The organism is Nostoc sp. FACHB-133 (genome assembly GCF_014698055.1).
GTDB lineage: Bacteria > Cyanobacteriota > Cyanobacteriia > Cyanobacteriales > Nostocaceae > Nostoc.
Genome location: NZ_JACJSH010000002.1, coordinates 288,356 through 346,026 on the forward strand (window position 1 = coordinate 288,356; position 57,671 = coordinate 346,026).

General features: G+C 41.5%; 40 protein-coding genes, 1 tRNA gene, 2 pseudogenes and 1 CRISPR repeat array (2 of these 44 running past the window's edge). Of the genes and pseudogenes, 14 read left to right on the forward strand and 29 right to left on the reverse strand.

Annotated features, from left to right (window positions below; translation table 11 throughout):
- From H6G86_RS03245 to H6G86_RS03275, 8 genes are all read right to left on the reverse strand, one after another.
- On the reverse strand, nt 1–1,384 hold the 5' portion of the coding sequence (locus tag H6G86_RS03245) for a GAF domain-containing protein (RefSeq protein ID WP_190933079.1). The gene continues 1,193 nt to the left of window position 1, outside the view; 1,384 of the gene's 2,577 nt are visible here — the first part of the coding sequence; the start codon lies at nt 1,382–1,384; the stop codon falls past the left edge of the window.
- 135 nt (nt 1,385–1,519) lie between these two features.
- Nucleotides 1,520–1,645 (reverse strand): hypothetical protein, encoded by a 126-nt coding sequence (locus H6G86_RS39415; RefSeq protein WP_277883526.1) that lies wholly within the window; start codon nt 1,643–1,645, stop codon nt 1,520–1,522.
- A 133-nt stretch (nt 1,646–1,778) separates the two neighbouring features.
- Nucleotides 1,779–2,270 carry a Uma2 family endonuclease gene (locus tag H6G86_RS03250; RefSeq protein WP_242064662.1) on the reverse strand — a complete coding sequence of 164 codons (492 nt, stop codon included), beginning with the start codon at nt 2,268–2,270 and terminating at the stop codon, nt 1,779–1,781.
- 1 nt (nt 2,271) lies between these two features.
- Nucleotides 2,272–2,880, reverse strand: coding sequence for a hypothetical protein (locus H6G86_RS03255; RefSeq protein ID WP_190933080.1), 609 nt, complete (start codon nt 2,878–2,880; stop codon nt 2,272–2,274).
- An 8-nt stretch (nt 2,881–2,888) separates the two neighbouring features.
- A complete protein-coding gene (locus H6G86_RS03260; protein WP_190933081.1) occupies nt 2,889–4,262 on the reverse strand; it encodes a restriction endonuclease subunit S in 1,374 nt (457 codons plus the stop codon).
- A gap of 3 nt (nt 4,263–4,265) precedes the next feature.
- On the reverse strand, nt 4,266–4,916 hold the full coding sequence (locus H6G86_RS03265; protein WP_190933082.1) for a Uma2 family endonuclease: 651 nt from the start codon (nt 4,914–4,916) through the stop codon (nt 4,266–4,268).
- Nucleotides 4,917–4,919: 3 nt separating this feature from the next.
- Nucleotides 4,920–6,956, reverse strand: coding sequence for a type I restriction-modification system subunit M (locus H6G86_RS03270; RefSeq protein WP_190933083.1), 2,037 nt, complete (start codon nt 6,954–6,956; stop codon nt 4,920–4,922).
- 903 nt (nt 6,957–7,859) lie between these two features.
- Nucleotides 7,860–10,145, reverse strand: a complete 2,286-nt coding sequence (locus H6G86_RS03275) for an alkaline phosphatase D family protein (RefSeq protein ID WP_190933084.1) — start codon at nt 10,143–10,145, stop codon at nt 7,860–7,862.
- A gap of 163 nt (nt 10,146–10,308) precedes the next feature.
- On the opposite strand from H6G86_RS03275, the pseudogene H6G86_RS03280 reads away from it, so the two are divergent.
- Nucleotides 10,309–11,135 (forward strand): annotated as a pseudogene (locus H6G86_RS03280) (Rpn family recombination-promoting nuclease/putative transposase).
- Between the two features lie 193 nt (nt 11,136–11,328).
- Here the strand turns inward: H6G86_RS03280 and H6G86_RS03285 are convergent.
- The 3 genes and pseudogenes from H6G86_RS03285 to H6G86_RS40115 form a co-directional block, all read right to left on the reverse strand.
- Nucleotides 11,329–12,720, reverse strand: coding sequence for a malic enzyme-like NAD(P)-binding protein (locus H6G86_RS03285; protein ID WP_190933085.1), 1,392 nt, complete (start codon nt 12,718–12,720; stop codon nt 11,329–11,331).
- 322 nt (nt 12,721–13,042) lie between these two features.
- Complete coding sequence (gene psbA, locus H6G86_RS03290; protein ID WP_190933086.1) at nt 13,043–14,146, reverse strand: photosystem II reaction center subunit D1; 1,104 nt, start codon at nt 14,144–14,146, stop codon at nt 13,043–13,045.
- Between the two features lie 255 nt (nt 14,147–14,401).
- Nucleotides 14,402–14,950 (reverse strand): annotated as a pseudogene (locus H6G86_RS40115) (Uma2 family endonuclease).
- A 195-nt stretch (nt 14,951–15,145) separates the two neighbouring features.
- On the opposite strand from H6G86_RS40115, the gene H6G86_RS03305 reads away from it, so the two are divergent.
- Nucleotides 15,146–16,843: an alpha/beta hydrolase gene (locus H6G86_RS03305; RefSeq protein ID WP_190933087.1), complete on the forward strand. Its 1,698-nt coding sequence runs from the start codon at nt 15,146–15,148 to the stop codon at nt 16,841–16,843.
- Nucleotides 16,844–17,920: 1,077 nt separating this feature from the next.
- A complete protein-coding gene (locus H6G86_RS03310) occupies nt 17,921–18,793 on the forward strand; it encodes an SDR family NAD(P)-dependent oxidoreductase (protein ID WP_190933088.1) in 873 nt (290 codons plus the stop codon).
- A gap of 60 nt (nt 18,794–18,853) precedes the next feature.
- Here H6G86_RS03310 and H6G86_RS03315 read toward each other — a convergent pair whose 3' ends face one another.
- Entirely contained in the window at nt 18,854–19,432 is a 579-nt protein-coding gene (locus H6G86_RS03315; protein WP_190933089.1) for a hypothetical protein, read from the reverse strand.
- A 77-nt stretch (nt 19,433–19,509) separates the two neighbouring features.
- On the opposite strand from H6G86_RS03315, the gene H6G86_RS03320 reads away from it, so the two are divergent.
- Nucleotides 19,510–21,006 (forward strand): polysaccharide deacetylase family protein, encoded by a 1,497-nt coding sequence (locus H6G86_RS03320; RefSeq protein ID WP_190933090.1) that lies wholly within the window; start codon nt 19,510–19,512, stop codon nt 21,004–21,006.
- Nucleotides 21,007–21,611: 605 nt separating this feature from the next.
- On the opposite strand, the gene H6G86_RS03325 is transcribed toward H6G86_RS03320, so the two are convergent.
- Nucleotides 21,612–22,970 carry a sensor histidine kinase gene (locus H6G86_RS03325; RefSeq protein ID WP_190933091.1) on the reverse strand — a complete coding sequence of 453 codons (1,359 nt, stop codon included), beginning with the start codon at nt 22,968–22,970 and terminating at the stop codon, nt 21,612–21,614.
- Between the two features lie 306 nt (nt 22,971–23,276).
- Between H6G86_RS03325 and H6G86_RS03330 the strand changes: the two genes are divergently transcribed.
- Together H6G86_RS03330 and H6G86_RS03335 are read left to right on the forward strand one after the other, a co-directional pair.
- Nucleotides 23,277–24,149: a Uma2 family endonuclease gene (locus tag H6G86_RS03330; RefSeq protein WP_242064664.1), complete on the forward strand. Its 873-nt coding sequence runs from the start codon at nt 23,277–23,279 to the stop codon at nt 24,147–24,149.
- A gap of 41 nt (nt 24,150–24,190) precedes the next feature.
- Nucleotides 24,191–25,321 (forward strand): S-layer homology domain-containing protein, encoded by a 1,131-nt coding sequence (locus H6G86_RS03335; RefSeq protein WP_190933092.1) that lies wholly within the window; start codon nt 24,191–24,193, stop codon nt 25,319–25,321.
- A gap of 234 nt (nt 25,322–25,555) precedes the next feature.
- Here H6G86_RS03335 and H6G86_RS03340 read toward each other — a convergent pair whose 3' ends face one another.
- Nucleotides 25,556–25,990 carry a CAAD domain-containing protein gene (locus H6G86_RS03340; RefSeq protein WP_012407766.1) on the reverse strand — a complete coding sequence of 145 codons (435 nt, stop codon included), beginning with the start codon at nt 25,988–25,990 and terminating at the stop codon, nt 25,556–25,558.
- Between the two features lie 943 nt (nt 25,991–26,933).
- Here H6G86_RS03340 and H6G86_RS03345 point away from each other — a divergent pair.
- Nucleotides 26,934–28,658 carry a sensor histidine kinase gene (locus tag H6G86_RS03345; RefSeq protein ID WP_190933093.1) on the forward strand — a complete coding sequence of 575 codons (1,725 nt, stop codon included), beginning with the start codon at nt 26,934–26,936 and terminating at the stop codon, nt 28,656–28,658.
- 100 nt (nt 28,659–28,758) lie between these two features.
- Here H6G86_RS03345 and H6G86_RS03350 read toward each other — a convergent pair whose 3' ends face one another.
- The 4 genes from H6G86_RS03350 to H6G86_RS03365 form a co-directional block, all read right to left on the reverse strand.
- Nucleotides 28,759–29,460 (reverse strand): carbonic anhydrase, encoded by a 702-nt coding sequence (locus H6G86_RS03350; RefSeq protein WP_190933125.1) that lies wholly within the window; start codon nt 29,458–29,460, stop codon nt 28,759–28,761.
- A 28-nt stretch (nt 29,461–29,488) separates the two neighbouring features.
- Nucleotides 29,489–29,800 carry a P-II family nitrogen regulator gene (locus H6G86_RS03355; RefSeq protein ID WP_190933094.1) on the reverse strand — a complete coding sequence of 104 codons (312 nt, stop codon included), beginning with the start codon at nt 29,798–29,800 and terminating at the stop codon, nt 29,489–29,491.
- 4 nt (nt 29,801–29,804) lie between these two features.
- The gene (locus tag H6G86_RS03360) at nt 29,805–30,773 is read right to left on the reverse strand and encodes a sodium-dependent bicarbonate transport family permease (protein WP_190933095.1); all 969 of its coding nucleotides are present in this window, start codon (nt 30,771–30,773) and stop codon (nt 29,805–29,807) included.
- A 547-nt stretch (nt 30,774–31,320) separates the two neighbouring features.
- Nucleotides 31,321–31,542: a hypothetical protein gene (locus tag H6G86_RS03365; RefSeq protein ID WP_190933096.1), complete on the reverse strand. Its 222-nt coding sequence runs from the start codon at nt 31,540–31,542 to the stop codon at nt 31,321–31,323.
- A gap of 157 nt (nt 31,543–31,699) precedes the next feature.
- Between H6G86_RS03365 and pcrA the strand changes: the two genes are divergently transcribed.
- The gene (gene pcrA, locus H6G86_RS03370; RefSeq protein ID WP_190933097.1) at nt 31,700–34,021 is read left to right on the forward strand and encodes a DNA helicase PcrA; all 2,322 of its coding nucleotides are present in this window, start codon (nt 31,700–31,702) and stop codon (nt 34,019–34,021) included.
- A gap of 57 nt (nt 34,022–34,078) precedes the next feature.
- Here the strand turns inward: pcrA and H6G86_RS03375 are convergent, their stop codons facing one another.
- Nucleotides 34,079–34,372 (reverse strand): antibiotic biosynthesis monooxygenase family protein, encoded by a 294-nt coding sequence (locus H6G86_RS03375; protein WP_190933098.1) that lies wholly within the window; start codon nt 34,370–34,372, stop codon nt 34,079–34,081.
- Nucleotides 34,373–34,903: 531 nt separating this feature from the next.
- Here H6G86_RS03375 and H6G86_RS03380 point away from each other — a divergent pair.
- On the forward strand, nt 34,904–35,443 hold the full coding sequence (locus tag H6G86_RS03380) for a group I truncated hemoglobin (protein ID WP_190933099.1): 540 nt from the start codon (nt 34,904–34,906) through the stop codon (nt 35,441–35,443).
- A 106-nt stretch (nt 35,444–35,549) separates the two neighbouring features.
- Here the strand turns inward: H6G86_RS03380 and H6G86_RS03385 are convergent, their stop codons facing one another.
- The 3 genes from H6G86_RS03385 to H6G86_RS03395 form a co-directional block, all read right to left on the reverse strand.
- Nucleotides 35,550–35,843, reverse strand: coding sequence for an antibiotic biosynthesis monooxygenase family protein (locus H6G86_RS03385; protein ID WP_190933100.1), 294 nt, complete (start codon nt 35,841–35,843; stop codon nt 35,550–35,552).
- Between the two features lie 198 nt (nt 35,844–36,041).
- Entirely contained in the window at nt 36,042–37,400 is a 1,359-nt protein-coding gene (locus H6G86_RS03390; RefSeq protein ID WP_190933101.1) for an MATE family efflux transporter, read from the reverse strand.
- A 323-nt stretch (nt 37,401–37,723) separates the two neighbouring features.
- A complete protein-coding gene (locus tag H6G86_RS03395) occupies nt 37,724–38,641 on the reverse strand; it encodes a metallophosphoesterase family protein (protein ID WP_190933102.1) in 918 nt (305 codons plus the stop codon).
- A gap of 135 nt (nt 38,642–38,776) precedes the next feature.
- Here H6G86_RS03395 and H6G86_RS03400 point away from each other — a divergent pair, with 135 nt between their 5' ends.
- Together H6G86_RS03400 and H6G86_RS03405 are read left to right on the forward strand one after the other, a co-directional pair.
- A complete protein-coding gene (locus H6G86_RS03400) occupies nt 38,777–39,631 on the forward strand; it encodes a hypothetical protein (protein WP_190933103.1) in 855 nt (284 codons plus the stop codon).
- 96 nt (nt 39,632–39,727) lie between these two features.
- A complete protein-coding gene (locus H6G86_RS03405; RefSeq protein WP_190933104.1) occupies nt 39,728–40,561 on the forward strand; it encodes an ATP-grasp domain-containing protein in 834 nt (277 codons plus the stop codon).
- A 94-nt stretch (nt 40,562–40,655) separates the two neighbouring features.
- Here the strand turns inward: H6G86_RS03405 and H6G86_RS03410 are convergent, their stop codons facing one another.
- The gene (locus H6G86_RS03410) at nt 40,656–42,683 is read right to left on the reverse strand and encodes a GAF domain-containing sensor histidine kinase (RefSeq protein WP_190933105.1); all 2,028 of its coding nucleotides are present in this window, start codon (nt 42,681–42,683) and stop codon (nt 40,656–40,658) included.
- 94 nt (nt 42,684–42,777) lie between these two features.
- On the opposite strand from H6G86_RS03410, the gene cobN reads away from it, so the two are divergent.
- Both cobN and H6G86_RS03420 read left to right on the forward strand, forming a co-directional pair.
- Nucleotides 42,778–47,274 carry a cobaltochelatase subunit CobN gene (cobN, locus tag H6G86_RS03415; RefSeq protein WP_190933106.1) on the forward strand — a complete coding sequence of 1,499 codons (4,497 nt, stop codon included), beginning with the start codon at nt 42,778–42,780 and terminating at the stop codon, nt 47,272–47,274.
- A gap of 9 nt (nt 47,275–47,283) precedes the next feature.
- The gene (locus H6G86_RS03420; RefSeq protein ID WP_190933107.1) at nt 47,284–48,423 is read left to right on the forward strand and encodes a peptidoglycan-binding domain-containing protein; all 1,140 of its coding nucleotides are present in this window, start codon (nt 47,284–47,286) and stop codon (nt 48,421–48,423) included.
- Nucleotides 48,424–48,554: 131 nt separating this feature from the next.
- Here the strand turns inward: H6G86_RS03420 and H6G86_RS03425 are convergent, their stop codons facing one another.
- The 4 genes from H6G86_RS03425 to lipA all read right to left on the reverse strand — a co-directional run bounded on the left by H6G86_RS03425 (nt 48,555) and on the right by lipA (nt 53,312).
- A complete protein-coding gene (locus tag H6G86_RS03425; RefSeq protein WP_114080112.1) occupies nt 48,555–49,010 on the reverse strand; it encodes a Fur family transcriptional regulator in 456 nt (151 codons plus the stop codon).
- Nucleotides 49,011–49,442: 432 nt separating this feature from the next.
- A complete protein-coding gene (gene sigC / locus H6G86_RS03430) occupies nt 49,443–50,693 on the reverse strand; it encodes an RNA polymerase sigma factor SigC (RefSeq protein WP_190933108.1) in 1,251 nt (416 codons plus the stop codon).
- Nucleotides 50,694–51,442: 749 nt separating this feature from the next.
- A complete protein-coding gene (locus tag H6G86_RS03435; RefSeq protein ID WP_190933109.1) occupies nt 51,443–52,372 on the reverse strand; it encodes an NAD(P)H-dependent glycerol-3-phosphate dehydrogenase in 930 nt (309 codons plus the stop codon).
- A gap of 67 nt (nt 52,373–52,439) precedes the next feature.
- Entirely contained in the window at nt 52,440–53,312 is an 873-nt protein-coding gene (gene lipA / locus H6G86_RS03440; protein ID WP_190933110.1) for a lipoyl synthase, read from the reverse strand.
- A gap of 146 nt (nt 53,313–53,458) precedes the next feature.
- Between lipA and H6G86_RS03445 the strand changes: the two genes are divergently transcribed.
- Nucleotides 53,459–53,532 (forward strand) — tRNA-Pro (locus tag H6G86_RS03445).
- Nucleotides 53,533–53,861: 329 nt separating this feature from the next.
- Nucleotides 53,862–54,261: a CRISPR direct-repeat array (repeat unit 38 nt; unit sequence TCTTTCAACCCACCCCTAGCCGGGATGGTTGTTGAAAC).
- A gap of 750 nt (nt 54,262–55,011) precedes the next feature.
- Here H6G86_RS03445 and cas12k read toward each other — a convergent pair.
- On the reverse strand, nt 55,012–56,685 hold the full coding sequence (gene cas12k / locus H6G86_RS03450) for a type V CRISPR-associated protein Cas12k (RefSeq protein ID WP_313930421.1): 1,674 nt from the start codon (nt 56,683–56,685) through the stop codon (nt 55,012–55,014).
- Nucleotides 56,686–56,696: 11 nt separating this feature from the next.
- On the reverse strand, nt 56,697–57,671 hold the 3' portion of the coding sequence (locus H6G86_RS03455; protein WP_190933111.1) for a hypothetical protein. 336 nt of this gene lie beyond the right edge of the window; the window shows 975 of its 1,311 coding nt (coding positions 337–1,311); its start codon lies beyond the right edge, outside the window; it ends in the stop codon at nt 56,697–56,699.

Genomic DNA, 57,671 nt, shown 5'->3' on the forward strand with positions numbered 1-57,671 from the left:
GTTCATCTTTGAGAATGGGTGCAACCAAATTTGCTTTCACACCAAAGGATTCGAGCAGGCTAATGTGACAATCAGCCAAACCAGCTTGGTAAATGTTGTTTGTGATTGCAACGCGACCAGACTGATACTTTTCTACATAACCCTGACCAAAACATGGGTCTTGGATTTCAGACCGTAAAACTTTTGGATAACCTGGAATCACTGATTCGGCAATCACAGTTCCAGACCAATTAGCGTTAAAGCTATAAACTAGAACTCGGTCAGTACTAAGTATTTTGCGAACCTCTTCTACCGTGGTTTTCAGGACATCCTCTTCGTTGAGTGATTCACGAATACTGCGGGTAATTTCTATAAATAACTGAGCTTTATCTGCTTTGGTATCTACCTGTTCTAAAAGCTTGGCGTAGTCAAGGGCAAATTCTACTTGCATAGCTATCTGAGCAAATAAATCAATCTCAGATTGCTGCCAAAAGCGAAGTCTAGAACACTGATGTGCAATCAATAAACCGAATAGCTGTTTGCCTTTGAAAATAGGTGCTACTAAATTAGATTTGACAGCAAATTGCTTGAGCAATTCAATATCACCATCACTGAGATCGGCTTGATAGATATTATCAATAGCACGGGTGCAACCATTCCGGTATTTTTCTATATACCCTACCTCGAACCCAGGATCGGAGACTGTAACCCCTAGTATTTTTGGTAAACCAGGTGCTACGGATTCGACGATAAAGGTGCCATTACAGTTGGAATTGAAGCAAAAGATGGCTACACGGTCAATGCTTAAAGCTTTACGAATTTCTTCTGAGGTAGTTTTGAGAACATCTTCTTCATTGAATGATTCTCGAACCCAACGGGTAATTTTAGTTAATAGTTGAGAATAATCAGCTTCGGCTTCTTTGTCCTGTACCAAAACTGAAAGCAGTTCTGTGAATAAGCTGATGTTTCTCTCTAACATCACTAATTCATCTTCGTTAGCGATGAAAGTTTGAGTAAACTCACTGTCTGGACGTAGCCTATTTTTGATATCATTAGAAGTTGCAGCAATGTTGCTAACTCGACTGATAGCTCGATTAGTCACCAAAACAGCGATCGCACCTGCTAATATTGCCGTTACCCCCATACCAGTTAACAAGAGTGACAGTTGTCTCTGTAGAGCTTCAGTTTCTGTTGAACTTTTTGCCCTCTCAAGTTTTACTTGCGGTATTTGTTTGGTACTTAAATTAATCCCATAGAAGTAAGTAGCTATCCCAATTGCAAATACAGGAAGTACGCTGATACTTAGTGCCCAAACTATTGCTTTAGTCTTTAAACTCCATTTTTGTGGCCACAGCTTTTTTTGACGATTTCGCCTTGCTTGGTTTTGAGAAAAAGACTGACTCATAAATGAAACCTGGATTGTTGCAATTGAGAATCAAGTAAATGACCTCACCACCAAATTCTATACAAAACTTATTAAACAAGGACTGGCTTTCAGGAGTATTTTAAGGCACTCACCTTCTACGTCATTCCCTCTAACCTAACATTTTTCTAACAAACGCTTGACTCCCACCTTTGGTAAAGCTTTGCGCTCATCGGAACTAAAATCAATCAAAAACGGTAACTTTTCTTTCATAACAGCGTAGATGCGATCGCAAAGTCCCATTTCACTTATAACAATTTAAGCAGGCTGTACAGCTTGGGAAAGTTGTACGGTTTTACTATGTAAATCATCTTTATCATTAAGTAATACTGCTCAGTAAGCAGTATCTACCAACACAAAAGTAATTTAATAAAAATTAATAATCATCCTGTTGCTGAAACTGGCTCAATAACCAAGCCCCAACTTGAGATTGATTTATTTCACGGCTACAGCCTAAAGCTTCCTCTAAAATAGCGATCACCAGCCCAGGCAATACCTGTGATTCTTGGATACGTTTACTACCTTGATCTGCGATCGCATAAGCAATGATTTGGGCATTTTGGACATCTACTACCCAATATTCAGCAACGCCCAACTCTTCATAGAGCATAGACGCGAAGCGGCTTGTCGCCAGACATCGCTTTGTACCCAAGTCATCCAACAGAGATGTTTTAGCAATTTCAATCACCAAATCCGGTGCAGAATAGCGATCGAGGTTGACAATTCCTGTACCTGCTAGGATAGTTTGAGCGTGTTCTCTGAGATAATACGCGACATCGGGCTGAGAGTCTTGAACACCAGTTTTACGAAAAGTGGTTGTGTCTAAACCTGTCGACAGTATTCCTTTAAGTGCTGTAAATAGAGTCATTTCATGGAATTCCTACATCATTCAAGCATTCATCAACCAAAGGAGTTTGCATCCGAATAGCAATATACCAGTAATCTCGAAGACCAGGTTGTATCTGTCTTCCCTCAGCCCGAACAGTTTCAGTCTGAGTACGCCAACGTTTTCTCCGCATTCTGTCTTCAAATGGCTCTCTTTTGGAAATATCCCCCTCAGAAGAATAAAGGTAAACAATTCGTAAAGCACATTTAATTCTGTCAAGAAACATACTTGTTGAAGTACTAAACCAGCAATGATCTATTACTTTTACTACGTCTAAAATGGCAGTAGCACAGTGCATCGAATCAACTGTTGCTGCTGCACTAGCGTGTTGCATATTATTTCTTGTGTTGCGATAACCTACAACTCGTATTTTTAAGTCTGCGGGTAAAATGACACCTGGAGCAGTACAAGCATCATGAAAATTACAGGTCATATCAAATCGATGATTGTGCTGCTTTGCTTTTGTTTTACAGGTCATCTCAACAAGGTTATCACAAAGGATAAAAGCAGCCCTTTCTCGATGACGGACTCCTGAAAAGTAAATTTCTAAAATTGATTCAAGAGCATCAATTATTTCAGGAGGTGTAGACATTTATAAATTTAACCTCCTAAGATTATTTGCTCAACTTGGTATTTGGCTCTTTCTAACAAAGTCTTGGCTTCTTGTAGAGTCTTTTCAGCTTCTCTTATCTTGACCTCAACTTGCTTTTGTAAATCAAGAGATGCTATCGGGATAATAATCTTCTCTAGACAGTAATAAGGTAGAGCATCACGAGTTGCGCCGTATGCTTCTCTATCGGTTTGTAGGAGTCCGGCTTTTGAGTTTAGAAATACTGATAAATAGTAAGGATTAATTTGAGCATTATGTATTCGTAATCGAACACTGTGTTGATTCATATTGGCGACTAGAAGGCTATCAGGTATAACAGCAGCAGTCCCAATACGCCCAGTAATTGTTATCAAAACATCTCCCGGTTGAAGTTGAGAACGTTTAAGAATGCCATTATGAATTTTTTTATCAATGTAGACGACATCATCAAGATCCAAGCGATTCTTAGTTACATTTTGAATCCGTATAAAAGGAATCTCTTTCCCTTTATCTAGATATTTTGCTCCAGAGGGAGTTGCACCATTGGAAAAACTTGCCAAATAACCCAATTTACTGTGAGGAATATTGTGAAGGTAATTTATTAAAACTGTATATTTAGGGTTGTAATACTCAGCATCCAAACGATCGCTCTCTACAGTCTCACTAAAATTTGCTACATAACTTTTCTGTGTAGACAGGTCGAGGTTATTTAGTCCAAGTTCGTGCAGTAATAGAGCCTCGGCTTCAGCATAGAGAGTTTTAGAAATTTTTAGTTTTTCCCAACTAGTTATAACTAATTTCCTAATCTCTCTTTGTTGCTCAAATTCGGGAATATATATAGGGATAGTATAGAGGTCATCTAAGTTTAAACCTGCTTGGATAGCACCTCTGGACTTTCTCTGGAGGTAGGCTTGCCCTATATTACTATTGAGGTATGTACATAAATAATATGGGTCAATTGACTTTGACCTGTAAACTGTACTTTTACAACTATAAATAGCCTGACCTACATCTTCATCAACAATTGCCACATTACCTAAAGTGCCGACAACTGAAACAAGTAAATCTTCTGGAAATAAACTATACTTCTTCAAGCCTTGAAATGCACTTTTGGGAATATATGCATTATCCTGCTCTAAGAGAAAAAATGGTTTAACATCCTTGCCTCGTACATATCGATAAGGTGAGTGTTCTACATAATTTTCAACTGCAAAAGCAGAACCGAAAGGCCCTGTAATAAATTTGCCTTTTAAATTCCCCCAGAGTTCGACATTTGCATTTGAGAGTAAATTATCAAGTTTGAGATATTCTGGCTTGAAATATTCTGCATCTAATCGCCAGTCAAAAGGAATTTGAGAAAAATTAACAATACTCCAAACTGCCAATGGTCAAGCCTCCTTTTGCTGAAACTGGCTCAATAACCAAGTTCCAACTTCAGATTGACTCATTTGACGACTTCGGCGTAAAGCTTCCTCTAAAACAGCGATCGCCAATCCAGGCAATACCTGTGATTTTTGAATACGTTTACTGCCTTGATCTGCGATCGCATAAGCGATGATTTGGGTGTTTTGCACATCCACCACCCAATATTCGGCAATACCTAACTCTTCATAGAGCGATCGCTTTGTACCCAAGTCATCCAGCAGGGAGGTTTTAGCAATCTCAATCACCAAATCTGGTGCAGGATAGCGATCAAGTTTGACAATTCCTGTACCTGCTGGGATGACTTGGGCACGTTCTCTGAGGTAATACGCTACATCGGGCTGACAATCCTGAACACCAGTTTTACGAAAAGTAGTGGTGTCTAAACCTCTTGCCTGAATCCCTTTAAGTGCTGCAAATAGAGTCACCGCAAAAATAATTACAACATGGTCTTGACCATGATCAAAACTAACTGGTGGCATCTCCAGCCTCATATATCCTTTGTAGTAGTAACTCTTTCCCTTCTCGTCGAGCAAGTTGGTAACTATCTGCTCATACTCTTCCCAAGAGGTGTAAATCCATGTATCTGTGGGTAACTGGGTTTGTAAATCACTCATTGCTTAACCCTCCCGCCAAAACGAAAACTTTTGTTTCTTGGCAAAGTCTACAAATGCACTGGCAATTTCATCTAAATCGTGATCAATAATCATGTGTCCATGATCATCAATCATAGGCTTCCCGTCCACCCCTGGCTTGTAAACATATTCACCAGAGTTATCCTTACCACTGTTTTCACTGGTGGCAAAAAATATAGGATAGTCCTTGAGTCGAGGACAGTAGTGCTTAGAATTTGGATCATCGTTCCACTTTTGCAGGAACAAAACACTGGTTTTTGTACCAGTATGCGGTTTAAAAGTGTTCCCATGCAGCCCTACTACTGCTAAAATTCTGGCTCTCTCACTAATCCAAGAACGCACATGAGCATCAGAGATATTATTAAACCGTCCTTGAGGAAGTACAATCGCCATTCGCCCTCCCGGACATAAAAACTCTAAATTCCGTTCGATAAACAATACGTCTCGGCTTTGCTTTGTTTGCCAGCTTCCTGTATTTTCATAACGTTTGTTGGCAATGGCACTAGCCTGTTCTTGACGTTCTTCTGGATCAACTAGCGCCTCAACGTCAATAGCTTTCCATTTCTTTGCAAGTTCATACTGATACAGAATTTTACTGTCTACAATATCTCCCGCAAATGGTGGATTGGTCATCAATACATCAAAGTTGAAGTAGCGGAAATTTTCTTTGTTCCACTCAGCATCTGGACGATTCTCAAATTGTACTAAGCGGCGGCGTAGGGCAACTCGTATTTCGTCACTCCAATTTCTCGGATCAAGGGTATTGGCTCGATAGACGTTAGTTTTGCCATCACCTGCAATCAAATTAAGCGCTTTCGCAACCTTTACACTCCGGGCATCAAAATCAATGCCATACACCATTTCACTTGCGTATTCTGCTTGATCTTTAGTGGGGCCATCTGCTGTCATTTCTCCACCCCAGACGTGAAAAATAGTATGAACTGTAAACCCACAACTTCCAGCCGCAGTATCAATCATGTACTCTTCCCATTTGGGATTGAGCATTTTGACACTCATATCAATGACATGGCGGGGAGTGAAATACTGCCCCTTCGCTCCCTTGTAAACTTGCGTTACCAAATATTCAAAGGCTTCATCAATGACTTGTAAGTTGGAGTTAAACAGCTTAATGTCTTGCAAGAACGAAACACACACAGCCAAATGGTCGGGGGTTAAATCGATGTTTTCTCCCGGTAGAAATACACCCTGCCATTTTTCTCTAGCTGCATGAAATAGCCGATTAATTTTGTCATATAATTCTTGACGAGTTTCACCAGCCGCCCGAAAATCTACAACTTTACCCGGTCGCCGCTTTGCTTGTGCCTCGTCATAGAGTTTAGCGTAAATTAACTTAAATACCTCTTCAAACTGATCAACCCCAGCGTTTGCTAGAACTAGGTTTTCCAAATCTAAAATCACATCCCGCAGGGAAAGACGTTCTACAACCAGCTTGTTACGTTTCTCAAGCTCTTGCAAAGTCACACGCTCATTGATAACTTCAGCTAGCGTTTGGTTTGCATGGGGTAAATCAGAAATACTGCGGTAGATATTGGGGTCTTCTCGATGCAAAATGACAATTTCACCACCATTTGTCCAAACTGCAATAGGCGCACCTTCAGCATTACAGTAAGATTTTAGTTGTTCTAGACCATCTCGACGCTTAGGCTTCTTGACTTCCACAATAATATATGCTGTGTTGGGATGATCTTTTTCAGAAATTACAATATCTGCTCGCCTATCCCCAACACTAGAGCCAAAATAGACTCCCTTTTCTACAGCAATTCGAGCAGTTGGGTAGCCGTAGGTATGAATTAAGCGGTATAAAAACAGTTGGCGGACAATTTCTTCTGGTTTAGCCGGACGCTCTTTACCATCTACGAAATCTCGGAGATAAGGTTTTCCTTTTTTGTCAAAGAGTTGAAGTGCGGCAATTTCTTTTTCTTGATCAAAAATATCTAAAGCATAATCAGTAGATTTTAGGATATCAATTAAGGTATAAATTGGAGTGTTATTATCTGCCATTAACTTAACTTTGATTATCAAAGCCTTCTTATTATCGACCTACAAGTGCTGAATTATCAACTTAAAAACTCTGACTCCAATATTTGGGGCTACAAGAGAAGCAGGAAGAACATAAGTTACATCTTTCTCAACTCAAATTTTCAATTTTGGAACTAATTCATTAACTTTATTGATTAAGATGCAAGTATAAAATGGCGATTTGAGCGTTAGTTCATTGAGTTGACTTTATAAATTCTCAATTTTTAGTGATTAGAATACCAATATTGAACCTTTGAACTCGGAACTTCGACCTTTTTGCTCGAACGTTGAGCCTCTGAACTTGGAACTTCGACCTTTTTGCTCAAACGTTGAGCCTCGGAACTCGGAACTTTGACCTTTTTACTTGAACATTGAGCCTCTGAACTTGGAACTTCGACCTTTTTGCTCGAACGTTGAGCCTCTGAACTCGGAACTTCGACCTTTTTGCTCGAACGTTAAGCTTTTGAACTCGGAACTTCGACCTTTTTGCTCAAACGTTGAGCTTTTAAACTCAGAACTTCGACCTTTTTGCTCAAATGTTCAAACTTTACAGCAGTTTTCATGTATTTTAACCACATCTGTCGTAGTAGGGGGGTAAGGAATAAGGGGCAAGGGAGCAGAGGGCAAGGTGGAGAACCCTATAAATAAATTTATTTGCCCTTAAAACCTTGATTACACAGGAATTTCAGAATTTTCCCCCCTGTCCCCTACCCTTGAAAGGGTAGGTATTTTGTATTTGATCATTTTTTGGCTATTTCAGCCGATGCTTAAATCCTGAAATGACCAAACCACGTTAAACAATTGAGAATTTTCTCAACTATTTTTGAGATTCTAAAAAACCTACCCTTGAAAGTGTCCCCTACCCCCTGCCCCCTGCCTCTTTGATTATCGTAACAATGACTGATTAGGCGTTAACTCGCTCTCAAAACGGCTGTAAACAACTTGGGTTGGATACCAACAAGAAAACCAGTATAAATCTTGAATAACTTTGTCAGAATTACTCGCGTCTGCGAACTCAAAGTGAACCAGCCCTAAATTATTCAATCCAACTACTTCTCGCCCTTCCTGAAACCAACGAGATTTCCAAAACATCAGGGGTTGTAACCATTTCCATTTAGCATTTTCTGCTCGTTTCCAGGGAGCTATCAAAGATAATATATCTGCTGTGCAGGTAGAAGTCTGAAAAGTGTTTCGAGGTATCCATTCCAGTACACAATGCCAGTCTGAGTTCGTTAGCATCTGGCGATTATGGTGTAATTGTTTCGCAGAAACTTCTACCATATTGGGTGGGTTACTCCACCCGATCCAATGTCGCACCTTTTCGGGTAATAGCCAATCTTTCAATCGTGTATGAATCAGCCGCGTCAAAATCTCTTCATTCTTCAATGCACTAGCGGTTAACTGCACCAATACAGATTGCAATTTGGAATGGGTGCGTGCATAAGACAAGTGAGCAACAGAACTGTAGTGGATATCTCCAGATAGAATAATGACTTGTTGACGTTCTTCAAACAAGGTAGTTAGGAATTGCGCCAGTGCTTCCACATTAATGTTCCAAGCATCTCCAACATCGGTTGAAAAAACCTTCTCGCGTTGTAAATGCCAATGATGAATCCAATCAATTACTTGTAGACCAAATACATTAGTGGGCGCAATCACAAATGTATTTTGAATCTTAGTTTGTTCAGCTACTTGTTGTAAAGGTAAAACTAATTGTTGCTCAAAGGCTTTTGGACACAATAGCATCGGTGGTGCAATTGGTTTTTGATCGGCTGGATAACCCCGCCAAGTGCGTGTATCCAGCACAATTACTTCATGGCAATCGCTTCTGACTATATAGTGCCAAGTGAGTGCTTCAGGATCTCGATCCAGAATGAATACGGAACCGTCTCGGACTAAAATAGGTAAGCCTGTGGCAGGATCGCTGGCTGGCATACCGACATAACGAGCGATCGCATCATCAGCCTTTGCATCCATCCCTTGGGATGCTGACCAAGCTTGTGCAGCTGCCAACAGCTTTTCACCGGATTGACCTTCTGCAAATTGCCCTGGTGTATTGCCCCATCCTTGAAATACCGTGTAGGCTAACAAGGCATTTTGGACTATTCTTCGCCCCAAGGGACGACCCAGCACCCGCAAACACCAAGCTTGATTTAAGTTCCAGTCATCACTTACATCATGGTCATCAAAGATGGTGTAAGTGGGAATATTAGCAAGGGCGCGACGCACTTTCCAAAGGGTGTAGATGAATTGGCGTAAATGCCAGACTGCTTGGTTCCAGTCTTTGATAGCATGGCGATCGCGCGTTACTTGGTGTCCTTGAGGAAATGCGTCTGGCCAGCACACTGGCGACCAAGCTAGTAAATAAGTAGCGTAATATTCACCCAGGCTGAAAAGATGACTGTTAACTTTCTCCGATTTATTATGTAATCCTGCGGTCAACCCAGCTTGATTTGTTGCAACATCAGCTCGCTCTCCAGGGGGTAGCTGCTGGGGAGTGCAATAAACCCCATTAACCGGCAGTTGTTCTTCCCAACCCAAAAGGGCATCACCAAGAGTCGTGGCAACCCACAACGACGGGTCTGCTACATCATCTCCGTAAATCTGATCTCCAGTGAGGAATAGCTGGTGAGGGCGATGTTGGGGTTGATTTGCTGAAGCCTCAATTAAACTGTCAAGAATCGGTAGTGCATCAAACCCATGACCATGAGGTTTACGGCAGGAAGCATGGGCAATTTGCAAATCTTGAAGACGGTTTGGCGGCAGAACAAAGGTAGGTTTTTGATGATCGAAGTAGCTGATGCTGACTGTAGGAGAAGAGTTTGAGCATAATGCTTGTTGCATTTGCAGGGTTTGGTCAGCAACAGTAAGCTGGAGATCGTAAGCATAGAGGCGATCGCTAGTTAGGCGATATCCAACCGGGGATCGAGCCGTTATCGCAACTACATGAAGATACTTGCCTAGAGCAAAGCTAGAGCGTTCTCCCTCCAATAAGCAATTTCCTAGCGTTTCACCGTCATTTGTTGTTTCATAAACCTTGAGTTCTACCTGACAAGACTGTTTCAGAGCCACCCATACCGTTACTGACTCTGGTTCAGTATGTTTTAGGATTGGCCCCGCCAAAATTAGCGGCAGTTGTTGTAAAAACTCGTCCCCAGCTTGGTACTTCATTGCAAACAGTTGACAAATGGTGGTGTTTTAGATGATGTTGCTTTATTTATATAATCCAATCACCAAATGGGGACGAGTGTTTCGCCAGTCCTCAATCTGACATATCCATGATGAGCGATTGCTAAACTGTAAAATATGCTTATCAACTTCAAAACCATCTGACTTGAAAACAGACAGCATATTTTATCGCATCTTTCAAAGCTTACCCAGCACCTTCTTTGAACTCATTAACCAACCACCATCACTAGCCAGTGCTTACCAATTTTCATCAGTTGAAGTCAAACAACTGGCATTTAGAATTGATGGCGTATTTTTACCTGATACTCCAGAATTACCCATTTATTTTGCTGAGGTGCAATTTCAACTCGATAAAAAATTTATTCCCGTTTATTCGCCGAAATCTTTAATTATCTCGACAAAACTGAATTAACTAACAATTGGCGGGGTGTTGTCATCTTCCCTAATCGCAGCGTAGATACTGGAGATACAGAGAGATATGCAGAATTACTTAATTCCCAACGAGTGACTTGCATTTACCTAAACGAGTTAAGCTCAATTCCCACATCATCAATCGGGATTGAGACAGTCAAACTAATCATCGAACCAGAATCAACTGCGACAACGAAAGCTATCGAGATTGTCAACAGCGCCCGAAAAGAAATTCTCAATACCGCCCAGCAGAGGGAAATTATACAATTAATAGAAACAATATTAATCTACAAATTGCCGCGCTTGAGCCGGGAGGAGATGGGAAAAATGTTCGGATTAAGTGAGTTAAAGCAAACTAAATTTTACCAAGAAGTTTTTGAAGAGGGTAAAGAAGAGGGTAAAGAAGAAGGCAAACTAGAAGAAAAGCTAGAAGGCAAACTAGAAGGCAAGCTAGAAACAATACCTCAGCTATGGGCGTTAGGATTGAGTATTGAACAGATAGCCCAAGCGTTAGGTTTGGACGAAGAAGTTGTTAGGCAAGCTGTACAACCGAAATCTTGAAGAAGAATTCAGAAGTCAGAATGGGCTAAACCTTAGCTATCCGCTAACAGGAGTCAGAATTAAGACGCTCACGGACTCGCTAACGCTGCGCTATCAGTCGCGGGTCTGAATCCCCGACTGATTGTTCGCGCTTGCGTCTCGTAGAGAAGACCACCAAATCCTAGATTTGGAGGGGGTTTTAAACTTAATTTAATTAATTCTGGGCGATACCTTCTTGACGCGCTGCTTGTTGTACAGCAGCAGCAACAGCATTGACGACTCGCTCATCAAAGACTGAAGGAATAATATGTTCCCGATCCAAATCTGAGGGCTTGACTAAAGAAGCGATCGCATTTGCGGCTTCTAAATACATTGTGGTGGTAATTGTCTTTGCCCGACAATCTAAAGCACCACGGAATACCCCAGGAAAAGCTAGGACGTTATTGATTTGATTGGGGTAATCACTGCGACCGGTGGCGATAACAGCAACATCTTTACTAATTAATTCTGGCTGAATCTCTGGAATGGGATTTGCCATTGCAAACACAATTGGATCTTTCGCCATTGAATGCACCATTTCTGGTGTCAAAACTCCTGGTGCGCTGACTCCAATAAATACATCAGCCCCTTGCATCGCACCCGCTAAGGTACCTTGAGCTTTCACGGCAAATTCAAGTTTTTCTTCTGTCAAATCGGTACGACTAGTAGAGATAATCCCTTTAGAATCGCACATCCAGATTTTTTCTGCCCCAGCTTTACGGAGTAACCGCGCGATCGCTACTCCCGCCGCCCCAGCACCGTTAATCACGATGCGGATTTCTGCCATTGCCTTATTTACCAGTTTTAGAGAGTTAAATAACGCTGCCAAGGTGACAATGGCGGTACCGTGCTGATCGTCATGAAAAACGGGGATATCTAACTCTTCGCGCAATCTCTTTTCAATTTCAAAGCAGCGAGGTGCAGCGATATCTTCTAAATTCACACCCCCAAAAACTGGCGCGATATTCTTAACTGTCTGGATAATCTCTTCTGTATCTTGGGTTGCCAGACAGATGGGAAAAGCATCTAGCCCCGCAAATTCCTTGAATAGCATTGCTTTGCCTTCCATGACTGGCAGAGCAGCAGCTGGGCCGAGATTCCCTAATCCCAAAACCGCACTACCATCGGTAACAATGGCAACAGTATTTTGTTTGATGGTTAACTTGTAAACTTCCTCTGGATCTTGAGCGATCGCTGTACAAATTCGACCGACTCCGGGCGTGTAAGCCATTGCTAGATCGGATACACTCTTCAAGGGAATTCTGCTAGTAATGCTGATTTTGCCACCGCGATGCAAATTAAAGGTGCGATCGTAGACACTGAGTAACTTGATATCTGGCAATACTTTCACTGCTTGCACAATGGTTTCAGCATGTTCGGTACTAGCAGCATCAACGGTAATATCGCGGGTGGACTCTTTGCGGGTTTGCTCGATTAAATCGATTTGACCGAGATTGCCGCCAGTAGTTGCGATCGCCTGAGTTACGGATGCTAACATTCCTACACGATTGGGAATCTGCAAGCGCAGTGTCAAACTAAAACTAGAATTCGGAGTTAGGTTTGCCATGTTGATTTTGGATTTTAAGTTTTAGATTTTATATTGAATTGAGACATAAACTAAAATTTGAGAGTTGTAGTCAGTAGAAATACAATGAATATTAACTCTGGAGATAACCGTCACTAGTTAGTTTACTCACTGCTCACAGTTTTGATAATTATTTTTATTTATACCAATGCATTTACTAATATAGATGAGTAACAATTTAGTAATTGTACCCAAATACACCAGATATTTTTTTAAAATTTTATCTATGTAAATATTTGTATAACTATAGCTTCATACAAAAAGCGCCCTCTAGACAGAGAGCGCGGCGAATTTTAAGTTACAACTAACCGTGTATTGCAGGTGCGTAGGCGTAGCCCGTCGTAGACATCGTTGCCACAGGTACTGCCTCACCAGCAGCCAAATCTAGGGGGAAGTTGTGAGCATTACGCTCGTGCATCACTTCTATACCTAAATTGGCGCGGTTTAGCACATCTGCCCATGTATTAATTACACGACCTTTAGAATCAAGAATTGATTGGTTAAAGTTGAACCCGTTGAGATTGAACGCCATCGTACTGATGCCCAATGCCGTCAACCAGATACCAACTACAGGCCAAGCTGCTAAGAAAAAGTGCAAAGAACGCGAGTTGTTAAAACTGGCATATTGCCAAATTAACCGCCCAAAGTAACCGTGAGCCGCGACGATGTTATATGTTTCTTGTTCTTGACCAAACTTGTAACCATAGTTTATGGATTCAGCTTCTGTTGTCTCTCTGACTAGAGAGGAAGTCACCAAAGATCCGTGCATTGCACAGAAAAACGCACCACCGAACACCGCCGCTACGCCCAGTTGATGAAATGGGTGCATGAGGATGTTATGCTCGGCTTGGAAAACGAACATGAAGTTAAATGTGCCGCTAATTCCCAGAGGCATCCCGTCAGAAAAGCTACCTTGACCAATTGGATAAATTAAAAAGACAGAAGTTGCAGCAGCTACAGGAGCAGAGTAAGCTACGCAAATCCAGGGACGCATTCCCAGACGATAGCTTAACTCCCATTGCCGACCGAGCCAGCAGAAAATACCAATCAAAAAATGCAAGACAATGAGTTGATAAGGCCCGCCGTTGTAGAGCCATTCATCCATTGAAGCAGCTTCCCAAATGGGGTAGAAGTGCAAACCAATGGCATTAGATGTGGGTACAACAGCACCGGTGATGACGTTATTGCCGTACAATAAAGAACCAGAAACTGGCTCCCGAATTCCGTCAATATCAACGGGTGGTGCAGCAATAAAGGCAATAATGAAACAGATGGTAGCGGTTAATAGGGTAGGAATCATTAAAACACCGAACCAGCCGATATAAAGCCGATTGTTGGTGCTAGTAATCCATTGACAGAAACGATCCCACAGTTTGCCGCTTTCGCTTCTTCCTAGAGTTGTGGTCATAGCTGTGTTGTTTATAAATCGCTGATAACAAACTTTCCCAATTTTCAAGAATTGAGAATTAAGCTGTTTTCAAAGACTTTCGCTAAATACCTTCCCCCTAATCGCCGGGACTCTCTGGAATTACCTCACACCAAAAATGCTGTTAACTAATTTCCCAAGGGAGACTGTCTGAAAAAAGGGAAAACTTTCCCGGCTTCTAATATCACGTTTTACATTAATAATTTGTATTTTTCAAGACATTATTTTTAAGTTTTGCTAAGTTAAACCCTCAACAAAGTCAGCGTGTGCTTTTGAATTTAACCCTTGTTGCAGCACTGCTAAAACTTTCGTCATATCCCCTGTAATTAGCGAGGTAACAGCTAACCACAAGCCTGGAAATATCCTACTTTTAATTACACAATATTCACCATTTTGCAAACAGAACCAGTCGAGTTTATTCTCTAAAGTCTGCCAGACGATATATTCCTGCACTCCATTGCGACGGTAGGCGCGTTTTTTGTCGTACAAATCAATAGATGCACTACTAGCTGTCACTTCTGCGACTAATTCTGGTGCGCCCAATACAGTTCGGATAAGCATTTTTCATTTTCCTTGTGGTCTGGGTAAAGGGTAAGGGGTAAAGGGGAAAGGATGTATTCAAAACATGAGTCCCTTTCCCCTTTACCCTTTAACCGAACCGTATTGCTGGTGCGCCTTCGTTGCTGTATAACGACGCTCAAATTCGTGGCGGGTTAAGCGATCGCCACTTTCTAAGGGAGGGATAGAAGCGTTATTATTTAAACCATGTTCTACAGAAGCCGCCATTACCTGATTCCTCATCCACAGGAGTCGTAGCTTGAATCTAACATCGTGAAGCCTCATGTTTTCGAGAAGCCGCCAAGAGTAGGTCTACGCAGACAAGAAGTTTCTTAATGTAACTGTCTATACTAAAATTGGATAATTCTAGGGAATATATCCTGTCCAAACTTGTTTGGCAGGGTTAGACAGTGGGTTTTTCTAATGAAAAAATTTCTGAGATACCTGGGTTTAGGTTTGCTATCTACCTTTTTGACTTCTACACCCGGATTGGCAGCTGAACGCATTAGCTTTTTTTATCCTCCCTTCGGCGAATTCTCGTTATCGGTGGACTCGCTAGAAACTTTTGCCAAAGTTGGGAAAATCGATCAAGATTTTTCATTTTATGCTAGCCGTGCTACTCCTCAACAACTCGCTCAACTGCGGGATCTGCTCCAGCAAAGGTTCAATATCACTCCTACTTTAGTATCTCAAGTCACTTACTCACCGATCGGCGAGGAGGTAGTGCAACAACTAGGAAAATTACTTCTCACTGAGTCTCGACAGAACGGCTTCTATGCCATACGCGCCTCTTTGATTTTGGCTGCTGCCGATCGAGAGGGTTTAACGGTGGTGAATTTGCTGCGGAAATTTCCTAGCAATACTATGCGGGTGAATTTCACAGAAGGGTTAAGGATAGTTGATGACTTATCACAGTTGCTCAAGAAAAAGGATGAAGTTGTAGCTTCTCTTCAAAAAGAAGCGATCGCTCAAGCAGCCAATTCAACTGTTGACTTCTCAAAACAACCAGATTTGCGATCGCCAGGAAAATTCCGTTGGCAGAAAAAAAGCCTGGAGTTAAATGACGTTTCTCGCTCACGCCGTCTACCGGTAGATATCTATTTACCTACAACTCAAAACTCAGAACTCACAGATCAGAATTCTCAGTCTCCTCCCTTTCCCCTGATTGTCATTTCTCACGGTCTTGCTTCAGACCGCTCTACCTTTGTCTACCTGGCTGAACATCTAGCATCATACGGTTTTGCTGTTGCTGTACTAGAACACCCTGGTAGTAATGCCAAACGCTTTCAGCAATACTTTGCAGGTTTGGCAAGTCCACCAGAACCAGAGGAATTTATCAACCGACCTTTGGATATCAAGTATCTCCTCGATGAACTCCAGCGTCTAGAAAAATCTGATCCCACTCTCCACAGAAAACTCAATTTTCAGCAAGTTGGGGCGATTGGCCAGTCTTTTGGTGGTTATACCGTTTTGACTCTCGCAGGAGCAACGATTAACTTTGAGCGACTGCGCCAAGATTGTAATACCAATTATTCATCCTTTAATTTGTCGCTGTTGTTGCAGTGTGAAGCAAGTAAGTTACCCCAAAAAAATTATCAACTCAAAGACGATCGCATCAAGGCAATCATGGCGATTAATCCGATTGACAGCTTAGTTTTGGGTGAGGGCGGAGTCAGTCAAATTAAAATGCCTGTAATGCTGGTAGCAGGTAGTCAAGATATTTTCGCTCCACCTGTATTTGAGCAAATTCGCCCCTTCACCTGGCTTTCTGATCCCAATAAGTACCTGGCTTTGATTGAAAATGCCACCCACTTTTCAGCGATCGCAGAACCGACTCCTGAAAATGATATTTTACCTGTGCCACCTGCCTTACTGGGCCCCGATCGTGATGCTGTTTATTCCTATCTCAACGCCCTCAGCGTCGCTTTTATGGAAACCCATCTCCTCAACCGCCCTGAATACCGTTCCTATTTGCAGCCATCTTATGCCACATTTATCAGCAAAGAGCCCCTTAATCTCAGTATTTTACAGTCGTTATCGGTAGCTCAATTTAATCAAATCTGGAGTGCGTCAATTCCCCAGTCAACCAAACTATCAAATCCTCAACCTACCCCGCGTTAGTTATGACCGGGAGCATCGTGAAAAGAGCAGGGGAGAAAAGAGGATTACGTAAATATACGTGGGTGCGGTGGAAGGCAGAATATTAGAACTTACAGCAATGATCCCCAACTTCTGGCAGAAGTTGGGGATCTTGTTATTCAGGAATGATTTAAATTAGCAACACTACAAGTCTCAAAGATTACTTTGATAAACTCAAAGCTAAACCCAAACAAATTACTATTTACACTAAAGTTTCAGCAGATAAAATGCTGTTGTAATTTGCATTAAAAATGATGTATTAGCCCTCTTGGATTATTTACATAAATACAACCTCAGAAACGTTTGTTTTCAATAAATCAGTAAATATGCTGATAGAAATCTACGCTTTAATCAGTAACTCTAACTATTGCAAGCATAAACTCAAATTCTATATGTCTTTTTTGTTCCTAACAGATGAATTAGATATAACAATTGCCCGAAAAAAGACTATTTGTCAGGGAAGTGAGATATTTCTACTGAGGGATTTATAAAAACTTATTTAATAAAATATTTTATATATATATGCTTGTCGTTAAGAAGCATTAAGAAATCCTTATTAAAGAATATTGCAATACCTTGATTTAATTGCTAACGTGTGTATGACAACGATGCTGATGAACGCTCTGATCTAGGAGAGATAAAATCTATGAGCTATACCCATTCAGCCAAGTGTGTTAGGCTTTGACGGCTTAAAAACGAGAAATTTCTGCCTCGTATAGACAATTATGAGGGATTGCAGATTAACCAAGAGATATCTCGTTGCCAAAGGCTTAATTTCAGTTTGATTTCAATTGCAATAAATTATTTGTCTTACTTGATGCCGACAAGCAAATGAAGAAAGGGAAAGGGGGAAAGGTTAAAGGGGAAAGGGGAAAGGAATGAAATTTCCCCTTACCCTTTACCCCTTCCCCACAAATGCCAAGAAGTCTCTTGTGGGGAAAAGTTCTTTATGCTTTCCCCCTTACCCTTTCCCCTTTTCCCCTTTTTGGTAACTCTTGATTGTGTATATCGGCAATAACGAAGAGGTTGGTAAGACTTAGATTTTGGAGGATAAAACCAATGGAGATTCAAGGTAAAGTTGCCCTGATTACAGGGGCTTCACGTGGGATTGGACGAGCGATCGCTCTTGAGCTAGCGCAAGTCGGCATCAAGCGATTGATATTGGTCGCACGGGATCGCCAAAAGTTAGTCGAGGTAGCTAACGAAATCGAGGCGATGGGAACAGAAACTGCGATCGTGGCCTTAGATTTGACGCAGACAATTGAAGTAAATATCGCTGTTGCCCAACTCTGGCGCAATTTCGGACAGATTCACCTACTGGTTAATTGTGCGGGTGTCGCATACCAAAGCTCATTTTTGCAATCTAAGATGCCTCAAGTTCAAGAAGAAATTTCTGTGAACTTGTTAGGGATGTACAACCTCACGAGTCTGATCGCTCGACGTATGGTCAGCCAAAGGCAAGGGACAATCGTCAATGTATCGAGTCTGATGGGGAAGGTAGCAGCACCGACGATGGCGACTTACTCAGCTACTAAGTTTGCCATCTTAGGATTCACCCAAGCCTTGCGCCAAGAACTAGCTGAACACAATATCCGAGTCATTGCATTACTGCCTACCCTCACAGACACAGATATGGTGCGCGACTTAAAATTATTTCGCTGGGTGATCCCCATGACTCCCCAACAAGTAGCCAAAGCACTCGTCGCCGGTATGCAAAATGATTCACCAGAAATTCTAGTCGGGTGGCAAAGTCATTTAGCCGTATTGTGTCAACGCCTTGCCCCTTGGCTATTAGAGCTAATTTTACGAATCGCAACTCCGCCAGCATCAAGAAAACAACAGCCTGCCGAAAGACTCAACAAGCTGATCCCGAAACTGAATTTTTTAACCAGAATCCATCGTTTCGGTGATTTGTTCTTGTCAAGAACATGATTTATCGCGTGTCTGCACATAAATCCTAAATTTTTTAGTGCATCGCTTACCCTACTGGGGTCAATTGCCTTTAGCTAAAAGGTAAAAACGGAAATACCCGATCGTATAAAACAGATTGACTGTAATTAGCAATCCTTTACCCCAGTAGGTTCGTGTGGAAGAAAACAGGTAAATAGTTGCCCCTAGAACTAAGAGAATTTCTACCAAAGCTGCGATTGAGCCATAATGATTTGAGTCCCAATAAGAAACAGGGCTGATAAAACGGTAATTACTGAAGGGAAAAAAGTGTCGGTGAGCGTCGTTGTTATGGACTGGTAAATCTAAAAGAGAATGTAGCACCATACTGACGAAGCCAACTTCAATCAACTGCCAACTACAGATATGGGCAATCAATATTCCAAGCAGCGCTAGTGGAATTGAATGAAACGTACTGACCATAGCTTGCCAAAAAGGTTGATAATAAACTTCTGACCAAATCTGGCGGGTCGGTAGATGGTAAACAAACTTCATTAAAAAATAGAACACAAAGATGGGAATATCTGGTAAGACTGCGCCGATGATAATTGCCGGACTTGCCTGAGTTCGCAATTGTTGATTGAAAATCAGCAAGTTGAGAATAGCGTGACTTGGAGTATTCATTGTATATACGCTGAGTTAAGTATTATTAAATACAAACGCAAGTTTTATAGATATAACTCATATTGGAGCAACCAGAAATGCTTTCCTTCCCTACTACTCTCAGCAGTTTGCCCGAAATCATTGATGGCTTGCCGAATATTTCTGGTTGGGAAACAGAGGTTCTCTCTGTAGTTAACCACGATCAGCCAGTATTTTTACCAACAACAAATATCCGCCTAGAAGACGTAAATGCTGTGTTTGCGATCGCCTTACACATGCACCAGCCAACTATACCTGCTGGAAATGGCGGTACACTGATCAGCAATCTGCAATATATGTTTGAACATCCCAACGAGGGGGATAACCACAATGCAGATCCTTTTGCATATTGTTACAGCCGGATGGGAGACTTGATCCCCGAACTTGTAAGTCAAGGTTGCAATCCCCGTGTGATGTTGGATTACTCAGGTAATCTTTTGTGGGGATTGCGGCAAATGGGACGCAGTGATGTTCTCGATAACCTCAAACGGATCACTTGCGATCGCAACTATCAACCTTATGTAGAATGGCTGGGTACCATGTGGGGTCATGCAGTTATTCCTTCCACACCCATAGCAGATATTAAATTACATATCGTTGCATGGCAACATCACTTCGCAGCAATTTTTGGCTGGGAAGCACTAGCACGAGTCAAAGGCTTTTCGCCTCCAGAAATGCACCTCCCCAATCACCCTGATGCTCTCTTTGAATTTGTGAAAGCGCTAAAAGAGTGTGGATATCGCTGGCTACTCGTTCAAGAACATTCTGTAGAAACTCTTACTGGTCAATCTCTCACCCACAAACATTTGCCACATTGTCTCATTGCCCGCAATTCTCAAGGCGAAACTATTAGCATCACAGCTTTAATTAAAACTCAAGGTTCGGATACGAAATTAGTTGCACAAATGCAGCCTTATTATGAAGCTAAAACTTTATCCAAACAACAAATTGGTAGTGTTCTTGTGCCACCAATAGTTAGCCAAATTGGAGATGGTGAAAATGGTGGTGTGATGATGAATGAATTTCCTAGTGCTTTTAAACAAGCTTGGTGGGATATGGTCAATAATGGGGGAGGAAAATCAGGTGTTGTTGGAATGTGTGGTACAGAATATTTAGAATTTATCGAAGCTGCTGGATGCAAACCTGAAGACTATCCAACTTGTCAGCCAGTGGGACAACATCAGATTTGGGAGAGAGTTTCACCAGATAATTGCCAACCCGAAGCTGTAGAAAATGCGATTCAAGAATTAAAGCAAATAAACTCTAATTTTCATCTAGATGGAGCCTCATGGACAAATCATATCAGTTGGGTCAAAGGATATGAAAATGTGTTGTCTCCTATGTATCAATTAAGTAGTTCATTCCATCAAAAATTTGATCAATTACAGCAACTTAATTCAGCAGAACCTGTTACAAGACAATCTCACTATCGTAACGTTCTACTACACAATCTTTTGCTGCAAACCAGTTGTTTTCGTTATTGGGGACAAGGTGCTTGGACTGATCATGCAAGGGAAATTTATCAACGTGGCGAAAATTTATTGCACATAAATTGAACTGTAGAGTGCAATGGCTATGGATGAGTATTCAAACTCCAGAAATACTCTTGGGTTAAGGCTTTATCCTCACGAACCCTCCTTAAAAAGTAGATAATTAAAACAAGCTTTTTTAAGGGGGGTTATATCATTAATAACAAGTAAGTAAGTGGGCGTAAATAATTGTTGTTGGGATAGGGCAATAGGCAATAGGTATAAGGGTTTTAGCCTAGTTCATTTTCCTTTACATAGTTTGATTTTATTCTGCCAACTTACTTGTATTGGTTTATAAGTAAGCTGTATAAAACAATACATTTCGATTAAGCATCTCTTTCTTCTCTCTGCGTTCTCTGCGCCTTGGCGGTTCGTTAAAAAAACGACTTTGGTAACAGAGTTTTAGCCTTAACTGAACCGTATTGCGGTATAAATGAAAAATTAGCAATGATCCGAGCAATATCTGTTCGGATAATTGGGAAGGCTCAAATAATATTTAATTTTTTGGATTTTAAACTTATAAAAGCATGACTTGGTGCTGATTTTAAATTTAGTATTTGAGCGATTGTTTATTGAAAAAATTGTTAATACATGGATAAATTTCCTAATTGCATATAAATATATATATGCTGTTAAAGCAGAGGTAATAGTATTTCAAATTTTGTACCTATACCAATCTGGGAATGGAAATTTAATTTACCGCCATGTCTCACAGTTATGATTCGATAACTTACTGCTAAACTAGTATTTTTACTATTCTTTGTTTCCAGAGAAAAAGACTCCATAATCTGCTGTTGCAATTCTTGAGACATTCCAGGGCCATTGTCAGCAATGCGAATTAATACCCAACGAGAATCTGGTGCATTTGGATTGCTTGCTTCTTGTGATATAACTTCTGTAGTAATCTCAATTCGAGGTTTTTGAACAGTATTTTTATCTTCTAAATGCAACTGCTGTCTAACCGCTTCATTGAGCAAAATATCTACAACTTCGCTAAAAATATTCATCAAAACTTGGTTTAGCTGCCCTATAAAGCAATAAACTGGGGGTAGCTGACCGTAGTATTTGACTATTTCAATTTCTCCTTGAAGACGGCTATTAATTAATAAAATAATAGTATCTATACTTGCGTGTAAATCTACTGGTTTTGGATAGAGTTCATCGATATGACAAAAGTTTTGTAAACTAGTAACAAGCTTTTTTAATCTTTCCGCGCCAGTACGGATACTTGCAAGCGATCGCGACAAATCTTGTTCTAAAAAATCAAATTCAATATCTTCTTTAATTTGATTAATTGCCTGAGAAACTGATGGTAACTCTTGATCGTAAGTAGCTATTAGCTTGAGTAAATCTTGGCTGTAGGTAGAAACATAAGTTATATTCCCCCAAATAAAACCCACTGGATCTAAAATTTCGTGCGCTACGCCGTCTACCAAACGTCCCAGATTTGCCATTTTATCATTTTGAATCATTTGAGCTTGGCTGCGTTCATAGCGCACCAGATTGTCGATTCCTCGAATTTGCCAAGAAATAATATTCAATTCTTGGACATCTAACAATCTATAAGCCCCAGATTCTGTGTGTACTACAATTGGTTCTGCTAATAATTCTGGCGATCGCTTTAAGCTAAGTTGCATCGCTGTTAAAATCGATGTTGTATCAGCAAGCAGCAATATTGGTATCCGTGCATAGCTGTAAAGAACGGCTAATGGTTGCTGAACCAACAACTCTTGTCCATAAGGACGAATCAAAAATTCCAGCAGCCGCCGCCGCGAAATCATCCCAATGAACTTTCCCTGTTCTACCAAAACTACTCCTGGTAGCAGGGGGTACTTTTCTAAAAAATTAGCCACTTCCATACCAGTGTGATTGATTTCCACTGGGAAGTTGTACATTGGAAGTTCTTGGAGGGTTGAATCTAAACCCAGATCGCGATCGCTACCAACAGACAAAAATGGCGGTGAGATTTGGCAACTAAATTCTTCTGACACTAGACACCCTGATTTTTACAAAGATTGGGTAAACAATAAGTTAATATTTTACATTCTGCCACCCTCGAAATCCGGTTTTGGTTTAGGTATCTAATAAGACTAGTGGTATGTCAGGGTGAAAATTGTTCTCAGGCGGCTACAAGTAATTGGCGGGCGATTTATTAATGAAAGCAATTTAGAGAAAAACTGCCTCCTGCCTCCTTCAAAATCTTGCTGATGAATATTTAGAGAGCGATGTCTACGACGGGCTACGCCTACGCAAGCTAAACTAAAAATAATCTTTACGAAGAGTGCAAAGGTAGCGTTATGACCTCTGTAACCAATCCACTCAACGCCCTCACTCCTTTCCCCTTCCCGGATCATACTCAACTTCCTGAGTCCGATGGTACGTTCGTGTTCGCGGAGCGTGCCGGAGGCAAAAATTGGCAAGAGCATCCCCAAAGCATCTTACTAACTGAATCTATTACACCTATCCTTAAACAATTAAATCCTGAAGGTGAATACTGTATAGGGCAAGACTTAGGCATTTACTGGCGCTTAACCGATCCCCCAGAAAAAGGCGCAGAAGCACCAGATTGGTTTTATGTACCGAATGTACCATTTTTGCTCAATGGGCAAACGCGACGTTCTTATGTGTTGTGGCGAGAGTTTATTGCCCCGTTGATTGTTTTAGAATTTGTCTCTGGGGACGGTAGTGAAGAACGGGATCAAACTCCTTTGAAGGGTAAATTTTGGATTTATGAGCAAGTCATTCGTCCTCCCTTCTACGGCATTTATGAAGCGAGTAAAGCTAACCTAGAAGTTTATCATCTGATTGAAGGACAGTATCAGATTTTACCAGCAAATGAACGAGGACATTATCCCATTGTTGCTTTGGGTGTTGAATTAGGCTTATGGCAGGGAGTTTATCAGAATGTGGAATTACCCTGGCTGCGTTGGTGGGATTTACAAGGTAATTTGTTGTTGAATGGCGATGAAAGAGCCGAACAGGAATCTCAAAGAGCAGAACAGGAATCCCAAAGAGCAGAACAAGAATCCCAAAGGGCAGAACAGGAACGCCAAAGAGCCGATCGCCTAGCTGCCCAATTGCGATCGCTCGGCATTGAACCAGAAGCCGGATATTTTACTAAGAATTACGAATTAAAAAAGGCTGGTGTAAAAGAGTCATCTGTGGCTTAATTTGTTTAGACACAAATTTTACTGCTACCAGGGTAATCACGATGACAAATAAACCTCCTTCCGAACCGGAGTCATCCCAAAGAACTGCCCTTGGCTTTGATGAATTTATAGCCATTCTGGTTGCCTTCACCACTATCGGAGCGATTCTTTTTTGGTCATTGTCTCGCAGGGATTCTAGCTGGAACTTGAACGGGCTGCTATCGGCTTCTTCCACTCCTTCGCCTAGTGTTCAACCAAATCAAGTATTGCCTTCCCTTAATTCCAAGGTAGAACCAAATGTAGTCCCTAAGACAGTTTTGCCCTATTCTCCACCGGAGGCTGTTGTTGAACCCAAGACATCTTCATTGCCAACTAACAGCGCCGCTCCTTCCCGTGCAGTTTTACCATCTGCTCAGGTAATCCCAACTCAACCCCCACAAACACCTGTACCCTCTTCAGCAGTACTTGAGTCATCAATTAAATCATCAGCGCTACCTTTAGTAACTCCAGCAAAACAAAAATCTATTATTCCGCCGCCAATTGCATTTAACGATGTGCCCAATAACTTTTGGGGTCGGCGTTTTATAGATGTTCTTTCTTCTCGTAGTATTCTCAAAGGGTTTCCTGATTATTCTTTTAGACCAAATCAGCCTGTAAACCGTGCCGAATTTGCTGCGATTGTGCAAAAAGCCTTTGACCAAGAACCGTCTAAGACTGCGATCGCATTTGAAGATGTACCAACAAAATTCTGGGCAACTCCAGCAATTGACCAAGCCATCAGTGCCGGATTTCTCAAAGGCTACCCGAAAAAAACCTTCAAACCACAACAAGATATTTCACGAGTGCAAGTTTTGGTTGCCCTTGTTAGTGGGTTGAATTTGAAAGCGCCCACTTCGCCAAATCAGATTTTAAGTGTCTACAAAGATGCTAAAGATATTCCACCTTATGCTATCAGCAAAATAGCTGCTGCTACAACCAATGGTCTGGTAGTTAACTATCCAAACCCACAAATTCTTGCTCCCAACAAAGTAGCTAGTCGGGCTGAAGTTGCGGCGATGATTCATCAAGCTTTAGTAAAACGGGGCAAGTTGCAGGCAATTTCATCTCCAAGTATAGTGCGATTGTCCAGTGCATCTCCAGAAACTTCGCGCACTCCAAAGGTTAAATTGTCTTCAGGAGGCTCGTCTCGGTGAGCTTGCGAGAAAAGTGTTCAACAAAGAAGCAGAGGAAAAAGATTCTTAGCGATCCTTTATTCCTCTGCTTCTTGGCCAACCCCTTGCAGAAAATTCAAAATTCAAAATTAGAAATTCAAAAATTTTTGATTTTGAGAAAAGTCTGAGCTAAGGCTTCCTTAGATCAGACTCAGAGGGTGATTTTGAATTAGATTATTTGCGTAGAGTCTTTGCAGGATAAGCGATATTTAGATATCAAGCTTCTGGAATTTTACCAACCACTTGTGATTTTAGAGTGGTGATTTCACTAGTTAACTCTTTCCTAGTTGAGGCTTTGAGTAAATAGCGGTAAACAAACCAGGCAGAGTAACCAATCCCTATCAACTCAAAAGTAGGCGCTACTAAAGGGATATCATTCAAAGCATCTAATATTGCCAAGAGTACTTTAACACCAACAATTGATCCTACAATTAAACCAACTGTTACCAGAGGTTGCTTATATTCATTAAAGAAGCCTCCCACATATTCTGGCAATGTTGCTAAAAATGTAGAAACTTGCTCCCCGTATTTTAGCCATTCATCTTGAGACTGTGCGGGAGGCTGGACTTTTGTGATGGTTCCCGTTTGGGTGTTGATCTCTGCCACTGTAGTTTCTTTGGATGCGGTTTCAGTAAAATCTTGTTCTGGCATTTTCACTCCCATTAATTTGACAGTTGAGTTTTTCTAATCTGGATAATTGCAACCAAAAGGCTGTTGGTTAGGTAATGCACAAGTGCATCAGTACAATTGATTAAAGGGCACAAAAGGGTTTTAGTGTCCTTTAACTATAATTGCCCCGTAATATCTACTGCATCAACTACAAGGTAGACAGTCAGTAGGAGGATAGAATTCAGAAGGGAGTAGGATGTATTATAATCGTCCTTCTGGGTTCTTTTCTAAATCAACTGGAATCCTCTGGTTGTGATTATCTCATTCCGTGTCATTTGTTCATAATCGTACTAAATCTAAGTACAAATCAGGCAAAATCAGCCCACCTCTCATTTATATAAGCCTAAAAGCCGATTTTAGCCAATATTAAAGCTATCTTAAGCCTGGTTCGTCAATTAACGCATTCGTATTGATATTAATACGTAATAAAAGTTTTTGTGTATTCACATCGACTAGACTTTCAACCTATTTTATGATAAGCGTGCTGGTGATTGGGGATGAGGCAGAAATAACCAATGCCCCATGCCCCATAATCAAACCTTTTGTTTTTTTCCTGATTGTATTAATTTTATAAGGAAGCAGTAAGGTAGACTAGTGGCTTACCTGATGTCAAGAACTAATTGCTATCAACTGTATATTGAGGAAAGTATTGTAGTAAGGAGAAGACGGTCTCAGATAGGTCTTTAGTTCGGGAAATTATTTGTTACTGTTGAAAAAAGTGAATTCGGTTCGCTATCAGTAAGTGTACTTAGCAACATTGCTATCAAAATAACTCGTAGTATATGAGTTTATGCGAATTATCTACTAAGCAATGATTTGCTGTTGCTATAAAAGAAGATAATGTAAATGTTAATAACCAATTAAACTGTTTGTACAAGCTAGACTGATTTGGTAATTTTTGCGGGAAGGCAAGGAGGTTTGAGAAATGCCAACTCAAAAGCCAACCCTTATCGATAGCAGTTCAGAAATCAAAAAAGTGTCAGCCGAAGAGCCATTGACAGACGAACTACCGACTATAGAATTTCCCTCACGAGGGAAACTCAAAGCCAGTTCTTGGCGCATCCATCAAAAAATTGGCTATGGGTACTTTGTAGCTATCGGGATTGGCTTTTTTGGAGCGCTAACTGGGTTAGTGATTGCCAACTACTACCGGGGTAGAGAAGTAAGGCAATTCAATCAAGCTTATGAACAAGGACAACTACTGAGTAATTATAGAGATGCAGTAGTAGGGGCGCAATTACATAGCTCTAATCTAGTTGCTGTATTAGAAAATTCACAGCAACTACAAACCAAAAAAGCTGATTTTTTGAAGAATGTTGAAAAAGCCAAGCAATTAGAGTCAAAAATTTCTGGATTTATTGACAGTAAACCTAAAAGACTAGCGGCAACAAGTTCGACTTTACAGACGCTATTGCTAGATTACAAGAATAATTTAAAAGCTTACGTTGACCAAATCGAGGCTGTCTTACAAAAAATTGACTCCCAACCAGCGCAGCCTCAGCAGATTTCTGCTGCCCGATCGCAGTTATTGACAATTATGCGTGGTGAAACAGCCATGCGCCTAGATCAGCTTTCTGAAAGTTTGGCTAACATCCTGCAAACTGCTGAAGATCAAGAGCAAGAAAGGCAAAAAGCCGTTGAGCAGGCAAAAATAGTTGAGCGATTTATCGTAATTATCAGTATGCTCGTTTCGGTGGCGATCGCAGCCATTGTAGCTTGGCGTACCAGTCGAGCGATCGCTGAACCAGTTATCACCGTCACCCAAGTAGCTGAACAAGTGGCGCGGAAACATAATTTTGATTTGCGAGCGCCCGTCACCACTGAAGATGAAATTGGCCTACTTGCCAAATCTCTAAATCGTCTGATTGAGCGAGTATCTGAGCGAACCAAAGAACTACAACAAGCTAAAGAACTAGCCGAAGCTGCTAGCAAGGCAAAAAGCGTATTTTTAGCCAATGTCAGCCACGAATTACGCACACCATTAAATGCTGTCATTGGCTTGAGCCAACTTCTAGAAGACGACGCTACCGATCTTGGTTTATCAGCAGACTTTATCACCGACTTAGAAACAATTAACGCTGCTGGTAAGCATCTACTGCACTTGATTAACGAAATCCTCGACTTGTCAAAAATTGAAGCGGGGAAAATGACTCTCTATCCAGAAACATTTGAGATTGCGACGCTAATTAATAACGTCGTTCTCACAGTCAAACCAGCTATAGAAAAAAATGCCAATGTTTTAGAAGTGCATTTTGATGAGCAACTTGGCACCATGTACGCCGATCAAACTAGGATGCGGCAGGTGTTGTTAAATTTACTAAGCAACGCCAGTAAGTTTACTACAAATGGCAAGGTGACGCTGACAGTCAATAGAGAAAAGGAGGAATTACGACTGGATGCTCCTTTGGGTATGATTACTTTTACCGTTACCGACACAGGTATAGGTATGTCTAACCGTCAACAGCAGCAGTTATTTCAACCTTTTACCCAAGGAGATACTTCGACTACGAAAAAGTATGGAGGTACAGGGCTAGGCTTGGCAATTAGCCGCCACTTTTGTCAGATGATGGGTGGTGAGATTATTGTCAAAAGTCAGCCGGGACTTGGTTCTACTTTTACTATTCGTCTGCCAATGACTGTGCAGGATTAAAATTGGGAATTGGGCATTGGGCATTGGGCATTGGGCATTGGTTCTTCTTTCTCCCCCTGCTTCCCCTGCCCCCTGCCCCTCATCTTCCTCATCTCCCGAACTAAGTAATAATAGTTACTTTCCCTGTATCCAAGTCGTAACGACCGCCCACAATTTTCAATTTACCTGACTGCACCTGCTCACTTAAAAGCTTTGATTTTTGCAACCGTTCAATTTGATATTGCACATTTGCCACCACAGCATTTTCAACCGCGTCACCTGGCTGATCTTTGACCTTTTTCAGGGCTGGCTTAATTGCCTTCACAAACGTACTAATATCACCGGGTAACGATTCCTTTTGTACAGCTGCGGTTACAGCCCCACAACGTTCATGGCCCATCACCATCAACAGTGGAGAACCTAATAAAACAACGGCATATTCAATACTGCCGATCGCTTCATGTGTGGCAATATTTCCGGCAATCCGAACATCAAAGATATCCCCGATGCCTTGATCGAAAACAATTTCTGCCGGTACTCGTGAATCAGCACAACTAAGAATAGTTGCAAATGGATGTTGAGCTTGAGCAACTTCCTGCAACCGCAGCGCAGATTGATCGGGGTATTGGGGGTGATGATCGATAAATCGCTGATTTCCCTCAATCAGCTTTTGTAATGCTTCATCGGGACTGAGAGATTCAGGGGAATTTGGGGGGATTTCGGCAGCTTTAGCCTGTTTAACCTGCCAGAGTAAATCGCTGGCAGTTAGCATCATTCCAAAGGCCCCAGTCATTCCCAACTTCAAAAAGTCACGACGTTCCATGAAATGCTTCATTGAATTTATAACTCTCTTAAATCGACGCGATACATCTGACAGAGCGAATTTCCATCACATCGGAAACGTAGCAAGTACCTCCGAACTTATTGAGGAGTGGTCTGAGATTTTCGACAACAGGCTTGAGTTGTTCTGGCATACAAAATGCGAGGATGTAAACATTATCAAGCATGGTCATGTCTAAATCTTCTGTCGTTCCTCGTAATCCTTTACCAACAACATTGCGGATTACGGCATGGCTATGTACACCAGACTTGTCTAAACTTTCTAAAATTTTGGCAAGCTCAAAGGAGTTGGCAATAATTTCTATCTTTTTAACTACGTGCATATTATTACCTCCAAAATAGGTTAATTCCGTAGAGATATAGCGGAATTCCCACAATAATATTGAACGGAAATGTGACTGCTAAAGCGGTAGAAACATATAGGCTGGGATTTGCTTCGGGAACAGTCATCCGCATCGCCGCCGGGACAGCAATGTAAGAAGCACTGGCACACAATACAGCGAATAACAGCGAATTTCCCGGAGGCATACCGATGAATTTGGCGATCGCTAACCCAACGCCTGCATTGAGTATAGGAATTAGTATGGCAAATAAAATCAGGAAAACTCCGGTTTTTTGCAAGTCTTTAATTCTTCTGGCAGCAACCAGTCCCATATCCAGTAAAAAGAAGGTGAGAATGCCATAAAACAACCCTTGAGCAAAGGGTTCTAATACGTGCCAACCACGTTCTCCTGTCAAGACACCGATTAACAGGCTACCAACTAGGAGAAAAACTGAACTATTAAGAAATGCTTCTTGCAAAACTTCTGACCAAGCAAACTCTCGCTTTTCATCGGCGGTGAATATACTCACCAAGATCAGACCAACAATGATCGCCGGAGATTCCATCAGGGCAAGAGCTGCTACCATGTAACCATCATACTGAATACCAAGCTCACTAAGAAAAGCGCCAGCAGTGATGAAAGTGACGGCACTGATAGAACCGTAGGTTGCAGCGATCGCAGCCGCATCGTAAGTATCCAATTTCCACTTCAGGATAAAAAAGGTGTAAATTGGAACAACACAAGCCATCATCATTGCTGCTGCGAGTGTTAGAATCACTTCTTGATTAAGTCCGCTTTTGATTAGTTCTACCCCTCCTTTAAAACCAATGGCAAACAGCAGATACAACGAAAGGAGTTTAGGCACTGGTGGGGGAATTTCTAGATCGGACTTGACAAAAACCGCAGTCATGCCTAAAAAGAAAAACAGAATTGGCGGATTCAAAATGTTGGATACAATTAAGCTCAGATCCATGTCCACCCATCCTTGTATTGGTTAAACCTGAAATTAAAGAAATTTTTCATCTTTAAAAACTTAACGGTTGAATCGTGATGTATTGTGTATTGCTACCCCATATCAATTGGGTACTCAAGGAGTGAATTGTCCTATTCGTGACAATACTTATTGATTAGGTGTTAAACAGTGCTGAGAACAGAAAAAGTGAGAGCTTGTCCAACATTTTTTGATGTTGGATTCCCCGTCGCTGATCTTACGACAGAAAGTGTAGGGAGAACTCGCGATCAACGTATTTAGCGTATAAAAAATTAACGTATTGTAGGGGCAATTCATGAATTGCTCCTGCGCAAACCTTGCTTAAATCCAAGGATTTTTTGATTTACAACAGTTTTGTAAATCCTGCTTGCTCAAAATGACGGTCAGAAAAAACTTTTGTCAAGGTTATGATTCTCGCTTTGGCATTCCATAAAGATAATAGACATCTCGGAAAATGAATGTAGAGACGTAGCACTGCTACGTCTCTACAAGGATTCTGGATACACGCATATTTAATTTCTGGAGATGTCTAATGGTCATGCTGGTGTGCTAAATCACCAATATCTGTATCAACTGCACAGTTTTTAATCAACTGCCTCAGCTTATCCCAATCTGAGTCTTCTGGCATTGCTGGCTCAGGTGTGCGGTTTTCTTCGACAAACACAATTATCACTGACTGCCCCTCATTCCCTTCAATTGGTTCATTAGGATGAACTACACCGTTTTGGAATGTGCCTTTGACTGACAGCATAGCTTTCTCTTGCTTCTACATAAATCATGATAGAGTACCATTCTGGTTAAGAAGATTGCCACACAATCTTTATTGACCAAGTTTCGTTAAGATATTGTAACCTGGGCAATAGCGACTCTCTATTGATGTGACACCAGGCAATCGCTTTTTCACATCCATGACAACAACCATCGACTTTCTCAGTCACCTTAACCCTAGTCAACGTCAAGCTGTCGAACACTACTGCGGGCCGTTGCTAGTTGTTGCCGGCGCAGGTTCCGGTAAAACACGAGCGCTGACTTATCGCATTGCAAATCTGATTCTGAAACACAAAGTTGATCCAGAACATATCCTGGCGGTTACTTTTACCAATAAAGCCGCGCGGGAAATGAAAGAACGGATTCAACGGCTGTTTGCAGAACAACTGGCAATGAAACAACATGGTCAGCGATTGGATTTGTTGACAGAATACCAACAAACGCAATTGCGATCGCAAGTTTACAAAAACACGATCAAAGATTTATGGTGTGGCACTTTCCACAGTCTATTTTCTCGCATTCTCCGTTTTGATATTGAAAAATACGTAGACGAAAAAGGACGCAAGTGGAATCGTAATTTCTCTATTTTTGATGAATCAGATGTAATGACTCTGATTAAAGAAATCGTTAATAAAGAGCTAAATTTAGACGATAAGAAGTTTGATGCCCGCTCTGTTCGCTACGCTATTAGTAATGCTAAAAACCAAGGTTTATCACCTCAAGAATTTGAGCAAGACCAACCAAATTATCGCGGACGGGTAATTGCCCAAGTATACAATTTATATCAAGATAAGTTAGCCCAAAACAACGCTCTCGACTTTGACGATCTTATTCTTGTACCTACGAGATTATTTCAACAAAACGAGCAGGTATTGGGTTACTGGCATCGCAAATTCCGTCATATCCTTGTAGATGAATATCAAGATACTAACCGCACTCAGTATCAACTGATTAATTTATTAGTTACTAATGGCGAAACCAAAAAGAGCGAATGGCAATGGGAAAATCGCTCAGTTTTTGTTGTTGGCGATGCAGACCAATCAATTTACAGCTTTCGGATGGCAGATTTCACCATCTTGCTAGGATTTCAGGAAGACTTTGGTGATGGTTTAGTAGATGATGATACCCGAACGATGGTTAAGCTAGAAGAAAACTATCGTTCTTGTGAAAACATTCTGCAAGCGGCTAATGAACTGATTGAAAATAACACCCAACGGATTGATAAAGTCCTGAAAGCGACGCGGGGGACGGGTGAACAGATTACTTGTCATAAAGCCGATGAAGAACTTGCAGAAGCGGCATTTGTTATTAATCAAATTAGTACTTTAGAACAGCAAAATCCAGAGTTAAACTGGGGTAGTTTTGCTATACTTTATCGGACGAATGCCCAATCTCGTCCCTTTGAAGAATTGTTGGTGAAATATCAAATTCCTTACACAGTTGTGGGGGGAATGAGGTTTTACGATCGCAAAGAAATTAAAGATGTCGTTGCTTATCTAAGAGCGATAAATAATCCAGCTGATACAGTCAGTTTATTACGAGTTATTAATACTCCCCGGCGGGGAATTGGCAAAACCACTATTGACGCTTTGATGAACGCATCTCAGCAATTAGGGACAACTTTATGGGAAATACTCAGTGATGAAACATCAGTTAATACATTAGCTGGACGGGCGACAAAAGCTGTAAATAACTTTGCTGCAATGATTAGCCGTTGGCAAGGACAAGTCGCCACGCTTCCGGTGACTGAGGTTTTGCAAGGAATATTAGAAGATTCTGGTTACGTTCAAGACTTGATGAATCAAGGCACAGATGAAGCCACAGATCGGGTACAAAACGTCCAGGAACTTTATAACGCTGCATTGCAATTTCAAGAAGAAAACGAAGAGATTTCCCTGCGAGATTTTTTAAGTAGTGCCGCCCTCAGTTCCGATTTAGATAACTTAAAAGAAGGACAAACAGCCGTTTCTTTGATGACTTTGCACGCTTCCAAAGGTTTGGAGTTTCCCGTAGTCTTTTTGGTGGGATTAGAACAGGGGCTATTTCCCGGCTACCGATCGCTAAGTGATCCCGCATCTTTGGAAGAAGAACGCCGCCTGTGTTATGTGGGAATTACTCGCGCCCAAGAGCGGTTATTTTTATCACACGCGCGGGAACGTCGTTTGTATGGTTCTCGTGAACCAGCCATGCGATCGCAATTTCTCGACGAGTTGCCAGAAGAATTATTATCTACTAAACGCGCGAGTCGTCAAAGCTATACTAAAAGTGCCTCTACTTCTAGTGAAAAACAAGACGCAACCCAGACTTGGCAAGTAGGCGATAGAGTATTACACAAGACTTTTGGTCTGGGTGAAATCACTCATGTCTTCGGAACAGGTAATAAAATGTCTGTAGCAATTAAATTTTCCAGTTTGGGACAAAAAATTGTTGACCCAAGAGTAGCGCAGTTGCAAAAAATTTGAAAACAAAGCCACAAGCCATAGAACCCCGATTTTCCAATAAGTCGGGGTTCTTGTTTTTCATATTTTAATTTCTTCAAAGTGTTCAACAGTAGGAAATGGCTCATAAAAATGATGCAGAAGTTTTTTCCACTCTTGATATTCAGCAGAATTTCTAAATCCTAAAGTATGAGATTCTAAACTTTCCCATTTTACAAGTAATAAATATTTACCTTGGACTTCTATACATTTATGCAATTCATGGGATAAATATCCGTCCATTGAGGAAATAATTTTAGAAGCTTTTTTGAAAGTAGCTTCAAAATCGAATTCTAGCCCAGATTTGACATTAAGAATAACTGCCTCAAGAATCATAAAATTTTGCGGTGACAATTGGACTAATGTTATTTAGTATAACTTTAAGCATATTTACTCTTAAAAATATGGGTATTAACTTTATTTTTAAAGATGAACTGATTTTCTAAGCCAACCTTTCAATAAATTATATGTATTTTAAAAAGTGGGAAAAGTAGGAAACGTAGGTTGTTTTATTCTAATTACTAAATATTTGTGAGATCAGTGGTACTATACTTCTTGCTTGCTCAATCAAATAGAACTTATTTTAAAAGTAAGTGCTTTTAAAGTAAGTTCTATTTGGGCGCAATATTTCCTAAAAATGCGTGTTCTATATTTCAGGCATTGCTATTAAAAAGACGAGAAAATCAAAGACTTTCTCAGATATTTTCTATGGAATAAAGTCAGAACTACAAAGTTTTATAGACATTCCATACAAATTTTAGTAGGCATAAATTCGGTTATTTTTTAGGCTCCATCTTTATAGCCGAATTTTATTGTGTGAAGTAAGAAAACTGATCCAGCATCAAACTTAACAGAGGAACTTTGACGATGAAAATACAAAACTTATTTACAAAGGCTTTCTGGTTAACATTGGTTCCTATCACAATCATGGTTGTGACTATTTTCAGGTTAAGCCCTAGTTTGGCTCGTTCCACAACAACACCGCCAGTTCAACTATCAACAGAGGAAGTGACTATAGCCCATAATTCAGCAGGAAGGTCTCTCTATAACAGATTAGGAGGCTACAATGCAATTGCCGCAGTCATTGACGATTCCGCAGGAAACATATTTGCTGACCCATTGATTGGTAAATACTTTATTGGCTTGAGTACCAACTCAAAACAGCGGCTGCGTGAGTTGCTGATAGCTCAATTCTGCCAAGCAGCAGGTGGCCCTTGTGTCTATACTGGGCGGACTATGAAGCTTTCTCATAGTGGAATTGGTGGAGGTCTCACTAACGGTGAATTTTATGCTTTTGCTAATGATATAGCGCTAGCCCTTGATAAAAACGGGGTCAAGCAAGCAGAGAAAAACGAAGTGCTGGGATTTGTCAATAGTCTTAGAGACCAGATTGTTGAAAAGTTATAGACAGGGGTGACGAAAGATTGTTTACCCAAAAGTAGCACAGTTGCAATGAGTAGAGTGATACAATCGCAGAACCCCGATTTTTCAAAGAAGTCGGGGTTCTTATTTTTCATATTTCAATTTCTTCAAAGTGTTCAACAGTGGGAAATGGCTCATAAAAATGATGCAGAAGTTTTTTCCACTCTTGATACTCAGCAGAAGTTCTAAATTTGACAGTATGAGATTCTAAAGTTTCCCATTTTACAAGTAATAAATATTTTCTTTCGACTTCTATACATCTATGCAATTCATGGGAGAAATATCCATCCATTGAGGAAATAATTTTAGAAGCTTTTTTGAAAGCAACTTCAAAATCGGATTCCAGACCAGGTTTAACAGGAAGCATAACTGCCTCAAGAATCATATAGTCTTTGGTGAGAATTAAGCTAATGTTAACGCGATGTGCAACTTAATATTCTGACCTCTCTCCTTTTAGGCTGTTTATTACCCGTGGTTAGGAACTTGCGTGAGAATAAAGTACCAGTAAACCGAGTTTCGACTGCGCTCAACTCTCGATGGCTGAGGGTTGAGCGCAGTCGAAACCCGTCTGGTTGGGATACTATTAACCCGCAGATCTCTTAGTTGTTTTGTTGCTAAACCGCCAAGTCATTACTATTGCAGCGATCGCTAAACCAATAGCTAGTCCCCACCAAAGACCAATAGCTCCATACCCCGATGAGATTCCAAAAGTATAACCAGTGAATAAACCAACGCACCAATAAGCAAAAATACCAATAAACATAGGAATTCGAGTGTCTTTTAGTCCGCGTAATGCTGCCCCCGCAGTAACTTGCACACCGTCAACTATTTGAAAAATCGCTGCCACTCCCAGCAATTTCACTGCAAGGGCAACTACATCTGCATTGTTTGGATCGTTAATGTCAATATAAAGAGAAATAATTGACTTTGGTACTAACCAAAATGTAATGCCTACCACACCCATAGATAGACCTGCAATAGCAATACCTACATATCCAGCCAGACGAGTAGCAAGCAGTTTATTCTGTCCAACTAACTGCCCAACACGTACTGTTGTCGCTAGAGAAATGCCTACTGCCATCTGGAATGATATCGAAATTGTTTGTAAAGCAATTTGATGGGCAGCAAGAGCGTTTGTTCCTAATTGTCCTATTATGAAAGTAACAACAGTGAACAGTCCCCCTTCGACTGCAATCAGCCCCCCAATAGGCAATCCAACCTGAAAAATCTCACCAATGATCCGCCGATACTCTAAGGAAAAAGCTTTTTTAGATAAAGGTCGAAAAATACCGTAAACTGCAAAGCGAGGCTGATTACATATATAAACTATTAAAGCAACAAACATACTCCAAAGTGAGAATGTGCTTGCCCAACCGATACCAGCTAAACCCAGCGCGGGAAATCCCAGTTTGCCAAACATCAGCACATAGTTAGCTGTGAAGTTGAGCAGAGTACCCAAAACCACAGTTACCATCACTAATTTCGGTTGCAATAGAGCAGAAAGAAAGCTTTTAAGTACTGCAAAGCCTAAAGCAGGAATAAAACCGAGTGCGATCGCTTTTAAATAAATCTCTGCTAGTGCTACTGTGTTAGCATTCTGCCCTAGTAGAAGTAGTAAAGCACCTCCATTGTAAATCAGCAATGTAGTTGGTATTCCTAGTACCAGAGATATCCCTAGTCCAAGGCGGACAATTGTGCCAACTTTTTCTCTATTTCCAGTCCCGTATGCTTGGGCAGCTAACGGACTGACAGCAGAAAGGATACCACTAACAATCAACAGACAAAAACTAAAGATAACAACTCCCAAACCTCCAGATGCAATAGTCTGACTTCCCAACCAGCCCATCATTACCGTATCCACAAAACCAGTTGCAGATTGCGCCAATTGTGCTGTTGCCAAAGGTACAGCTAACACAAGACATTTTTTAACTTCAGAAAACATATACTTATAACCCCATGTTAAGAACAAAGGGTTTTTCCAAAATCTAAACCCATGTGCAGAAGATGCTTGCTGCTTCTGTGAACTTTAATATATCTTAATGGAGTAAGAAGATTCGCGTTACAGTCTTACGGAGGAAAAACTAATGGGAGACTATCAACGGAATATTTTAGTTGCTCAACTGTAACTCCTTTGCAACTAGCAACAAAGTACGCCCCAGTCTAAAAATAAGGCTTTTTGTAAAAGTATTTTATATAGCATCTGGTGCTTGATACGATTCTAAAGTAGTGTTGAGTGCAGAAATAAGTTTTTGCTGAGTCATCTAACTAAGCTGATTTTAATTGAATAATACCTTTATCAAATACGCGATTATTAGTAGCGATCGCACTTATTTCTATTCTATCTTTATACACTTCATAAGAGGCAAAACTTAAATCACTGGTAGAATACCCTGTCCACTCAGAACGCCCTACAGGACGATTACCAGCACCTGCACCACAAATTAAATAAGTTGTCCCATCAATAGCACGTGTGCGTTCATAATTGTGTTCGTGACCATTGATATAAAGTTGAACGCCGTATTTTTTAAATAGGGGAGTAAAAGTTTTAATAAAATCTGGATTACTCCCATACTGACCTGATGAATAAATTGGATGATGACCAAATACCACTTTCCAAGGAGCATTACTAATACTTAATTCTTTTTCTAACCAAGTTAGCTGATTTTTCCAATCAGCATTACCGTTAGTATCTAAAGCAAAAAATTGTACTTGATTACGTTTAAATGTATAGTAACGTCCCTTCATATTAAAGCCGACATACTTGACTTGTAAATCGCCATTGGCAGTACGAATATCGTGATTGCCTAAACAAGCCTGGAATTTCACACCTTGTTTTAGCAAAGGTTGATAAGGACGCTCAAAAACTGCACTAATTTTTTCCATTTCGCCGTTATTGTAAATATTGTCTCCAGCTAAAACGACTAAATCATAAGGATTTTGTTTGTGATAGGCATTCATTGCCCCAGCCACAGCATACTGTCCTTTAGCACCAGTCCCCGTATCAGCCACAGATACAAAACGTAATAACAAGTCTTTTTTAACTGGGTTGGCGGCTATAGCTGTAGTTGAATCGGTAAGATCAGCACTGTGATGATTTTGATTAGTTAACATCCAGGCTAAAAATCCTGTACTAATGGCGCTGAAGCTACTTAAAAATAAAAATTGACGGCGTTTTAAGTTCATAATTCACCAAATTTGATAAATAGTCAGTTTAGCGGAAACAATGAGCAATGAAGTGATACATTAAGGCAAAAGAAGGCAGCACCAGTAATAATGTATGTTGTTTGTCTTTGATTCGCTGCTTTTGGTGAAAGTTCCATGTCACAAGACAATCAGTCAAAACCGACGGATGAACAGGGAAATCAACCTCCCCAAAAACCTTACCAGAGAGTTCAGCCATTTTGGAAGGCTAAAATTATCCAAGTTCTCCGAGGGACGATTGGGGTTTTAGAAACAACGGTGGACAAACTGGAGACAGCATCCCCACCAGGTACTAAGGAAACACCCGGCTTTTTACAACAGCTTCAGTTGCGATGGGGTGGACTGTTAAGGACAATCCGCTTGTTTTTGCCATCAAATTTATCAACAAAGTTATCAGATACAGCTTTGACGGGAATTGTGGCTGGAATTGCTGTAATTCTCATTTGGACAACTACAACTGTCTTTACTGGTAAACCTACTAAAATAGCAACGGTTCCTCCAGTTGAAGAGGTTCCTGCACCGACACCAACGATAACTACTCCACCGGAGTCAGTTGTACCAGAACCGCAGCCGCCACAGCCACCAGAGGAAATTACGCCGCCAGAACCTGAACCTGAACCAATTCCCACCCCAACGCCAACACCGACACCAGCTATAGAATTAACACCAGAACAAGCTTTGATTGCGGCTATTGAAAATCAGGTAGCCGAAATTAGCGATCGCATTGCTTCTGGTCTGATAAAGTCAATTCAAGCCAATTTCCGCACGAGTAACTTGACTGTCAAAATTAGTGACGATTGGTACACTCTCAAAGAATCTCAGCAGGACAAACTAGCTGCGGAAATATTACAACGTTCTCAAGAACTTGATTTTACCCATTTAGAAATTATCGACTCCCAAGATAAGCTGATAGCGCGTAACCCAGTTGTCGGTACTGAAATGGTGATTTTTAAACGGCAAACAACAAGCTAAAATAATTCGTAATTCGTAATTCGTAATTCGTAATGGGCTTCTCCGCCCTGCTACGCTAACTTAATTCGTAATTTTTATTTTTAACTTCAAGTATTTATGTTAGATAACCTTTCGCTATTGCTCAAAGCTTGTGAAAATTTAAATATCAGCTATGAAATTATTCATCCGGCTGAAAACTTGGTAAAAATAAAACTGAATAATAAACAACATTTTTTTTGTAATTATAGTACTCCGATAATAAATCAAGCCGTAGCCCAAATTATCAAAGATAAGGAATATACTTACCATATTTTAAAGAACAAAGTTAAACTTCCTCGGACAGTAGGTTTTCTTTCCCCTTTTTGTGACCTGCAATATAAGATTTACTTAAAATTTCCCAGTTTTGAAGATATTATATTAGAAATAAAAAAAACCTTTGAAACGCCTGTAATTGTTAAACGGAATTCTGGATCAAGTGGGCATAACGTTTTTTTATGCCAGAATACAGATGAAGTTGAAATTGCTTTGAAAGAGATTTTTAATATTAATAATAAAAAGTATGATTACGTTGCGATCGCTCAAGAGTTCATTGATATAAAATCTGAGTATAGAGCCGTTTTTCTAAACAAAGAGTTAGTTTTGCTCTATGAAAAAGATATAACTAATGCAAAATTTGTAGGCAATCTTAGCCCTCTTCACTGGGATGGCGCGAAAGCAAAATATATCAATGATCCACAAATATTGTCAGAGATTGCTAATTTTGCTAAACCAATTTTTGAAGAATTAGACATTGATTATGGTGGTTTAGATATAGTCTTAGATCGAGATAACCAATATTGGTTAATTGAAATCAATTCTCACCCAAATTATACTATTTTCACTAGAGACAATGGAGAAGAGCCTGTGTTGAGGATTTTTGAAAAAATGCTCATTAGCCTAGCCTCAAATTGAAGAAATAAATCATCAAAAAGACGCGATAAATCGCCGTCTCTACAAATACTGATTCTTGTAAAGACGGCGATTCATCGCGTCTCTTGCTTAACTCCTAACTCAGCACTCTCATTGCCTGAGTTGGTATCCACACAGTAAAAATAGAGCCAATACTGATGGTTGATTCTACTTCAATTCGACCCCGATGGAGTTCTACAAGCTGTTTAGTTAAAGCTAGTCCAAGTCCAGTGCCTTCGTAGCGGCGGCGATAGGGTGTATCGAGTTGCTGAAATTTTTCAAATAGTAATGGTAACTGTTCTTCGCGTATGCCAATCCCGGTATCTTCCACTTGAAAAATAGCGGTATCATCCTCCACCCAAAGGCGTAAGGTAACGTTACCACTTTCGGGAGTGAATTTAATCGCATTAGTTAACAGATTCGAGAGAATTTGTGCTACTCGTTCGGCATCGGCGGTAAAGCGATCGCGCCTGGGATCGATTTGCAAATCAAGGTTGAGATTGATTTGTTCGCTTGTTGCTTTTTTTCGCAGTGACTCCACAGCATTTTCCGCAATATTCACCAAAGAAAATTCCGAAATATTTAAAGCTGTCTTACCAGCCTCGATTTGCGATAAATCGAGAATGTCATTAATCATTTCTAATAAATGTTCTCCACTATCGTGGATTGTTTGCAGATAATCGCGTTGTCGCTGACTCAATTCACCCAAAGGCCAACGTAACAACGTAGACGACATCCCAATCACATAAGTTAAAGGCGTGAGTAATTCGTGACTGATAGTAGCGAGAAATTCACTTCTGAGCCGGTTAGCAGCTTCGGCGGCGAGGAGAGCATCACGTAGTCCGATTGTGCGTTCAATAACTCGTTGTTCGAGAGTTTGTTTTTCTTGGGTGAGGGTTTGCATTAACTCAGCTTGGTAAATGGCGATCGCTAATTGTTCGGCGATCGCAATCAGCAAGTTTTTTTCACTATCAATCCACTGGCGTGGTTCATTGCACTGATGAGCAATCAGCAGCCCCCACAGCTTGTCCTCAAGTATAATCGGTGCTGCCAACTTAGCCCGCACTTGGCTTTCCCTTAAAAAATTCAACAAACACTCTTCTAGAGCATAAGTTTTTTCGACATCATCCACAGCTAACGTAAAGCCTTGACGATACTTCTCCCAACATTGAGAGGTTCGCATAAAGCAATTTTTTTCAGTGTAATTCAACACGCAGGTAATCGCATCTGTAGCACGGGCTTCATAGACAATATAAGCTCCATGCTGTTGGTAATCTTCTACTAAGGATTGATTATTTACTGAGATAGAAGTTGAGCATTTCCCGTTATCCTCATCTGTAGAAGACTGGTATTGTTGAGTCTTGACTTTGGAACCTTCAAATTTATAGATTACTAATCGGTCTAATTCTAGAAACTCACGCACCTGTGTAATTGCCGTTGCCATAATAACAGGCAAATCCAAGCTTTTGCGGATCTGCGTTGTTACCTGATTCAACAACCGTTCTTGGGAAATCTGTTTTTTTAAGGCATCTTCCACTGGCTGACAGATATAAACTGCCGGCGCAGTTGGGCTTGGAGGTGCTATTATTTCTTGGTTTGGCTGAGTTAGAAAATATTCTAATAGCAACAGCGAGAACTTACTTTGGAGGGTAGCATCATTGGGCCCAATAATTTGGCGATAGCGTTCGAGATTTTGGTGAGTATAGGAATCGCACTCAAACAAGTCTCTCAATTCGTAAAGAAAAGAAGCGATCGCCTCTAAATTAAATGTCAACCTAGCATTAAGTGCTGAGTGAGTGCTGAGTGGAGAGTAAATTTCCTGCTCCCCTGCCCCCCCGCTCCCCTGCCCCCCTGCTCCCCTGCTCCCCTGCTCCCCTGCCCCTCTGCTCCCTTGCCCCTCCTCAAAGGTTCCTACCAAGAGCGCACTAAACTGCCCAGAAACCACCAATGTAAACCTTTGCCTTTGCCACTCCACAGGTATGCAAATCCGCGCCAAAACAGCTTCTGTCAGTACCAGAGTGGCACTTTCCACTGTTTGAGCCATTTGTTCCAACAATTCCCCAAGCTGATTAAATACAACAATAGGCAAGGTTCGAGAAAAGCTCAAATCAGGAGAACTAAGCATTTTTAATCATTACTGGTAAGAGGGGGCTAAATGCAGCGGAAAAGTTTGTTTTGATTGTGTAATAACCAATAGTTTAAGACGGTAATACAGCATTATGCATCGTATAAGTAGCACATCGGGTGGATGGAATCAGTCAGAGGGTTTAATTTTTCTAGAACAAACTCCAGCGCCTTTCGTGTTGATTACGGCTGCTGATACCGACATTCAAACTTTGGCAGTTGCGGTTACAAAATTACCTTCACAATTTCCTGCCTTAAGAGTCGCCAATCTATTGCAATTGCAGCAACAGTTAAGCATAGATACTTATGGAGAGCAAGTTTTGGAGCTTGCTCAAGTAATTATTTTGCGCCTATTAGGAGGACGTTCTTACTGGAGTTATGGCTTAGAAGTAGTGCAAGAAATTGTGCAACGTAATGGTAGAACCCTCATTGTAATGCCAGGGGACGACGCTTTTGATCCCGACTTAATTTCTCAGTCTACCGTGCCTTTAGGTGTTGCTAACCAGGTATGGCAGTATTTTAGCGAAGGCGGCGTAGAAAATTTTGTTAATGCTCTGCAATTTATCTCTGATACTTGCCTGTTAACTGCATACAATCCCCCGCTACCCCGGCCGATTCCGCGCGTGGGATTGTATGAATGGGGAGTGGCACTTCGGCTACGCTCAGTGACCAAGGAGCAAGGGGGCAGGGGAGAGTTAGAACTCCGTTCATCCACCTTTGAACTGGATGAATCCACCTCAGAACTCCGTTCATCCACCTTTGAACTGGATGAATCCACCTCGGAACTCCGTTCATCCACCTTTGAACTGGATGAATCCACCTCAGAACTCCGTTCATCCACCTTTGAACTGGATGAATCCACCTCAGAACTCCGTTCATCCACCTTTGAACTGGATGAATCCACCTCAGAACTCCGTTCATCCACCTTTGAACTGGATGAATCCACCTCAGAACTCCGTTCATCCACCTTTGAACTGGATGAATCCACCTCAGAACTCCGTTCATCCACCTTTGAACTGGATGAATCCACCTCAGAACTCCGTTCATCCACCTTTGAATCGGATGAATCCACCTCAGAACTCCGTTCATCCACCTTTGAACCGGATGAATCCACCTCAGAACTCCGTTCATCCACCTTTGAACCGGATGAATCCACCTCAGAACTCCGTTCATCCACCTCGGAACTGGATGAATCCACCTTGTCTCCTTGTCCCCTTGTCTCCTTGTCCCCTTGTCCCCAATCCCCAATCCCCAAAATCGGCATCCTTTTCTACCGCGCTCATTATTTAGCGGGGAATACTAAAGTAATTGATGCTTTATGCGAAGCTTTGGTACAGAAAAATTTACAACCAGTGCCAGTATTTGTTTCCTCATTGCGTGAACCCGATGTGCAAGCGGAGTTGAGTGAATTTTTTCAACCCAAAGAAGCCGAATCAATAGCTGTGCTGCTAAATACCACTAGTTTTTCTCTAGCACGCTTGGAAAGCGAAACACCCCAAACTGAACTGTGGGAAAAATTAGATGTGCCTGTGTTGCAGGTAATCCTCAGTGGCGGATCAATTGAACAGTGGGAGTCACAATTTCAAGGGCTATCTCCCCGTGATATTGGGATGAATGTAGCGCTACCAGAAGTAGATGGGCGGATTATTACGCGTGCTGTGTCTTTTAAAGCCGTGCAAACTCGTAATCCCTATTTAGAGACAGATGTGGTAATTTATGAACCAGTCAGCGATCGCATCGAGTTCGTTGCTAAACTAGCAGCAAATTGGGCGCGTCTACGTTCCAAACCACCTCAAGAACGGCGAATTGCCTTAATTCTGGCAAACTACCCCAACCGCAATGGCCGCCTCGCCAATGGTGTGGGACTGGACACTCCAGCTAGTTGTGTAGAAATCCTGCAAGCTTTACATCAGGCTGGTTATGAAGTCGAAAATCCACCTGCTGAAGGAGATGAGTTGATTCAACGGTTGACAGATGGCGTAACCAACGATTCGGAAGGTAGAGAATGGCTTCCGGTACACCAAAGTGTCTCTTGGGAAGAATATCAAGAATATTTCGCTTCATTACCGCCAGCAGTTCAGCAAGGTATTAGAGAACGGTGGGGAATGGGGCAAGGTGCGGGAGGCAAAGGTGAAAACTCTTCTCCCCTGCTCCCTGCTCCCTGCCCCCTTGCCTCTTTCCCCGTTCCCGGAATTCAACTCGGCAACGTTTTTGTGGGAATTCAGCCAGCAAGAGGTTATGATAATGACCCAAGTTTGAATTATCATGCGCCAGATTTAGAACCAACCTATGATTATTTAGCTTTCTACTATTGGGTTAGAGAATGTTTTGGTGCTGATGCTGTAGTTCATGTAGGGAAACACGGAAATCTAGAATGGCTACCCGGTAAAAGCGTGGCTTTATCTAATAATTGTTATCCAGAAGTGGCTTTCGGCGCACTTCCCCACCTGTACCCGTTTATTGTCAATGATCCTGGTGAAGGTTCCCAAGCTAAACGTCGCGCTCAAGCGGTGATTATAGATCACTTAACGCCACCGATGACTCGTGCGGAACTCTACGGTTCTTTGCAACAGTTAGAAAATTTAATTGATGAGTATTATGAAGCCGACAGTTTAGATCCTTCGCGTTTACCAGTAATTCGCGATCGCATCCACGAACTGGTAATCAAAGAAAATCTCCATCTAGATTTGGGAATCCAAAATGAAACAGAAATTTTTAAGTCTGAATCTCTAGTTTTGAATTCCATCGGTGGTTATCTTTGTGAATTGAAAGAAGCCCAAATCCGCGACGGGTTGCATATTTTTGGGCAATGTCCCCAAGGAAGGCAGCTGCGGGATTTAATAGTAGCGATCGCTCGCATCCCCAATCGCCATTCTTTAGGTATTACCCGTGCCATAGCTCAAGATTGGGGTCTAGACTTTGATCCCCTCACAGCCGATTTGTCAATGCCTAGTGGTGAATACTCAATAGTCAATGGCACAGAATGCCGCACCATCGGCGATATAGTTGAAGTCCTAGAAGAACACGCCGCCCTTTTAGTAGAACAACTAATAAATCAGAATTCTTGTAGAGACGCGATTCATCGCGTCTTTGCTGAGGAGGGAGACGCAATGAATCGTGTCTCTACTTGGATACGCGATCGCCTGCTGCCAGCTTTACAACAAACCGATCAAGAAATCACCCACTTATTACACGGACTAGATGGCGGTTACGTCCCCAGTGCCCCATCTGGCGCACCCACGCGCGGCCGCCCAGAAGTTCTACCAACAGGGAGAAACTTTTATTCTGTCGATATTCGCGCCATTCCCACAGAGACAGCTTGGGATATTGGTAGAAAAGCTGCTGAAACCCTCGTGGAATATTACACTCAAGAGCATGGTGAATATCCCAGAACACTAGGTTTATCATTGTGGGGAACAGCCACCATGAGGACTGGCGGTGATGATATTGCCGAAGCGTTAGCTTTACTGGGAGTCCAACCTGTATGGGATGGTGCAGCGCGGCGAGTAGTAGATTTTGAAATTTTGCCTCTAGCAATTTTGGGACGGCCCCGTGTAGATGTTACCTTGCGAATTTCGGGATTCTTCCGCGATGCTTTTCCCAACTTGATTGACTTATTCGATCAAGCAGTATCAGCAGTAGCAGACTTAGATGAACCGCCAGAACAAAATCCCCTAGCGGATGCAGTTCGCCAAGAGACTGAATTGTGGACAAACCAAGGATTAAGTGTAGAAGAAGCCGTGGTGCGATCGCGCTATCGCATCTTTGGTTCTCGCCCAGGTGCTTACGGTGCAGGACTCCAAGGTTTAATCGAATCGCAAAACTGGACAGATGACGAAGATTTAGCCCGCGCCTACATTAACTGGAGTTCTTACGCCTATTCTTCGGGGGCAGGGGAGCAGGGAGCAGGGAGCAGGGAGCAGGGACAGGGAGCAGGGGAAGCAGAGCGAGCAGGGGAGGAGAAAATTTCCAATCCCCAATCCTCAGTCCCCAGTCCCCAGTCCCCAGTCCCCAATACCGAAGCCTTCAAACAACGCTTATCCCAAATGCAAGTTGTCCTGCACAATCAAGATAACCGCGAACACGACCTACTCGATTCTGATGATTATTACCAATTTCAGGGTGGCTTAACCGCAGCCGTGCGTTCTCTACAGGGAAAAAACCCCCAAACATATTTTGGTGATAATTCCATACCCGCCCAACCACGAGTCCGCCAACTTAAAGAAGAAATTTCACGGGTGTATCGTTCTCGTGTAGTTAATCCTAAGTGGATTGCAGGAGTTATGCGCCACGGTTACAAAGGTGCTTTTGAAATGGCGGCGACAGTAGATTTTTTATTCGCCTACGACGCTACAGCTAAATGTGTAGAAGATTATATGTATCAAGGCATAGTAGAGGCTTACTTGCTCGATCCAGTTGTGTCAGAATTTATTCAGGAAAAGAACCCTTATGCTCTGCGTGATATTGCTGAAAAATTATTAGAAGCACACAAGCGCAATTTATGGGAGGATGTAAATATAGGAACATTAGAAGCTTTGAGGAACCTAGTACATCAAGCTGAAGCAGTTATCGAAGAAAAATCAATGGTGTAGGAAACAAATATGGAAAATCTTGCGTATTTGCACCTAGCTTTCGCCTACGAAGACAGCACACCCAGTGAATTGGTATCCCTCAGTTCTTTGTTTAACAAAGCAGCTGCACCAGACTGGAAACGGCTTTCTGGTAGGGCTTGGAAGTATATGTTGCCCCTTGCTCTGTCCTTATCTATTCTTGGCGCTGTCAGCAGCGTTATAGCACTTGAAATAGGCGATCAAGGCCCCTCTGTTAGAAATCTCCAACAAAAGTTGAGAACAGCAGGTTTTTACCAATCCTCTGTTACCCAAGTATATGACGCATCCACACAAGAGGCTGTGCGCCGCTTCCAAAAAGCCGCCGGTTTACCAGTGGACGGCATTGTTGGAGCAAGCACACTGCAAAAGTTAGAAAACTGGCAAGCTAAAAAGCCCAGTACTACGACAACACAAGCAAAAAAAGCCACTGTTGTCAGTACACAAGCTAAAAAGCCCAGCACTACTAGTTCGGTTCGTTCAGCCACCAACCAACGCCGTAATCCTAACTACCTTGCTAAGGGTGATGAAGGTGAAGATGTCAGAGCCTTGCAAGAACGCTTAAGAATCGCAGGCTTTTATTATGGGAACGCCACAGGAATATTTGGCCCAATTACCGAAGAATCTGTAAAGCGGTTCCAAGATTCTTACAAATTAAGCGTTGATGGAATTGCTGGCCCCGCAACATTGCGTAAATTGCCAGGAATTGGCATTGGCGATGGAGAAGAGGCTCCCAAGAAGGTTGTCAATCGAGACAAACTCCGTGTAGGCGATCGCGGTGAGTCAGTTAGAGTTATCCAAGAACAATTGATCCAGGCAGGATATTTAGAGGGAGAGCCAAATGGCTACTATGGCCCCTACACTGCCGATGCTGTACGAAGATTCCAGGCAGCTAATTTCTTAGCAGCAAGTGGCGTTGCTGGCCCAACTACACGAGCTAAGTTATATAGCTCAGTTAATACTGCTAAAAAAAGCGAATTTAATACCCTGGAAATCCAAACGCGACTACGGGAACGGGGTTTTTATAAAGGCAAGCTGAACGGTGTAATGGCAGATGACACCAAAAAAGCGATTAAACAAGCCCAAGAATTCTACGGCATCAGCCTTAAGGATCTTAAGAGCGGACGCTTTTAACATCCGCTTTGGTGTTGTTAGTATCAGTTCCCAACTCGTTGCTAGCCTCTAGTAACAGCAAATTACGAACTTCTCAAAATTCCACTTATTTGGTTAATTTGAGTAGTTTCGTCTGATTATTCACCCAAGTGCTAAAGCGGCATCAGCGCCCGTTGGCACTTGGGACACACTGCATGGATTGTCATTTGACAATCAAGCAGGTGGAAACCTTCTTTTTGAGCGGTTTTCGATCCAATTTTTAAAATTGAATCATTTTTAAACTCAATAGTTGAGTTGCATCTAACACAAATCAAGTGATGGTGATGATGAGGATAAGGCTGGTTGATCTCATAATGCTTATGTCCTTCACCCAGTTCTAATTCCCGTAAAATTCCCATCCTCGCCATCAACTTCAAAGTCCGATAAATAGTTGACAGACTGATCCCTTCACCATCAGTTTCTAGCCGATGATAAAGATCCTCCGCACTTAGATGTTCACCTTGCGGAAGTTCTTGAAAAATGTGTAAAATTGTTTCGCGCTGGGGAGTTAATCGCCAGCCTCGTCCGTTCAGTTCTGCCTTGAGTGAAGTAGTTGTGTAGACAGTCATACTAATATTTCTCAACAAAGCTTGTTAGTTGAGAATATAACAAATCTTGGGAGCAATTTGCAACAATCATTGCCTATTGAGAATTTATATTAAATATTTAAGAACAATTCATTAAATCTTGATCAAAATTCAAATAATAAGCTGTATTGCATTTAATTTGCATACAGCTAATAGTTAGGATACTTGTAACGATTGCATCCCTTGACTTTAAATTTTGTATGAGTGAATTTTGAATTGTTTAACCGATCCCCACCTTCAAGATATCTGAGCAAAGCTCTGGGGGAACTCTTATACAATTAAATGCAAATTACTTGCTATAAGCTTTTAAAAGGCTTTCAATCTGGTATCAAATCAGTCTTTTGTCCCTAGTCATTTGTCAAGTGTAGTTTTCTAATGACAAATGACTAATGACAAATGACTCTCGATCATTGACTAACTTAGAGATTCCAAATAATCGCGGATCAGGTTACGACGCTTAGGTTGGCGTAGTTTTTGCAAAGCCTTGGATTCTATTTGTCGAACTCGTTCGCGGGATAAGTCGAGAGCGCGGCCAATTTCTGCTAAAGAATAAGGATGACCATCTGCCAAACCAAACCGCATCAAAATTACATCGCGTTCCCGGCTAGTTAAATCTGACAGAAGATGATGCAAGTCTCTTTGTAAAGATTCTCGCATTAACATTTCTTCTGGGGTTACACAGTCAGTTTCTAGTAATTCGCCTAACTCAGTGTCTTTATCCTTGCCTACTTTGGTTTCCAAAGAAACAGAGCGAGGAACCCGTAACAAAACTTCTCTGACTTGGGTTGGTGTCATCTCTAACTCAGTTGCTAAATCTTCTAGAGTTGGGGTGCGACCTTTTTCTTGAGCAATTTTGCGTTGAGCCTTTTTGATTTTGTTTAACTTTTCGGTAATATGAACCGGTAGGCGAATGGTGCGACTAGAAGTTGCGATCGCCCGTGTAATTCCCTGACGAATCCACCAGTAAGCATAAGTACTGAAGCGATAACCCTTAGTTGGGTCAAATTTTTCTACAGCCCGCTCCAAACCTAGTGTGCCTTCTTGGACTAAATCCAACAATTCCAAACCACGATTTTGATACTTTTTAGCAACAGACACAACTAAGCGAAGATTCGCCTTAATCATGTGTTCTTTTGCTTGGAGTCCTTGGGACTGAACTTGCTCCAACTCTTCTACAGTCAACTTGGCAATTTCTGCCCAGCGACGTTTCCCATTTGCCAAAGTCGGTCTGAGATCGGATAAAATTATATCAGCAGTAGCAGCCCATCTTTCCAAAGATGGGCGATGTCCTAGTTCCGAGGTTAGACGTTCTTGAACTTCAACTAACCTCAAATAGGGCGTAATCACTTCATCCCCTTCCTTGGCGGCCTTAGCAAGTACTATCCGCATCCGCAAGTAACGCTGGACTTTTTGAGCTTCTGAAACCTCTTCATCGCGCCCCAACAAGCGAACCCGACCAATTTCTTGAAGATATAGACGTACTAGGTCTGTACTCCGACGGTTACTGCTAGCAGCAAAGTTAGCATTGTCAACAGAAGCGATCTCTAGCTCCTGTAGGTCATCTACCGATAACTCACTGTCATCAACCGTGAGATCCGAGTCCAAAGCCTGGCGGGACTTTTTGGTGTTGTAGGGGGCGTCTGCATAAAAAGATGTTGCTGGCATAAGATCGTCTCAATGGCTCCAGGTAACAATAGATTTCGGTCAGCTTAGATTACGGTCAGCTATTCAACTGTTGCTATTGTTCCCGCGATTAACGATGAACTAACATAGTTGAAGGTTCCATTACAATTTTTTTAGAAATTAACTGTAATGGTTTTATTGGATACAGTATTACTGGACTTAATCGGCTGCTAAATTTTTGATTTAACCAATAGCTATTTAAATCGGCAGCTAGGCTTTCAATATTTCAACTACTTAGTTAACATTTCAACCTCGGTGGGTTGTGATAGTAACTTTTGTAACACAGTATAAACATCCTTCAGTGAATGTCATCTTTATAATTGGCATAGTCACATTTACATGGCTACAAAAGTAATATCCTGACGATTTAGCAATTTTTTCTCAGGATTATTTAGGTATAAGTAGAACTAATAGAGATCAGGGAAGTGATTAGTATTAACGGCAAAAATTCTATCGATACGGAGATAGAAAACGTAGGAAAGTTATTAAATACTCTCTCCGTGTCTTGCTAACCCGTCAATTTCAACTTGATTATGACTTACGCAAAACTATACTCATGCTGTAGGGGCAATTCATACCTGCTACAGCATGGGTATGCTCTCAATACTTTTCGGTTAAGGGGGAAAGGGGAAAGGGAAAGGGTTTAAATTTACCTTTACCCCAAACCCAGTAAGCTTTCCCCAAACCAAAAGAGAGATTATTGGGTTTATCCGAAAAGTATTGGGGATGCTCTAGTAGTTGTACTCTGGCTTGATATCTCGCAGCATCAGTTTATCAAGCGCTTGTCGGGGTGTGATTTCTCCCTGAAGTAACCGATAAACTTGCTCAGTAATTGGAACTGGAATGTTTTGTTGCTTGGCTCTTTGCATCAAAACTTGGCAAGTGTTCACTCCTTCGGCTGTTCCTTGTAAATTTGCAAGAGTTTCTTTAAGTGTCTTACCACCAGCTAGCTGGTAGCCGACTTGGTAATTGCGGCTTAAGGGACTATTGCAAGTTGCTAACAAGTCTCCAAGACCCGATAATCCATAAAATGTTTCCGTCTTTGCACCCCAGTCGTTACCGATGCGAACCATTTCTGTAAGTCCACGGGTGACTAAAGCAGCTTTGGCATTGGTTCCTAGATGTAAACCATCGCATACACCAGCTGCGATCGCAATCACATTTTTTAGCGTTCCCCCCAGTTCCACCCCCAAGGGGTCGGGATTGGTATATACCCGGAAACGATGAGAAGAAAATACTAACTGCACTACTTCCGCAGCCCTGGGAATATTACTGGCTACCACTGTTGCTGCTGGTAACTCTAGTTGAATTTCTTTAGATAAATTAGGCCCAGACAAAACAACCACTGCATGGTTAGGGAATACTGTTTGCCAAATTTGTGACGGCGTGCAAGTGGTTTGGGGATCTAAGCCTTTAGTCGCCGTCACAAAAATCGTCTCTGGAGAAAGGGGAAAAGACTGGACTTGGGAAGCAACATCTCTCACACCAATCATTGAGATAGCGGATAGGATTATTTGGGCATCTTCTAACACTGCTTGGAGAGTTTGGGAACCTTGACGCGACCACACGCGCACCTGATGACCATTCGCTGCGGCGAGATTTGCCAGAGATGCACCCCAAGCACCCGCACCAAGAATTGCTACAGATTTTGAATTAGTCATTAATCACCATTCTCCCCATCACCCAATCACCCCATTCTCTTAGCAATCTAAAATCTAAAATCTAAAATTAGCTCCGAGGATAACGTTCCATTAATTCCCTGACTTGTTCTGCATGATATGAGCTTCTTGTCAATGGAGAAGAAACAATTTGTAAAAATCCGATTTCTTCGCCGAATGTCTTCCAAGCAGCAAATTGTTCTGGGTTGATAAATTCATTTACTTGTAAATGTTTTTGACTGGGTTGGAGATATTGCCCAATTGTCAAAATGTCGCAATCTACGGTTCGTAAGTCTTGCATGACTTGGCGAATTTCGGCATCAGTTTCACCAAGTCCAACCATAATCCCGGATTTGGTGTATGTGCTAGGAGAAAGTTGGCAAGTTCGCTGTAATAATTCTAATGTGCGATCGTAGTTTCCTTGGGGACGCACCCGGCGATACAGTCGTGGAACAGTTTCGGTATTGTGGTTTAATACCTCTGGCGCTGCTTGTAGAATCAACTCTAAAGCATTCCAATTACCGCACAAGTCAGGAATTAGCACCTCAATTGTGGTGTTAGGTGAAACAGAGTGAACCGCATCAATACACGCCACAAACTGAGATGCACCACCATCAAACAAATCATCTCGATTTACAGAAGTGATTACTACATGATTAAGGTTCATGCGGCGAACAGCTTCCGCTAGTCGTGCAGGTTCCGTGGGATCTAGTGGTTTCGGTTTTTTCTCAAAATCAATATCGCAGTAGGGACAAGCGCGTGTACAAGCCGGGCCCATAATCAAAAACGTAGCAGTACCGGCATTGAAGCATTCGCCAATATTCGGACAGGATGCTTCCTCACAAACTGTATTGAGGGATAAATCCCGCAAAATGTCTTTAACGTTACCGATGCGCTCACGCTGAGGTGCTTTTACCCGCAACCAGTCTGGTTTTACAGTCACAATCCGCTTTTACCACTAGAGTTATACAAATTTAATCGTAGCAAGCAAAGCCTTGGGTGAAGCGATCATATATTCATATATATAGATGTAATTCTGTCATTTAGCACGGGTTGTGATATTCTTAATTTACAATGACATTTTTATGGCGGGATGTGGCGCAGCTTGGTAGCGCACTTCGTTCGGGACGAAGGGGCCGCTGGTTCGAATCCAGTCATCCCGATTTGTACTGTAGAGCGACAAATTATTTGTCCGTAACGACACATTATTTGTCAAAATTCATATAGCGACAAATTATTTGTCAACTGCTTTCCTATGGATTTAAATATAGCTGACTTTCTTTAAGTGGAGTGGGAGGCTCAATTATAAGCTCACCATAATTCCAATATATCTGCAAACATTCAGGATAATCCCGAACGAAGTGCGCCTTTCAACCCTCCCAAAAAGCTTGCAATTTAAATAAAAATTCAACAATACTAGGGCTTACGCACTGTACAAACTAACTATCTTGTTGAAACCTCTATCAAAAATTCGTGAATCCGAACGTAATCAGCTTTCAACCCACCCCTAGCCGGGATGGTTGTTGAAACCTAACCACAGATGGTAAAAGATGGATTTACAATTCCCTTTCAACCCACCCCTAGCCGGGATGGTTGTTGAAACAATTCTTTAATCCACAAACCAACCCAGTTAAGGTTCTTTCAACCCACCCCTAGCCGGGATGGTTGTTGAAACCTCACTAATTCTTTGATTTGACGGTAGCTTAAACCCATCTTTCAACCCACCCCTAGCCGGGATGGTTGTTGAAACTTCTAAAGTAATCATGCTAAAATCGCGGTGGTTTTCTTTCAACCCACCCCTAGCCGGGATGGTTGTTGAAACCCATAGAATACGGCATAATTCCTGGGTTCATCTCTTTCAACCCACCCCTAGCCGGGATGGTTGTTGAAACTCTACCCGTCTATAACCCTTGTTATAAAAGCTTTCCATACACATAAATTGGCAGGTCTGCTTAAAAGAGTCTCGAACTGAAAATTTAAAAACTAAATGCATTCACATGCTAGTTTATTAAGTCAAGACTGGATAAGGGTTTTAAAGTTTTGGCGGGACTCTAGGGATTTTGCCCCCGCTTCGACACGCCAAAAAAATATTTGGAGGGTTCCCCCGACGAAGGGGGTGATTCAGTAGCCACCACTGCGGTAATCCGCACCGTTGCTAGAACGGTTAGGGCTTAATAAGCCTTACTTCTTATTGCAGGGAGCGCACCTATCCTGTCTTGCGACAGCAGCATCAGAAGCGGGCAGCTACCAGGGCCAGAAAGCAAAACGGTCTGACAACCGTCAAACTAACCTAGATTTTTCACAGCACATTGGCTCTAAAGAGCATGAACTGCGGCGCTATTATCTCTATATTATATTTTCAAGGTTCAGTATTTCAACTAAAGCACCTCAAATTGGCGCTGTTGATAAGCAAACAAAGCTAAATCTCTGGCTTGTTCCTGTCGAGTGTCTCTAATTGGCTGTGACACCCTTTCAATAAATATTCCAATTTTTGCAGCTTGGATTTGAATACTCTCAATTAATCGACCATAGCTCCAACGGTGGACGCTGACACGATAATCTTTTGCATAGTTTTGTTGACCTTCCTTGTAACCTGGAATTTTTTTCTCTGCTTTTGCTTGAACCTCGCTTTGAATGATTTCTCACATATCACCCAGTTTGGGCAGAACAATACTGCCAGCAGAGTAAGTTTGTGCGATCGCAACAATCGCATCTGCTAGTAATCTATCAACATATTGTCCTAACTCTGATTCACCAAATGAGTTTGGCGCGTTTTGTTTCTGAGCTTTGTGGCGTTCGTGTGAAAGGCGTTGCTGTTGCTGCCTCTGGCGGTTGAGAAGATTGTAGTTGTCACCGAGTAGTTGTTTTACGCTGCGATAAGTCAGAACTTTGTTGTTGGCAGCATCTACCACAGCAACTGTTGCTGGTTTGTCTAGACCCAAGCTTACACCAACCAGAATATTAGATTTTCCTTGATACAGAGGTTTACTGGGACGACCAGGGAAGGGGTTCTTTAGTTTCCGCCTCGTAGTTAACTCTTTTTTTAGACGAGTTACTTGGTTCTTCTTTAAACTACCTTTTTGTTCCATTTTGCTGATAGTTTTTTCAGCCTGATTGATTTTCTCAGAGCGAACTAGTTCTGTTTCCTCTTGTGTCCACAAACGTGTTTCTATAGAACATTGAAGAATCAAGCGGTGAACCGTCCACGGCTTACCTTTACCTTTTCTTTCCTGCCAAAGCAGACGTGCAGAACGTAGAATAAATAGCCCAGAAGAATATGTTTCATCGTCATCATGCCAAATTTGCCAGTCTTGACAGAAGCGTTGAAAATAATGAAGCTGACGAGAATCGCAATAAACCTCAAATTTGGGTTCATTCATTAGTTTATTCAACCCATTAAATTTGACAAAGATACGATTTTTATCGTTTGTCAACCAAGTTAGGTCTGTATTGGTTTCATAATCAACAGGATATGGCATATAGCTATTTCCTCTCAGGAGGGTAGCTTGCCAATATTTAGCTTCATCTTCATTTAGAGGGACTTTATTAACCACCTCTGACAAAGTTTTTAGCCACTTTTCTCCTGTTAAATCTCGTCCTTTGGGTTTCCGACTTTTGATTTGATTTTTTAACCGTTCAATTTCTATTTCTTTTTTACGCCTACCCTTAGCATATTGATCTGGATCTTCATCAACCTCACTAACCTGATAGTTATTTTTGAGCAAATAGGCAAGGGCGCACCGAGATAAACAGTCTTCTGTTTTATCATAAATATCAAATAACCCCCCGAAAAGCGTAGTGTTTGAAGAGTCCTTTTTATTTTTTTTAGTCTTATTACCTTTTTTTATTTTAGATTGCTTATTTTTATTTTGAGTGAACTTAGCAACAAATGAAGTCAAAATTTCAGTAGCTTTGACCCGAATAATATCCAAGCTACATTGACTTTCTTGCTGTAATTCCATATCACTCTTGAGCATCTTTAGCCAACGCTCTTTTCCTTCTATTTGGCGCTGTCGTCGCTTTTGTAAGGCGAACCAAGACTTATAAATTTCCTTGACTAGAGTAACTGCTGATGTGTAAAAACGACCTGGCTGGTCAGCAAAGCTCTCTTGTTTTTTGAGAGAGTCGCATATTTTCTCGATAGTGTCTTTAGGCACTTCACATTTTTGTAACCAAGTCTCGAAATTAGGATGCTTGTCTAGCTGTTCCAATAATTCGTTAATCAGTGGTGTGTTTTTCTCAGACATTAGCTCCCAGAAAAGGCGGAGGCTGTTTTCATCACCAAACAGAGGAGATTGAATAGTGATAACGCTCATATTATTTCCTACTAGCTTGCAATCTGACTCAGACGAACTGCTTCATAAATTTCGGAAATACTATTCCGAATCTTAACTCTCATGGCTTTGGCTTTTGCTCGAATTCCTTCCGCATTTTCTTGTACATAAGTTAGATGAGTATTAATCTTGGTGACATAATCTAAAGATGACTGAATTCGCTGAAGCTGGGCTTCTATAACTGTATAATCCAGTTGAGAGTTAACGAGCTGCTGAGATGCCAACTGTTGGCGAATAATCAAAAATTGGATAGCGACATTTAATAGTTCATGTGTAGTAGCTACCCATAAACCCTGTTCACATATCCCTTGCCCCCATTCACCAATTTCGTGAGCTAAACCATCACGAGTGCGACTCAGAAATATAGCAGTATTTGCTCCACGCTTTTCCATAGCTGTGCTTAATTGCTTAGAAATTTTTCCTCGACCCCATCGTTTAGATTCTCGGTTTCTCGCTTCAATAACTATTGACATTTCTGTTAGTGCTATTGAGTTTGCACTCAGCTTGATGAGAATATCTCCAGGTTCTTTATCATTACCAACATGAGAAACCTCTGCGCCATAAAGCTTTGACCAATTTTGTAATTCTACAACCACAGCTTCTTCGTAAGTTGCTCCTTTAGCAATAGTTTGCTCCAGAACAGACTCTATTACCTCTTTTTCCCGAATTTGTTTAGCTAATTGATCTACTTCGCTAGCTAGTGGTTTAACTGCTTCCTCAACCACAGTCTTAACGGCTTTAGCTAAAGTTCCATTTTCTGTTGTGACATTATTTAACGCCTCTATAAATACGCCTTGTACCGAGCCAGAATACTGAGGATTTAACAAGTCCTGCAACTTCTTCATCACGCCGCCAAGAGTTGAAGTCTCTTTCGAGGTGTCAATCTCCTGTTGAAACAATATTCTCACTCCTTCTAGTTGTTCCGTGAGAACTGCTTTGGTTATATTAATTTGGTTTTGTATTAGAGC

Excerpts from the sequence above, each read along its gene's own strand:
- H6G86_RS03320 (WP_190933090.1), top strand. The coding sequence starts at position 19,510 with ATGCTTTCCTTCCCTACTACTCTCAGCAGTTTGCCCGAAATCATTGAT.
- H6G86_RS03360 (WP_190933095.1), bottom strand. The coding sequence starts at position 30,773 with ATGGATCTGAGCTTAATTGTATCCAACATTTTGAATCCGCCAATTCTG.
- H6G86_RS03410 (WP_190933105.1), bottom strand. The coding sequence starts at position 42,683 with ATGCTTAGTTCTCCTGATTTGAGCTTTTCTCGAACCTTGCCTATTGTT.
- H6G86_RS03365 (WP_190933096.1), bottom strand. The coding sequence starts at position 31,542 with ATGCTGTCAGTCAAAGGCACATTCCAAAACGGTGTAGTTCATCCTAAT.
- sigC (WP_190933108.1), bottom strand. The coding sequence starts at position 50,693 with ATGCCAGCAACATCTTTTTATGCAGACGCCCCCTACAACACCAAAAAG.
- H6G86_RS03305 (WP_190933087.1), top strand. The coding sequence starts at position 15,146 with ATGAAAAAATTTCTGAGATACCTGGGTTTAGGTTTGCTATCTACCTTT.
- H6G86_RS03270 (WP_190933083.1), bottom strand. The coding sequence starts at position 6,956 with ATGGCAGATAATAACACTCCAATTTATACCTTAATTGATATCCTAAAA.
- H6G86_RS03390 (WP_190933101.1), bottom strand. The coding sequence starts at position 37,400 with ATGTTTTCTGAAGTTAAAAAATGTCTTGTGTTAGCTGTACCTTTGGCA.
- H6G86_RS03425 (WP_114080112.1), bottom strand. The coding sequence starts at position 49,010 with ATGACTGTCTACACAACTACTTCACTCAAGGCAGAACTGAACGGACGA.
- cas12k (WP_313930421.1), bottom strand. The coding sequence starts at position 56,685 with ATGAGCGTTATCACTATTCAATCTCCTCTGTTTGGTGATGAAAACAGC.
- psbA (WP_190933086.1), bottom strand. The coding sequence starts at position 14,146 with ATGACCACAACTCTAGGAAGAAGCGAAAGCGGCAAACTGTGGGATCGT.
- pcrA (WP_190933097.1), top strand. The coding sequence starts at position 31,700 with ATGACAACAACCATCGACTTTCTCAGTCACCTTAACCCTAGTCAACGT.
- H6G86_RS03400 (WP_190933103.1), top strand. The coding sequence starts at position 38,777 with ATGTCACAAGACAATCAGTCAAAACCGACGGATGAACAGGGAAATCAA.
- cobN (WP_190933106.1), top strand. The coding sequence starts at position 42,778 with ATGCATCGTATAAGTAGCACATCGGGTGGATGGAATCAGTCAGAGGGT.
- H6G86_RS03255 (WP_190933080.1), bottom strand. The coding sequence starts at position 2,880 with ATGTCTACACCTCCTGAAATAATTGATGCTCTTGAATCAATTTTAGAA.
- H6G86_RS03380 (WP_190933099.1), top strand. The coding sequence starts at position 34,904 with ATGAAAATACAAAACTTATTTACAAAGGCTTTCTGGTTAACATTGGTT.
- H6G86_RS03345 (WP_190933093.1), top strand. The coding sequence starts at position 26,934 with ATGCCAACTCAAAAGCCAACCCTTATCGATAGCAGTTCAGAAATCAAA.
- H6G86_RS03265 (WP_190933082.1), bottom strand. The coding sequence starts at position 4,916 with ATGAGTGATTTACAAACCCAGTTACCCACAGATACATGGATTTACACC.
- H6G86_RS03310 (WP_190933088.1), top strand. The coding sequence starts at position 17,921 with ATGGAGATTCAAGGTAAAGTTGCCCTGATTACAGGGGCTTCACGTGGG.
- H6G86_RS03385 (WP_190933100.1), bottom strand. The coding sequence starts at position 35,843 with ATGATTCTTGAGGCAGTTATGCTTCCTGTTAAACCTGGTCTGGAATCC.
- H6G86_RS39415 (WP_277883526.1), bottom strand. The coding sequence starts at position 1,645 with ATGGGACTTTGCGATCGCATCTACGCTGTTATGAAAGAAAAGTTACCG.
- H6G86_RS03250 (WP_242064662.1), bottom strand. The coding sequence starts at position 2,270 with ATGACTCTATTTACAGCACTTAAAGGAATACTGTCGACAGGTTTAGAC.
- H6G86_RS03330 (WP_242064664.1), top strand. The coding sequence starts at position 23,277 with ATGACCTCTGTAACCAATCCACTCAACGCCCTCACTCCTTTCCCCTTC.
- H6G86_RS03340 (WP_012407766.1), bottom strand. The coding sequence starts at position 25,990 with ATGCCAGAACAAGATTTTACTGAAACCGCATCCAAAGAAACTACAGTG.
- H6G86_RS03355 (WP_190933094.1), bottom strand. The coding sequence starts at position 29,800 with ATGCACGTAGTTAAAAAGATAGAAATTATTGCCAACTCCTTTGAGCTT.
- H6G86_RS03435 (WP_190933109.1), bottom strand. The coding sequence starts at position 52,372 with ATGACTAATTCAAAATCTGTAGCAATTCTTGGTGCGGGTGCTTGGGGT.
- H6G86_RS03275 (WP_190933084.1), bottom strand. The coding sequence starts at position 10,145 with ATGAAGTACCAAGCTGGGGACGAGTTTTTACAACAACTGCCGCTAATT.
- H6G86_RS03315 (WP_190933089.1), bottom strand. The coding sequence starts at position 19,432 with ATGAATACTCCAAGTCACGCTATTCTCAACTTGCTGATTTTCAATCAA.
- H6G86_RS03420 (WP_190933107.1), top strand. The coding sequence starts at position 47,284 with ATGGAAAATCTTGCGTATTTGCACCTAGCTTTCGCCTACGAAGACAGC.
- H6G86_RS03405 (WP_190933104.1), top strand. The coding sequence starts at position 39,728 with ATGTTAGATAACCTTTCGCTATTGCTCAAAGCTTGTGAAAATTTAAAT.
- H6G86_RS03335 (WP_190933092.1), top strand. The coding sequence starts at position 24,191 with ATGACAAATAAACCTCCTTCCGAACCGGAGTCATCCCAAAGAACTGCC.
- H6G86_RS03350 (WP_190933125.1), bottom strand. The coding sequence starts at position 29,460 with ATGGAACGTCGTGACTTTTTGAAGTTGGGAATGACTGGGGCCTTTGGA.
- H6G86_RS03395 (WP_190933102.1), bottom strand. The coding sequence starts at position 38,641 with ATGAACTTAAAACGCCGTCAATTTTTATTTTTAAGTAGCTTCAGCGCC.
- H6G86_RS03375 (WP_190933098.1), bottom strand. The coding sequence starts at position 34,372 with ATGATTCTTGAGGCAGTTATTCTTAATGTCAAATCTGGGCTAGAATTC.
- H6G86_RS03285 (WP_190933085.1), bottom strand. The coding sequence starts at position 12,720 with ATGGCAAACCTAACTCCGAATTCTAGTTTTAGTTTGACACTGCGCTTG.